This window comes from Bacillota bacterium (assembly GCA_012842395.1).
Classification (GTDB): domain Bacteria; phylum Bacillota; class SHA-98; order UBA4971; family UBA4971; genus UBA6256.
On record DUSX01000009.1, the window covers coordinates 173,015 to 230,685 of the forward strand.

General features: G+C 61.3%; 44 protein-coding genes (2 of these 44 running past the window's edge). 20 read left to right on the plus strand and 24 right to left on the minus strand.

The window, feature by feature from the left end; translation table 11 throughout:
- Nucleotides 1-396 carry the 3' end of an NTP transferase domain-containing protein gene (locus tag GX515_04225; protein ID HHY32222.1) on the plus strand. 2,136 nt of this gene lie to the left of the window's left edge, so only the last 396 of its 2,532 coding nucleotides appear in the window; the start codon falls outside the window, past its left edge; it ends in the stop codon at nucleotides 394-396.
- A gap of 318 nt (nucleotides 397-714) precedes the next feature.
- Here the strand turns inward: GX515_04225 and GX515_04230 are convergent, their stop codons facing one another.
- From GX515_04230 to GX515_04275, 10 genes are all read right to left on the minus strand, one after another.
- Nucleotides 715-1,713, minus strand: a complete 999-nt coding sequence (locus GX515_04230) for a prenyltransferase (protein ID HHY32223.1) — start codon at nucleotides 1,711-1,713, stop codon at nucleotides 715-717.
- Between the two features lie 236 nt (nucleotides 1,714-1,949).
- A complete protein-coding gene (gene rbsB, locus GX515_04235; protein HHY32224.1) occupies nucleotides 1,950-2,849 on the minus strand; it encodes a ribose ABC transporter substrate-binding protein RbsB in 900 nt (299 codons plus the stop codon).
- A gap of 111 nt (nucleotides 2,850-2,960) precedes the next feature.
- Nucleotides 2,961-3,398 carry a D-ribose pyranase gene (gene rbsD / locus GX515_04240; protein ID HHY32225.1) on the minus strand — a complete coding sequence of 146 codons (438 nt, stop codon included), beginning with the start codon at nucleotides 3,396-3,398 and terminating at the stop codon, nucleotides 2,961-2,963.
- 88 nt (nucleotides 3,399-3,486) lie between these two features.
- Nucleotides 3,487-4,509: a ribose ABC transporter permease gene (locus GX515_04245; protein ID HHY32226.1), complete on the minus strand. Its 1,023-nt coding sequence runs from the start codon at nucleotides 4,507-4,509 to the stop codon at nucleotides 3,487-3,489.
- The gene (locus GX515_04250; protein ID HHY32227.1) at nucleotides 4,466-6,067 is read right to left on the minus strand and encodes a sugar ABC transporter ATP-binding protein; all 1,602 of its coding nucleotides are present in this window, start codon (nucleotides 6,065-6,067) and stop codon (nucleotides 4,466-4,468) included. Before GX515_04250 ends, GX515_04245 begins: the two co-directional genes overlap by 44 nt.
- A 23-nt stretch (nucleotides 6,068-6,090) precedes the next feature.
- Complete coding sequence (locus GX515_04255) at nucleotides 6,091-7,257, minus strand: ribokinase (protein ID HHY32228.1); 1,167 nt, start codon at nucleotides 7,255-7,257, stop codon at nucleotides 6,091-6,093.
- Complete coding sequence (locus tag GX515_04260) at nucleotides 7,254-8,306, minus strand: LacI family transcriptional regulator (GenBank protein HHY32229.1); 1,053 nt, start codon at nucleotides 8,304-8,306, stop codon at nucleotides 7,254-7,256. Before GX515_04260 ends, GX515_04255 begins: the two co-directional genes overlap by 4 nt.
- A 964-nt stretch (nucleotides 8,307-9,270) precedes the next feature.
- Nucleotides 9,271-9,804, minus strand: coding sequence for a rubrerythrin family protein (locus tag GX515_04265; protein HHY32230.1), 534 nt, complete (start codon nucleotides 9,802-9,804; stop codon nucleotides 9,271-9,273).
- 285 nt (nucleotides 9,805-10,089) lie between these two features.
- Nucleotides 10,090-11,283: a hypothetical protein gene (locus GX515_04270; GenBank protein HHY32231.1), complete on the minus strand. Its 1,194-nt coding sequence runs from the start codon at nucleotides 11,281-11,283 to the stop codon at nucleotides 10,090-10,092.
- 457 nt (nucleotides 11,284-11,740) lie between these two features.
- A complete protein-coding gene (locus GX515_04275) occupies nucleotides 11,741-12,073 on the minus strand; it encodes a rubredoxin (protein HHY32232.1) in 333 nt (110 codons plus the stop codon).
- Nucleotides 12,074-12,557: 484 nt separating this feature from the next.
- Here GX515_04275 and GX515_04280 point away from each other — a divergent pair, with 484 nt between their 5' ends.
- From GX515_04280 to GX515_04295, 4 genes are all read left to right on the plus strand, one after another.
- Nucleotides 12,558-12,995: an Rrf2 family transcriptional regulator gene (locus GX515_04280; protein ID HHY32233.1), complete on the plus strand. Its 438-nt coding sequence runs from the start codon at nucleotides 12,558-12,560 to the stop codon at nucleotides 12,993-12,995.
- Nucleotides 12,996-14,173: 1,178 nt separating this feature from the next.
- Nucleotides 14,174-15,721 (plus strand): glycerol kinase GlpK, encoded by a 1,548-nt coding sequence (gene glpK / locus GX515_04285; protein ID HHY32234.1) that lies wholly within the window; start codon nucleotides 14,174-14,176, stop codon nucleotides 15,719-15,721.
- A gap of 162 nt (nucleotides 15,722-15,883) precedes the next feature.
- Nucleotides 15,884-17,842: a PDZ domain-containing protein gene (locus tag GX515_04290; GenBank protein HHY32235.1), complete on the plus strand. Its 1,959-nt coding sequence runs from the start codon at nucleotides 15,884-15,886 to the stop codon at nucleotides 17,840-17,842.
- Between the two features lie 213 nt (nucleotides 17,843-18,055).
- Nucleotides 18,056-19,741, plus strand: coding sequence for an NAD(P)/FAD-dependent oxidoreductase (locus GX515_04295; GenBank protein HHY32236.1), 1,686 nt, complete (start codon nucleotides 18,056-18,058; stop codon nucleotides 19,739-19,741).
- A gap of 27 nt (nucleotides 19,742-19,768) precedes the next feature.
- On the opposite strand, the gene rsgA is transcribed toward GX515_04295, so the two are convergent.
- The 3 genes from rsgA to GX515_04310 form a co-directional block, all read right to left on the minus strand.
- The gene (gene rsgA / locus GX515_04300) at nucleotides 19,769-20,731 is read right to left on the minus strand and encodes a ribosome small subunit-dependent GTPase A (GenBank protein HHY32237.1); all 963 of its coding nucleotides are present in this window, start codon (nucleotides 20,729-20,731) and stop codon (nucleotides 19,769-19,771) included.
- A complete protein-coding gene (locus tag GX515_04305) occupies nucleotides 20,724-20,960 on the minus strand; it encodes a hypothetical protein (GenBank protein HHY32238.1) in 237 nt (78 codons plus the stop codon). Before GX515_04305 ends, rsgA begins: the two co-directional genes overlap by 8 nt.
- A gap of 731 nt (nucleotides 20,961-21,691) precedes the next feature.
- Complete coding sequence (locus GX515_04310) at nucleotides 21,692-22,747, minus strand: hypothetical protein (protein ID HHY32239.1); 1,056 nt, start codon at nucleotides 22,745-22,747, stop codon at nucleotides 21,692-21,694.
- Nucleotides 22,748-23,694: 947 nt separating this feature from the next.
- On the opposite strand from GX515_04310, the gene GX515_04315 reads away from it, so the two are divergent.
- The 6 genes from GX515_04315 (at nucleotide 23,695) to GX515_04340 (ending at nucleotide 31,678) form a co-directional block, all read left to right on the plus strand.
- Nucleotides 23,695-25,221 carry an ABC transporter substrate-binding protein gene (locus GX515_04315; protein HHY32240.1) on the plus strand — a complete coding sequence of 509 codons (1,527 nt, stop codon included), beginning with the start codon at nucleotides 23,695-23,697 and terminating at the stop codon, nucleotides 25,219-25,221.
- 342 nt (nucleotides 25,222-25,563) lie between these two features.
- The gene (locus GX515_04320) at nucleotides 25,564-26,523 is read left to right on the plus strand and encodes an ABC transporter permease (GenBank protein HHY32241.1); all 960 of its coding nucleotides are present in this window, start codon (nucleotides 25,564-25,566) and stop codon (nucleotides 26,521-26,523) included.
- 31 nt (nucleotides 26,524-26,554) lie between these two features.
- Nucleotides 26,555-27,469 carry an ABC transporter permease gene (locus tag GX515_04325; protein HHY32242.1) on the plus strand — a complete coding sequence of 305 codons (915 nt, stop codon included), beginning with the start codon at nucleotides 26,555-26,557 and terminating at the stop codon, nucleotides 27,467-27,469.
- A gap of 6 nt (nucleotides 27,470-27,475) precedes the next feature.
- Nucleotides 27,476-29,086: an amidohydrolase family protein gene (locus GX515_04330; GenBank protein ID HHY32243.1), complete on the plus strand. Its 1,611-nt coding sequence runs from the start codon at nucleotides 27,476-27,478 to the stop codon at nucleotides 29,084-29,086.
- Between the two features lie 65 nt (nucleotides 29,087-29,151).
- Entirely contained in the window at nucleotides 29,152-30,315 is a 1,164-nt protein-coding gene (locus GX515_04335; GenBank protein ID HHY32244.1) for an aminopeptidase P family protein, read from the plus strand.
- Nucleotides 30,316-30,472: 157 nt separating this feature from the next.
- Entirely contained in the window at nucleotides 30,473-31,678 is a 1,206-nt protein-coding gene (locus tag GX515_04340; protein ID HHY32245.1) for a diguanylate cyclase, read from the plus strand.
- A gap of 276 nt (nucleotides 31,679-31,954) precedes the next feature.
- Here GX515_04340 and GX515_04345 read toward each other — a convergent pair whose 3' ends face one another.
- Complete coding sequence (locus GX515_04345; protein HHY32246.1) at nucleotides 31,955-33,106, minus strand: restriction endonuclease; 1,152 nt, start codon at nucleotides 33,104-33,106, stop codon at nucleotides 31,955-31,957.
- A gap of 59 nt (nucleotides 33,107-33,165) precedes the next feature.
- On the minus strand, nucleotides 33,166-35,853 hold the full coding sequence (locus GX515_04350; protein ID HHY32247.1) for an EVE domain-containing protein: 2,688 nt from the start codon (nucleotides 35,851-35,853) through the stop codon (nucleotides 33,166-33,168).
- Nucleotides 35,854-36,403: 550 nt separating this feature from the next.
- Between GX515_04350 and GX515_04355 the strand changes: the two genes are divergently transcribed.
- The 3 genes from GX515_04355 (at nucleotide 36,404) to GX515_04365 (ending at nucleotide 40,744) form a co-directional block, all read left to right on the plus strand.
- The gene (locus GX515_04355) at nucleotides 36,404-36,748 is read left to right on the plus strand and encodes an AbrB/MazE/SpoVT family DNA-binding domain-containing protein (protein HHY32248.1); all 345 of its coding nucleotides are present in this window, start codon (nucleotides 36,404-36,406) and stop codon (nucleotides 36,746-36,748) included.
- Nucleotides 36,749-36,893: 145 nt separating this feature from the next.
- A complete protein-coding gene (locus tag GX515_04360) occupies nucleotides 36,894-38,621 on the plus strand; it encodes an ABC transporter ATP-binding protein (protein HHY32249.1) in 1,728 nt (575 codons plus the stop codon).
- 164 nt (nucleotides 38,622-38,785) lie between these two features.
- Nucleotides 38,786-40,744, plus strand: coding sequence for an ABC transporter ATP-binding protein (locus tag GX515_04365; protein HHY32250.1), 1,959 nt, complete (start codon nucleotides 38,786-38,788; stop codon nucleotides 40,742-40,744).
- A gap of 235 nt (nucleotides 40,745-40,979) precedes the next feature.
- Here GX515_04365 and aroQ read toward each other — a convergent pair whose 3' ends face one another.
- The 7 genes from aroQ to aroF form a co-directional block, all read right to left on the minus strand.
- On the minus strand, nucleotides 40,980-41,510 hold the full coding sequence (gene aroQ / locus GX515_04370; GenBank protein HHY32251.1) for a type II 3-dehydroquinate dehydratase: 531 nt from the start codon (nucleotides 41,508-41,510) through the stop codon (nucleotides 40,980-40,982).
- Between the two features lie 107 nt (nucleotides 41,511-41,617).
- Nucleotides 41,618-43,606, minus strand: coding sequence for a 3-dehydroquinate synthase (aroB, locus tag GX515_04375; protein HHY32252.1), 1,989 nt, complete (start codon nucleotides 43,604-43,606; stop codon nucleotides 41,618-41,620).
- A gap of 45 nt (nucleotides 43,607-43,651) precedes the next feature.
- Nucleotides 43,652-44,845 (minus strand): chorismate synthase, encoded by a 1,194-nt coding sequence (gene aroC / locus GX515_04380; GenBank protein ID HHY32253.1) that lies wholly within the window; start codon nucleotides 44,843-44,845, stop codon nucleotides 43,652-43,654.
- Nucleotides 44,832-45,860: a shikimate dehydrogenase gene (locus GX515_04385; GenBank protein HHY32254.1), complete on the minus strand. Its 1,029-nt coding sequence runs from the start codon at nucleotides 45,858-45,860 to the stop codon at nucleotides 44,832-44,834. The genes aroC and GX515_04385 overlap by 14 nt, the downstream gene beginning before the upstream one ends.
- A gap of 100 nt (nucleotides 45,861-45,960) precedes the next feature.
- Nucleotides 45,961-47,490 (minus strand): 3-phosphoshikimate 1-carboxyvinyltransferase, encoded by a 1,530-nt coding sequence (locus GX515_04390; GenBank protein HHY32255.1) that lies wholly within the window; start codon nucleotides 47,488-47,490, stop codon nucleotides 45,961-45,963.
- A gap of 65 nt (nucleotides 47,491-47,555) precedes the next feature.
- Nucleotides 47,556-48,665, minus strand: coding sequence for a prephenate dehydrogenase/arogenate dehydrogenase family protein (locus GX515_04395; protein ID HHY32256.1), 1,110 nt, complete (start codon nucleotides 48,663-48,665; stop codon nucleotides 47,556-47,558).
- Between the two features lie 115 nt (nucleotides 48,666-48,780).
- Nucleotides 48,781-49,854, minus strand: a complete 1,074-nt coding sequence (gene aroF / locus GX515_04400; protein HHY32257.1) for a 3-deoxy-7-phosphoheptulonate synthase — start codon at nucleotides 49,852-49,854, stop codon at nucleotides 48,781-48,783.
- Nucleotides 49,855-49,877: 23 nt separating this feature from the next.
- Between aroF and GX515_04405 the strand changes: the two genes are divergently transcribed.
- Nucleotides 49,878-50,015, plus strand: a complete 138-nt coding sequence (locus GX515_04405) for a hypothetical protein (GenBank protein HHY32258.1) — start codon at nucleotides 49,878-49,880, stop codon at nucleotides 50,013-50,015.
- Nucleotides 50,016-50,026: 11 nt separating this feature from the next.
- Here GX515_04405 and aroH read toward each other — a convergent pair whose 3' ends face one another.
- Both aroH and GX515_04415 read right to left on the minus strand, forming a co-directional pair.
- Nucleotides 50,027-50,557, minus strand: coding sequence for a chorismate mutase (gene aroH, locus GX515_04410; protein HHY32259.1), 531 nt, complete (start codon nucleotides 50,555-50,557; stop codon nucleotides 50,027-50,029).
- Nucleotides 50,558-51,105: 548 nt separating this feature from the next.
- Complete coding sequence (locus tag GX515_04415; GenBank protein HHY32260.1) at nucleotides 51,106-51,573, minus strand: hut operon positive regulator HutP; 468 nt, start codon at nucleotides 51,571-51,573, stop codon at nucleotides 51,106-51,108.
- A gap of 394 nt (nucleotides 51,574-51,967) precedes the next feature.
- Here GX515_04415 and GX515_04420 point away from each other — a divergent pair, with 394 nt between their 5' ends.
- The 5 genes from GX515_04420 to GX515_04440 form a co-directional block, all read left to right on the plus strand.
- On the plus strand, nucleotides 51,968-53,029 hold the full coding sequence (locus GX515_04420; protein ID HHY32261.1) for a galactitol-1-phosphate 5-dehydrogenase: 1,062 nt from the start codon (nucleotides 51,968-51,970) through the stop codon (nucleotides 53,027-53,029).
- Between the two features lie 390 nt (nucleotides 53,030-53,419).
- Complete coding sequence (locus tag GX515_04425; GenBank protein HHY32262.1) at nucleotides 53,420-54,763, plus strand: sugar ABC transporter substrate-binding protein; 1,344 nt, start codon at nucleotides 53,420-53,422, stop codon at nucleotides 54,761-54,763.
- Between the two features lie 214 nt (nucleotides 54,764-54,977).
- Nucleotides 54,978-56,510: a sugar ABC transporter ATP-binding protein gene (locus GX515_04430; protein ID HHY32263.1), complete on the plus strand. Its 1,533-nt coding sequence runs from the start codon at nucleotides 54,978-54,980 to the stop codon at nucleotides 56,508-56,510.
- Nucleotides 56,507-57,481 (plus strand): ABC transporter permease, encoded by a 975-nt coding sequence (locus tag GX515_04435; protein HHY32264.1) that lies wholly within the window; start codon nucleotides 56,507-56,509, stop codon nucleotides 57,479-57,481. The genes GX515_04430 and GX515_04435 overlap by 4 nt, the downstream gene beginning before the upstream one ends.
- Before the next feature lie 19 nt (nucleotides 57,482-57,500).
- A protein-coding gene (locus GX515_04440; protein ID HHY32265.1) for an ABC transporter permease crosses the window boundary here: on the plus strand, nucleotides 57,501-57,671 show its start. 783 nt of this gene lie beyond the right edge of the window; 171 of the gene's 954 nt are visible here — the first part of the coding sequence; it begins with the start codon at nucleotides 57,501-57,503; its stop codon lies beyond the right edge, outside the window.

Consider the following 57,671-nt stretch of genomic DNA (forward strand, 5'->3'; position numbering starts at 1 on the left):
GGCGATACCGAAGGCGGATTCATCTTCCCCAGATTCCAGCCGGCGTTCGACGCCATGTTCTCGCTGGCAAAGGTCTTCGAGTTCCTCGCGCGCCAGGGCGTCAGGTTGTCTTGCGTTGTGGATAACCTGGCGATTCCGCCCATGGTGACCGGTTCGGTGGCCTGCCCATGGGAGTATAAGGGCCGGGTCATGCGAGTGCTGGCCGAAGAGACGGGAGATATGCGACGCGAATTCATCGACGGCCTGCGCCTCTTCTTTGATGATGGCTGGGTGCTCGTCTTGCCAGACCCGTCGGAGCCTTTGATCCACATTTACTCCGAGGCCGCCGCCGCGGAGAGCGCTGCCGGCAGGGCGAAGGAGTATGCTGACAGGGTCGCGGCCATCATCGGAATCTAGGTGAGGGTGCGTTAGTCCTTGCGCCTCTTCCAGTAGTTGCCGGGCTGCCGGTGTTGCACCCGGGGACGGCGCCCCAAGCGGGGCGCGCTTCGCCAAAATCCGGCCCGTCCGGCCAGTGGCCGGATTTTGACACCCCTCGTGCAATCACCGGCAACCCCTCCCAAAGGTCGGGAGCGTTTCTGCACCCCCACTCAGGCGGATCGTAGGCAATTTGTGCCGCTCCTCGGCGGGTGAGTTCCTCGCACGGATGCCTGCTGTCCTCAAATGGACGCCCACCCCCTGGCCCCGGGCCTTGATGATTGTCGGCTGCGCGGGCGGCTACCCTAGCATGAACCCCAGGGAGAGGAGGAGCCCAACCGCTAAGTGCAAGAGAATGGTGAAGAGACTCGCGGCTACCTGACATGACGCGACGTACCCTCCGCTGGCCGCGGCGGCGCGGCGCGATGCGGAGAGGCCGTAAGCCGCGCGCAAGTTGCGGATGCCCAGAAACGCCAGAGGTGCGGCGAGATACGTGAGCGCCGTCGCCCGCGGGAGCCATCCGAGGGAAATGGCTGCGGCGATGACGGCAAACGGCGCGAGCACGAGCGCGGCGTAACCCGCTGCGGCTGTCCGTAGGGATAGGCGCGCGACGAGCGTGCGCTTGCCGCAGGCGCTGTCGGCCGCGCGGTCCGGGAACTCGTTCACAAAGACTATGGCTGCAACCAGCAGGCCCACTGGGAGCGAGGCGGCGAGGGCCTCGAGTGCGCCTGCGTCCAGCCTCCCGGCCTGCACGTAGTATACGCTGATGACGGTGAGCGGGCCGAACGAGAGGCCGATCGTGGCCTCGCCGAGCCCGATGTAGGAGAGACGCAGAGGCGGTGCGGTGTAGCAGTAGCCGCAGAGGAAGCCCGCAAGGCCCAGGGCGACCACAGCTGGTCCTCGGGACACGGCCAGGATGAGACTTATTAGGGCGGCCGCGGCGAAGAGCGCCCTGTAGGCCTGAGAGACCTCGTACGGGTCCAGCGTCCCGTTAACGAGGATCGTGCCGCCCCCATAGAAGGGAGTTCGGTCGTCGCGGATCTCATCCGCACCGCTCGCGAAGTCGTAGTAGTCGTTGACGAGGTTGGCCCCCAGGTGCAGGGCGAGCACGCCCGCGGCGCTCAACAAGAACGGCACCGTGGCGAAGGAGCCGTGAGAGGCCGCCACGGCGCCACCCAGCGCCACCGGCACCATGCTCGCGGACGAGAAGGCCGCGCGCGTGGCACCCGCCCAGAACCAAAGCACGTTGAGAATGCGCCGAATGGTGTATACTGGACCTTTTACCGCACCCGTTCCCACTTGTTCCTCTTCCTTTTCGCCTTAGCGTTATATTCTTTCGTGGCGTTATAGTCTTTCCCGAGAACGGGCTGCGGTACGCGACATGGAAGTGTGTCCCGCTTCAAGACGCATCTCACTCCGAGACGAACGGTGGGGCGAGGGTGCAACCCTCGCCCCACCTCCAACCCCCGGCGCGCCGTCTCGCAGTGTGCCTTGCGACGGGCGGCGTCGGTCGCGCCTGGCCTGGCCTACTTCGTCTACTTTGTGACAAGCTCGAGCGGGACAGGTATGAACTTATCAACACTCGCGCCATCAAGTACTTTCTTGGCGGTCTCCACCGCCATGGCCCCCATCGTTCGTGGCTTCTGAGCGACTGTCGCGGCCATCTTGCCGTCCTTTACGGCTTTCACGGCGTCGTCCGTCGCGTCGAACCCAACGATCTTGATGGCTGACAGGCGCCCGGCGGCTTCGATCGCGCGCAGCGCACCCAGAGCCATCTCGTCGTTGTGGCAGAAGAGCCCGTCGATGGCGGGCTGAGCCTGCAGGATGTTCTCCATGACGGTCATGCCCTTGGCTCTGTCAAACCCGGCTTCCTGGCGTGCAACGACCTGGATGCCGGGGTACTTCTTGATGACCTCGTTGAAGCCCTTGCCCCTGTCCCTCGCGGCCGAGGTACCAGGTATGCCTTCGAGCTCCACGACCTTGCCCTTGTAGTTGAGAAGCTTCGCGAGATACTCGCCAGCCATGCGCCCTCCCTCGACGTTATCGGACGCTATATGGCACACCACCTCGCCGCCGTCGGATCCCCTATCCACCGTGATCACCGGTATCTTCGCTGCGTTCGCCGACTTTATGGCGGGCACGATGGCTGCAGAATCACACGGGTTGATGAGGATTATGTCAACACGCTCCTGGATGAAGTTCTCAACCTGGCTGAGCTGCTTGTTGGGGTCGTTTTGCGCATCCGCAACATTCACTTCCACTCCTACCTTGCCGGCCGCCTCAAGCGCTCCGTCCCTGAGGTCCACGAAGAACGGATTGTTGAGAGTGGATATGGCGAGACCCACCTTCGGCTTCGCGGCCGCCGCTGTCAAACCAGTCAAGGTCGCGAAAAAGGCTACACACAGAATGGCCGCTAGGACTCTGGACGCCTTCATGTGACTTACCTGCCTTTCGCATGAGGTTTTGGAGCACGAGACCGAGAGAAACCGAGAGGTCCACCGCATTCCCGCTACACTAACGATCTAAGACTATGAATCCCCGATTCATCACCTCCCGTCCGTTGTGGTTTCTCCAGCGGAATCCTCGAAGAGCCCTTCGACTCCGGAGTAGAGGAGCACGTTGGAGTACGGTCTGAACTCCGCCGTCCGAACCACCGCTTTGCTTTGCTCGACCAGCTTCTTGAAGCGCTCGTGAGGCACGAATTCCACATTGACCCGGGGATACGCCCTACGGACCAGGTCCACGACACCTGGGTTCTCCTTCAGGGCCTCCTCGGCCATGACCACCCGTTCGACCTCCAGCTCTGGCGCGATCGCCATGAGGACCTGCTCGAACGTGGGCACCCCTCTGCAGACGGTGACATCGATGCGCCTCACTCCCGCAGGGATCGGCAACCCCGCGTCGCATATCGTCAGCGAATCGGTATGTCCGAGGCTAGCGATGGCCTCACAAAGGTGCGGGTTGATTATCCCTGACTTTTTCAAGTTCCCTCTACCTCCATGCATCTGCCGCCCTGCCCACTGGGCGCGCGGCTTCCCGTCGGCTTGCCGTTCCTGTGCCTCTGGTTTTGAGTCACTGTCTTGCCTGTCGACCCAGCCTCTCGCCCATCCGTGGAGGGCCGCTTTCCACTTGGCTTGCGGTGGTGTGAATGAGCTTATCCATGAGCACCGCCGCAAGGATCACGAGCCCCTTCGCAACCTCCTGGTAGAACGGCGACACGTTCAAAAGGTTAAGGCCGTTGGCGAGCACGCCTATGATGAACGCGCCTATGATAGTGCCTGTGATTCCTCCCTCTCCACCCGAGAGGCTCGTTCCACCGAGGATCACCGCGGCAATGGCGTCCAGCTCGTACCCGGTGCCCGCCGTGGGCTGCGCGGACATCAGGCGGGCGGTGAGGATGACCGCCGCTATACCTGCTGTAAGCCCGCTAAGCGTGTACACCGCCGTCTTGTACTTCTCGACATTGATACCCGAGAGGCGACACGCTTGTTCGTTTCCGCCGATGGCATACACCATTCTACCGAACTTCGTGTTGGTCATTAGGAAGTAAACGATGATGTAGATCGCTGCCATGATCAGAACCGGGAACGGGATCCCCCAGACGAAGCCGCCGCCGAGGAAGTCGAATACCTTTGAATCGACCAGAAGCGGTCGTCCCCCCGTGTAGACAAGGGTCAGCCCACGGCACAGGGCGAGCGTGGCCAGGGTGACAATGAAGGGGGGCATTTTGGGATAGGCGACAAACATCCCATTGATGAATCCAACCACCACCCCGGCACCCAGTCCGACGATGATGGCCACCGCCGGATTTGACGTCGCGCCCAACGCTCCTGCGGCGAGACATCCCGCGAGCGCCACGTTTCCACCGACGGACAGGTCTATGCCTCCCGAAATGATGACCATGGTCATGCCGGCAGCCAAGGTGCCGTTAATGGCGACCTGGCGCATGATTATGAGGAAATTGGAAACGCTGAAAAACCTGGGGTTCAGGATAGACACCACCGCGATGATGACTATGAGCATCAGTGCCATCCCGAACCGCCTAACGATCTCAACCAACGGCGTGCGACCCAAGGGCGCTCCCTCCCGTGGCATACTGCATGACCAGTTCCTGCGTGACTTCCTCCCTGGGCAACTCGCACACGAGCCTGCCGGAGTGCATCACTAACACCCTATCGCTCATGGCAACTACTTCGGGCACCTCCGATGAGATAAGCAGAATGGCCTTGCCCTGCGACGCCATGAGCCCCATCAGCCTGTAAATCTCCACTTTCGCGCCGACGTCTATTCCTCGCGTAGGTTCGCAAAGGATGATGACGTCCGGGCCGACCGTGAGCCACTTGGCCAACACCACTTTCTGCTGGTTTCCGCCGGACAGGTTCCGGACGAGCTGGCGGATGGACGGTGTCTTGATGCCGAGCTCGGTGACTTTCCCGTGCACTACAGCCTTCTCCTTCGCATGGGATATCACACCGAGGCGTGACACGATGTCAAGGCTGCCGAGCGTGATGTTCTTGGCGACGGACAGCGGCAACACGAGGCCCTCCTCTTTTCGGTTCTCCGTAACCAGCCCGATGCCCGCGCGCACTGCCGCAAGGGGCGACCTCAGATCGGCTGTCTTCCCTCGGACTCTCACCTCGCCCGCGACGATGCGCTCCAGGCCGAAAAGCGCCCTCGCGAGCCTGATCTGTCCCGCGCCCATCAGGCCGACGATGCCGACGATCTCGCCCGCCCTGACGTTGAACGAGATGGGAGAGTGGCCTCCCGATAGACGGATGTTCTTGACCTCGAGCACTACGTCTCCGCGAGGCACATGCTGTTTCGGAAACATGTTTCCGATGTCCCTGCCGACCATCTCGTGGACCACCTGCTCCTTCGTTGTGAGGGAGGCGCTGGTGGTCAGGACCTTGCGGCCGTCGCGGAGCACGGTGATCGTGTGGGCTATCTCGAACACCTCGTCAAGCTTGTGCGATATGTAGATTACGGACACACCCTGCTCGACCATCGAGCGAATGACGGAGAACAGCCTCGCGACCTCCATCTCACTCAGCGCAGCCGTGGGTTCGTCCATCACGATGATCCTGGCCTTGCGGGACAGGGCCTTCGCTATTTCCACTATCTGTTGTTCAGCGACCCTGAGCGACCGGACGGTCGCCGATGGAGGAATGTCGACGCCGAGGTTATCGAGTACCTCTGCAGCACGTGCCACCATGGCCCGCTTGTCGAGCACACCTGCCCCGCGGAGAGGAAGATCCGAGAGGAGTATGTTCTCTGCTACGGTCATTGCGGGGATGAGCGTAAACTCTTGGTGTATTACGCTGATGCCGAGACGTGCCGCGTCTGCAGGGGAGGATATGTTCACCGGCCGACCCTCGAGGTATATCACTCCAGAATCCTTCTGATGCGCGCCTGCGAGGATCTTTATGAGCGTTGACTTTCCCGCCCCGTTTTCGCCGACGATCGCGTGGACTTCGCCGTGCATCAAACGGAAATCCACCGAGTCAAGGGCAAGGACACCCGGAAAGCGCTTCGTGATGCCGACCATTTCGAGAATGGCCTTGTCGGTCCCGCCCGCTTCGTGCGGCCTGCCGCCGCCTTCATCGGGGAGCCCATCCGTCTGCACGCTGTCGTTGTTCACCAGGCCACACCCCATTCCCCGCACTCTATTCCGCGTGCTCAATTGGTTCGCGTTCTCATGAGCTCGGCTACCTCGCTCAACGTGGGCAAGGACGGCTGGGCCCCGACCTTCGTGGTAGCGATGGCTCCGGCCGCCGACGCGAAACGGAGCGCGTCCTCGAGGTTGAACGCTTCGATGCCTGTGCCCCCTTGGGCACGTGCGCGGTCGATCTTGTAAGCCAGCGCGCCCACGAACGCGTCGCCCGCGGCCGTGGTGTCCACGGCCTTCACCTTGAACGCCGGTAACGCGATGTACTCTTCACCATCACACGGCTTGCAGGCTCCCGGGCGCGCCTTCGCCGACCCGCGCTCGGCTTGAGCCTCCGAGAAGGCTTGAGCTTGTGTCACACCCTCGGTCGCGAGGCTCGTAAGGAAAGCTCCGGCGGTGATAGCGCCTGAAGCGCGGCCGGTCGTGGAAGCCGTGGAAGCCACACACCCGTTCTCGCCGAGGGTTATGACCACCGTGCCGCGCGTCGCTTTCGCAAGACTGGCCGCGACGGCGCCCGCCCGCCGCGGGTCTGATAGGTCGGATAGGTCGGGTGCGCCCGAGGCTCCGGACTCCGAGCCGCCGTGACCCTCTTTCGGCAGTCGGGAGAGGAGCGAGATGGCTTCTGTCTCGTTGGGCACGAGGTAATCAGTGAGTTCGAGCGCTTCGAGTGGGAGCGGCACAGAAGGGGCCGGGTTGAGGACTGTCACCACGTGGTGGCGTCGCGCTATCTTCAGAGCAGAGAGCACCGCCTCTAAAGGGATCTCAAGCTGCGTCACGAGCACGTTCGCCTGGGCGATGAGGCTTTCGTGCTCCTTCAAATGCTCGGGGGACAGCGCGAAGTTGGCCCCTCGGTGCACTACTATGGTGTTGGCTCCCGAGGCGGATACCGTTATGAAGGCAGACCCTGTCGGCTGTGACGGTTCGAAGTGCACCGCAGAAACGTCAACCCCAACTCCCTTCAGGCTTTCGAGCAGGGCCCGCCCGGCCGCATCGTTACCCGTGCAGCCGAGCATCTTTACGCTCGCTCCAAGACGAGCGGCCGCCGCTGCCTGGTTCGCACCCTTGCCGCCTGGGGCGGAAGTGTACCGCGTGGAGAACACGGTCTCGCCGACGCGGGGCAGCTCATCGACCTGCATGACGTAGTCCATGTTCAGGCTTCCGACGACTACTATGCTCATCCACACTTCAAGCTCCTTTCGAGTGTGGAATCACGGATCACCAGCATCGGCTGGAGGACCTCCTGTTGTCTGGGCAAAGCAGGATTGGCCATGCGCCTCAGGAGCATCTCCGCAGCGAGCACCCCCATCTCGTATTTCGGTTGGGCTACGGTGGACAGGCGCGGCCTCGTCACGGATGCGAAGGCTATATCATCGTAGCCTACCACCGCGACCTCCGACGGCACCGCGATCCCATGATCCTCGAGCGCCGTTAGCGCTCCCACAGCCATAAGATCGTTGCAAGCAAACACGGCTGAGAACTTCGTGGACGGTTTGCCGCCGCACTCCTCGATGAGACGCTCCATTGCGGCCCGGCCCCCCTGCTGGCGAAAATCGCCCTCGACAACGAGGGATTCGTCAAAGGGAATGCCGGCTTGAGCTAGGGCGTTCTTGTAACCTTGCACCCTCTCGAGCCCGGTTGTAACGCTCAATGGACCCGATATGACGGCGATCCGCGTATGACCCAGGCTGATGAGGTGATTCGTGGCCAAAAACCCGCCTTTGACGTTGTCCGTCTTCACTATGTCGTAGGGCTCCCCGAGGTCGCGGTCCACGAGCACCACGGCGGTGGAGGTCCCTATGATGCTGCTGATCCGCGCGCCCGAAAGCTCCGACGTGGTGAAGATGATCCCGTCGACGCGCCGGGATCTGAGCATGTTGAGGTAATCGGCTTCCTTGCGCGCGCTCCCGTCAGTGTTGCAGAGAATGACACTGTAGCCTTTTCTGCTTGCCGCGTCCTCCACGCCACGCGCGACGGCTGGGAAGAACGGGTTCGTTACGTCCGGCAGCACCAAAGCTATGGTGTATGTCTTGCCGCTGGTGAGACTGCGCGCGTTCACGTTGATATGGTAGTTGAGCTGGCGCGCGGCCTCCAGCACACGGGTTCTCGCTTCCTTACTCACATAGCCGGTGTTGTTGAGGGCTCTCGATGCGGTGGCCACGGATACCCCGGCGAGTCTGGCGACTTCGTATATCGTGCTGATGCTCCCATCCCCACTTCCTGACTGCAATGGGTTTCAGATACTGGCCCTCGCGCGACGCAAATGCCTTGTCGCTGCTTGCATCGCTATCTGTAGCCGGTTACACATATTCGACGCGTTGCGGCTTTTTCCTTCTTCCCGTGTCCGTCCCTCCGGAGCGAAACTCATCTGCCCTAGGTCGTGGCTTAGTTTGAGGGCGCGGCACGTACGTGGCGTTACGCGGCGCAATCATGTGATGCTAAGTATGTCGCCAAAAGTTCGCGCTACTTTTCGGCAGGGCAGTCCTGCCCAGGGTTGCCGGTGTTGCCCTCCGGGGACGGCGCGCTTGCGGCGCGCCTCGTTCGAATTCGGCGCGCAAGCCTGCCGAATTCTCCACGCCCCGTCGTGCAAGCACCGGCAACCCTAACGCCGTCAAGAAAGGGGACGAAGACTTATGGCGCCGTACTCGTGCTAAGGGAGGCAGTCAGGCGTCGCGCGGGGCGTCCAGGTGAATGCTGAAGAGAGGGCGTCGAGTTCGGGGTATGCTCGGCTGGAGGCCTTCGGAGCACTCTGCGGTTCCATGAGAATCGGGGGCATCGAGGTCGAGGAAGAGGGGTCGCGCCGCGGACCCCTCCAGATCACATCAATCACATCACAGCGACTCACAGCGACATGGGTTATGACATCGGTGATGCACGATTTACTGCTATCCGCCTCCGCAACAGACAAGGAATCGTGCAAATCCTCGCGCAGGAGTGGCTCGCGCACGTGGCCCACGGCCGACCTGTCGCAAGCGCGACCGGCGGGCCCGAGGGGGGCAGAGAGCACGAACGCTCGAGGCCTCTGGGGATGCCGGTGGCCTGGATAGAACCCACGTCACAGGCACCCCCGATTTATCGAAAAGAGGACACTAACCGGCGCTTCGCCTCGTTAAGCCAGCGTGCGCTCGTCAAGAGGCGAGTCCACACGCAGGGGAGCGGATCATGCACGACGGGTGGGCGCTGGAACCGGCGCCTCAGTAGTTCTCGGCAAGCGGTTCATAGAACGACCTCGGATGGGCGCAGGCCGGGCACACCTCGGGCGGCTCAGTGCCTTCGTGAATGTATCCGCAGTTCCTGCAGTGCCACTTGATCGGCCGGTCGCGACGGAAGACAGTTCCGCTGTGCACGCGCTCCAGAAGAGCCCGATAACGTTTCTCGTGGGCCTCTTCCACTTCGGCGACTTCCTGGAAGGCCCGGGCGAGATCCTCGAATCCCTCTTCGCGCGCGGTCTGCGCGAACTCCCGGTACATAGTGGTCCATTCATAATGCTCGCCATTTGCGGCCTCCTCAAGGTTGGCCGCGGTGTCGGAGATCATTCCCAGAGCCTTTGCCCAAAGCTTCGCGTGCTCCTTCTCGTTGGCCGCTGTCTCCTCGAAAATGGCGGCGATCTGCTCGTAGCCCTCTTTGCGGGCGACTGACGCGAAGAACGTGTACTTGTTCCTGGCCTGTGATTCACCCTCGAACGCGGCCTTGAGGTTGGCCTCTGTCTTCGAGCCTTTGAGTTCCATGCTTTCCGCACCTCCATAATCTGCTGATCGGGTACCATGCCCCGTTACGGGCCCCGTTATGGGAGTCCCTGATGTTACCATGGTACAGCAACGTAGCCCAGTGGAACCGCGCAGGATCGTCCTGGTGTTCAGCCGACTTGTGCCCATATGCAGGTCGCGAGGAGTCTACTCCACTCCATTACTCTACTCTGCGCCACACATGCCGTCCAGAGTTGCCAACCTTGCGGCCCTGCCATCCAAGGACCGCGCCAAGGACCGCACCCCTGCGACGCGAACCGTAGTCCGTCAACCTCGGCCTTCCAACTCCGCGACCCACTGGCCATCTTCCACGCCGAGCCCGACTATCACTCCGCACTTGGGACAGCGCATCTTCGTGCCCGGCTCTGGTGAGGTTCCGAAATCCATCTCCCATCCACATAAGGGGCAATAGAGCCGCACGGGGCGGCTGCCTCCCTCGATCTCGCTTATCAGCTCACGGAAGATGTTCACGTGGCCCTGCTCTGACTGGGCCTGGCTCTTGAACATCTTGGCAAGCTCCGGGTCCTTGGCTTCTGACGCGAACTTGCGGTACGTATCTCGCGCTGTCTCCTCGAACTCGAGGTTGAGCTTGAGGTTGAGCAACGCCCATGACCAGCCATTCTCGTCAAGACTGCGGGTAAGATATCCGAGGTTGTTCTCTATGTGATCTCCCTCGGTCAACATGATGCCCCGCAGAGCCGACACGAGCCCAGGGTCGGTAAACCTTTCGATCTGGTACTGGTATCTCCTATTGGCCCCGTATTCGAGATTCAAGGCGGCTATGACGTTTTGCCGGTCGTGGTCCTCGCTCTCGCGATCCTCGCTTTGCCCTTGGGTTTGGCTCTGTGCATCTCCTGGCCGTTGCCCCTGCCCCTGTCCGGAGTCTTGTTCCTCTGCCGCGTGCATTTGTGAGTGAGACTTGTTCTTGAGCTCCCGATAGTCGTGGTACGTCATGGGCTCGGAATCGCGAAGCGTTCCGCCTCCCACCACGTCCGCCAGGAACAGCGTGTGCGTGCCCGCATCAACCGAGAGGCCAGGCGCGAGGCGCGCCTCAAGGAACGCGATCCCCTGCTTGAGAATTGGGCAGCCCGTCTCGGTGCCGAGAGTGTACTCCACCCCCGCGAGCTTGTCGGTAGTTCGCCCGGACGCGAATCCAAACCGCCTCACGAGGTCAAGATTGTCCTTGCCGAGGACCGTCACTGCCAAGACCTTGCTCTCATTGATGAACTCGTGCGTGAGGTTGCGCTTGTTGATCGCGAGGGCGATCCGTACTGGCTCGCTCGTGATCTGCATGACTGTGTTGCAAGCCTGCCCGTTGAACCTGTCGTTCTTTCGCGACGTCACGACGACGAGCCCGTAGCTTAGGGAATAAAGAGCGCCCTTCAAGCTGTCGCCGGCCGCGGCGGTCGGTGCGACAGGCGATGACGACGGGCCTTGGCGCGCCGTGCTTACCGTGCTCATAGAGGAGGAATCCTCCCCGGGCCGACTGCTCGACGTAACGTCCTGCCTCGACTTATCGGATTCAGACGCGCTCCTCTGGGTGGCGTCGGCCTCCTCGATGACCTCCTCGAACTCCTCCTTAGGCGCTCCGCACACCGGACACACGTCAGGGGGCTCCGGCCCCTCATGGATGTATCCGCATACTCTACATCGCCATTTCTTCATGTCTCCCGCGGCACCAGTCGCAGAAACAGCCCGGCTTCGCAACACATGGGGACAAGCCCCTTGTCGCGTCACCCTGACCTGGCACTGAGACTCCAGGAAAGGTGCGTTTGCGCGCCCCCTGTCGGTGCATTAGCACCTGTGCCGCCGATCCTCCTCCCACCTTGATTTCGTACGCGTCCGGCTTACCATCTTACTTATTACTTACGTGCGTCACATGACGCGACGGGCATCACGTGACGCGACGCGTTTCTCCTCAACCCCACTTGCCCTTTGACATGTGCGCGGCGATCTCGGCCTTTGCGGCCTGGCGAAGCTCGGTCGCTTTCACTCTCAGCTGCTTATAGAGCTGCACGCAGGTGGGATCGAGGTTGTCTTCTGTGCCTATGTCCGCTATGGCAAGGAGATCCTCACTGATGGCGATCAACTTGCAAAGGAGACCGTTGCCCTTCCTCGACCGCTCGATCAACTCCGCTGCAGCCGGATCGATCTCCACGAATCTATCCTTCGGGGCTCCGCACTTGGGGCATCGCTCCGGGGCCTCATTGCCATCATGAACGTATCCGCACACCTGGCAACGCCATTTCACAGTAGACGACCTCCTTTGTATTGTGTATTGCGAATTTGGAACGGTCGCGGACTTGCAATCGCGGATCAGCACAGAGATCCAGTCGGTCACACATGTCGGCTACACATGCCACACACAGACTTCTGCAACTGAGCGAAAAACCCTTCAGTGCGGCAAAACTCAGGCACGTGATCCATGCGGTGGCCTGTCGAGCACATGTCCACGGTTGCCCCTGCCGCGGCGCGTTAGCCGTCGCCGGATGAACACAGGTGCTCGGGGTCGGGGAACTGGAGCCAGATGCCCGGACGTGCGGTGAACGTGCTGGGCCGACGCCAACACGTCAATAAGAGGGATCTTTCATCTGCGGGTGCGGGCAACTTACGGGCGATGACCGGGTGGCCCTGGACGGTGCAAGATGGAAATGGCAAGAGACCTTCCAAAAGGGTTGACAAAGCAACTTCAAAGCCCTACATTATAAGTAAGAGAGTAAGTAATCTGGTAGGCGATGGTAGTGATCACGAGCAAGGTTGAGTACCTCCTTCTGATACTAGTCGACCTCGCAACGAACAGAGCGTCAGGATACACACTTTCCCGGGATGTGGCGGAAAGACAAGGCATCCCGCCCAAATACATGCCCCAGCTCATGGCGCTCCTTACCAAAAGGGGATGGGCAGCCTCCGCGCGGGGTGCAGGGGGAGGGGTCAGACTGATTGCGGACCCAAGAGACATCACCATTAAAGACGTGATCGAGACTGCGGGTGAGAGGTTCCAGATCAAGCCGTGCGTGGACGAGCGCTACCCGTGCCCTAGGAGAGAGCGATGCCCGCTCTGGCCGGTATGGGTGAACGCTCAGAGACAGGTCGACAGGGTGATGGAGAGCACGACGCTTGCAGCGCTGATTGAAAGCAGAGGAAACAGTGACAGTGAAGGAGGGTCACAATGATGTCGGCGTCAACGTCGTCAACGTCTGTGTCGAGGATCAGGGAACTCGCAAGTGTGCTTCGTGGGATAAACGACGGAACGGTGCCGGATGAAGATGCTCGGACTGAGGGACCACATCTTCAAGGAGAACACGATACTGTATCCGGCCGCGTTCCGAGCCATTCGCGATCCGAAGGTGTGGGATGACATACTGCACAAGTGCGATGAGATAGGCTACTGCTGCTTCACACCCGCATATGCGCTAGGGGGCCGCGGGCGCGGCCGTGTCGATGGACCTGACCGCAATCGCTCTGGTGGATCGGACCGGCCGAGCCAGCCCAACCGCCGGGCCGACCTGGGTTGCGGGCATGGGGGCAATCAGCACTGAAGCCATGGGACGTGGTCAGGGGAAGCGGTGACGGCCGCGAGGACACGAGCGGCTGACTAAGTATGTCGCCACGAGACCGCTGGTTTGTGCCGGAATATGCCATCTTAGCCCAGTTGAAGGCCGAAGCCCGCAAAGCCGTCGATGGGGCCGCGCGGGTTGGCAGTCACCGGGGAAGTCCAGTGGTCTCGTGCGTCATGTGTGGAACGGGTAAGGTGGAGAGGATGACGGACGGCAACGGTCCTCCTGGACGGGTGACGTGGGGAATTGATGCGGACGGGGCTTGTGATGTGCATCACCGGACGCACCGCAGCCATGCCGTGCAGAATGGTTCGGGAGAGGTCCGTGATGTGCGTCACGCGACGGCACACAAGACTTGATGTGAGGAACTGCTCGGGACGGACGCGTGATCTGCACCACGCGTCCGTCCTCGACAACTGACGCACGGCACGTATCGCAGAGGGTTCTTGACCTGAGTCACGGATCGAACTGCAGGGATGACGCACACCACACATGAACCATGAACGCGTGACTTACGGAACTCTTCACGAAGGACCCGCTGGTGTTGGAAGGAAGTGCGAACGCCGTTGTCGAACACCACGCGTCAGGACAATACCGCGCTGACGCCTGAGAGGGTTTCGGCGCTCCCGGCGCGGCTGCGTGCTTTTGGAATTCGAGAAACGTCTGAGATCCCGGGCGGCCGGGGCCGACCTCCAAACGGAGCCGACCTGCGGGCCCGGTAGCACGAACTCTTGACGACGTACTCAGAAGACGATGCCGCCCTAGACCACGTTCACGTTGAGGAGGGCCGACAGATGAGAGGGCACTATGTCATGTCGCTCGACCAGGGCACGACGAGCTCCCGGGCGATGATCTTCGACCACGACGCACGGCCCGTGGCCTTCGCGGCCAAGGAGTTTCCGCAGATTTATCCGCGGCCGGGCTGGGTGGAACACGACCCGATGGACATCTGGCGCACTCAGATAGAGGTGGCACGGGAGGCCATCACCAGAGCGGGGCTCGAGGTGGAGGACATCGCTGCCATCGGCATCACGAACCAGCGCGAGACCACGATCCTTTGGGACCGCGCGACCGGCGAGCCGGTCTACAACGCCATCGTCTGGCAGTGTCGCCGGAGCGCTTCCATATGCGATGGCCTCAAGGCTGGCGGATGGAGCGCGAAGGTGGCCGAGAAGACCGGTCTCGTCATCGACGCATACTTCTCCGCGACCAAGGTGAAGTGGCTCCTCGACAATATCCCGGGGCTGCGCGAGCGGGCGCGTCGGGGCGAGATCTTGTTTGGCACGGTGGACACGTGGCTCATCTGGAACCTCACGGGGGGACGTGTGCACGCGACCGACTATTCCAACGCTTCCAGGACCATGATGTTCAACATACACACGCTTGATTGGGACGACGAGATCTTGGCTTACCTTGACATCCCCAGAGCCATGCTTCCCGACGTAAGGCCTTCCTCATACTTGTACGGCGAGACTGAGCCGGGTATCCTGTGCTCCGACGGCGATGGCCCAGCAGCAACGGCCTCCGCTCACTCAGCCCGCGTCCCGATCGCTGGGGACGCGGGGGACCAGCAGGCGGCCCTCTTCGGACAGGCGTGCTTCGAGCTAGGGATGGTCAAGAACACATACGGGACAGGCTGTTTCGTGTTGATGAACACGGGTGATCAGCCCGTGCGCTCGAAGGGCGGCCTTCTCACCACGGTAGCCTGGGGCGTCGGCGGCAAGGTCGAGTACGCGCTGGAGGGGAGCGTATTCATTGCGGGGGCTGCCGTCCAGTGGCTGAGGGACGAACTCAAGCTCATCGCGACCGCGGCCGAGTCTGAGGAGCGGGCCGCGGCCGTGCCCGACTCGGGCGGCGTGTACGTCGTGCCCGCTTTTGTGGGGCTCGGCGCGCCATACTGGGACATGTACGCCCGCGGCACGATAGTGGGGCTCACGCGCGGCACGAGCAGAGATCACCTCATTCGCGCGACTCTGGAGTCCATAGCTTACCAATCCCGGGATGTCGTGGAGGCCATGGCGAGGGACTCCGGCATCCAACTCGCGTCGCTTCGCGCGGACTGCGGCGCGGCGCGCAACAACCTGCTCATGCAATTCCAAGCTGATATTCTTGGCGTCGCCGTGGAGCGACCTCAAGTCACGGAGACCACAGCGCTCGGCGCGGCGTATCTCGCGGGCCTCGCGACGGGGTTCTGGAGGGACAGGGCAGAGGTGGCCGGACTTTGGCGTGCCGAGAGGCGGTTCGAGCCGGCCATGGAGGAGAAAGAACGCAAGCGGCTGTACAGCGGCTGGTTGGAGGCGGTGGCTCGTTCCCGGGGTTGGGAGAAGGATAGACAAGGATGAGGATGAGGATGAAGACAAGGATAGATTAGGAAGGGCCACTGAGACACCGCAGACGCCGCCGATACCGCTGGTGCAGGCGAGGACTAGACGCCAGCGTTGGCGAGAATGGTCAAACGAGAGTGTATGTGGGACATACAGAAGGGACAGAAGGGGCGCGAAGAATTGAGCCAGCGGAGGGACCGGTGGGACCGAAGGGACCGGAGAGACTGGAGAGACCGAGGAGACCGGAGAGATCGGAACAGAGCCACAGCCCTTTTCATAGTTTTCGTTGCCATATCGGTGGCAGCGGGGCTCGTTACCCTGCTATCAGATGAGCCCGGTGCTGCGACAGGCGCGGTTACAAAGGGGTCAGGTCTTCAGAATTCGAATGAAGTGCCTGCCCTGGGATGGGGCGGAGAGACGCTGCTCGAGCCGGAAGACATGCTGGAAGACCTTGAGTACCTAAGCTCAGTGGTACGGCAGGTCCATCCCGCTATGAGCGGCCGATCCCTTCAGGGTCGTGCCGCTGCGGAGGAGTTCGCGGCGCGAGTGGAGGCGGCCAAGGTGGAGCTGAGCGAGCCCTTGCCCTCCTGGCGCTTCTTTGCTCTCGTCTCTGCGGTCATGGTGTCCCTGGGGGATGCCCACACATGCGTGTGGCTCCCAGGCACTGCTGGGGTACTGCCCGTACAACTCACATGGGCCGAGGACGGAGTCGTGGTGAGCGGCGTTTTCGATCCGGACCTTCTCGTGCGGCCCGGGGACGAGCTCGTGACCCTGGGCGGCCGCACGCCCCAGCAATTGCTGGAGGAGCTTTGCGCCTGGGTTCCCCACGGAAACCTCTATTGGGTCAAGGCTCTCGCTGGCAGGTACCTAGCAAGTCCTCTGGTCCTGAAGGGCTTGGGACTTGTATCTGCGCGGGGGCATGCGGGCGCGGCACCGGGATGCGAAGTTGAAGAGGCGTCTGGGCGGGAAGAGGTTGTTCAGCGGGAAGAGATCGTTCAGATGGTAGTTCGTCGCGCGGCGGACGCGGCAGGCAACGGCGGGGTGCTTGCCGTGGACGTCCCGATATGGGACGAACTCACAGTCACCGGGATCGTGTCCGGTACCGACCCGGCAACCGGCCGGGGGGCTGATTCGCCGGCCGCTGAAGCAGGTGTGAAACCAGGCGACAGGGTGCTCGCGGCGGACGGGGCCACTGTCCACTCCGCGGACGATCTCGCTCGTGCGGTCCAGAGATGCGGTCAGGAGGGGCGGGCGCTGGCCCTGGAAGTGCTGCGCAGGGGCGAGCGGCTCGAGTTCAGCATCCGTCCGATGCCCAGATTCGCACAGGGCCCCGGTCGCACCGGGTCTACGGAGACGGCCTACGTGATCGGCGTGACGCTCGGCGGCGTGCCTGTGTCCGGAGAGAGGGAGCGGCCGTGGTTCGGCTGGACCGTCGACGGGTCCGCGGGATTCGGCCTGTTCTGGCTGGATGAATGTAGCAACACCAGAGAATACCGCCGCGCCGTGGACGAGTTCTTCGCCGCGGTCCGAAAGGACGGTGTCGAGAGGGTCGCTGTCGATCTGCGACGTAACGGCGGGGGCGATTCCATGGTGGCGGGCGCGTTTCTCAAATACTTGCCATACACGTACGGAGACCTGCGCGCTCCGTCCCGCAGCACCCGCCGCTCGCCGCAGCTAGCCCGGCAGCGCGGTCCTTGGCTTCGCTTACTTACGTGGCTAGGCGAGACGTTCTTCAACGGACGCTGGCTCCCCCATCCGATCCAGCCTCGAGCGCGCGCGAGCGAGCTCTTCCGTGGCGAGGTTTACGTCCTGACCTCGTGGCATTCTTTCAGCGCCGCTGTGGATTTCGCGGCGATTCTACAAGACAACCGCCTTGCCAGGGTGATTGGAGCCCCGACGGGCGGCACACCTACTGAGTACGGCGACACGCTGAGTTTCTCCATGCCGAACACCGGCTGGCGTTTCTCCGTGTCGACCACCTGGTTCGTCAGGCCCGATCCTGCTCGTGATCCCGCGGATGCGCTTTATCCGGACATCCATATCCCCACGACCGTCCAGGACATTCGAGAGGGACGCGACCCCGTGTTGGAATGGCTTCGCTCTCGTTCCCCACAGGCGCTGTCCGTGACAGCACCGTGACGCGAGGCGGAGGCGCAATTCGCGCCGCATCCTGGACGGACTGAGGTAGAGAGAATTCAGCGGTGGTGGGCAGGACCTGACTCGATAATAGAGGAATATCACAGAGGAATATCAGTGCATCGCAATACATCTTCGCTAGTATCTTTTTTGCTGGTGTCTCTTTCGCCACTGTCGTTGCGACCTTGGGAGAAGGCTTGAGAGCAGTCCCGCGACTTGTTGGCTCCGGTCCAGATCGCTGGTAGGCTGTACGTGAGAGGGGTGTTGGGCATGGGTCCCTCGATTTTGATCATCGGGGCCGGCATAGCGGGGCTTTCTACTGGATGCTATGCCCAGATGAACGGCTTCTCGACGGAGATCTTCGAGATGCACGACAAGCCGGGCGGGCTGTGCACGGCATGGACGCGCGGGGGTTACACGTTCGATTATTGCATCCACAATCTTTCTGGGACGGCGCCAAGCTCGCGGTACTACCGGATGTGGCTGGAGCTGGGCGCTCTGCAACCGCAGACCCATCCACAGGCCACAGCTGAAACCACCGTGGCAGAAGCTGAACAGGGTCCACCACAGAATCTAGGGCCCAGCACGCATCCCGCGAGCGCAGACCGGGCCGGCGCAAGCGGTTGCCCCGTGTACCACTACAAAGAGCTGGTCCGCGTCGAGGACCCTTCCGGCAAGTCTCTTACCATCGGACCCGACATCGCGCAGCTTGAACGAGACCTGAAGAAGCTAGCCCCAGGCGACAAGGAGGTCATCGACGAGTACATCCAAGGTATCCGCGCGTTTGGGGGTTTCGATCTCCTCAGCATGCCAGGCTCCGGAGCACGCGGTGTGCTGGGGATGATCCCCCACATCGGCAAAGTGGCCAAGTGGATGAAGCTCACCCTCACCGAATTCGCCAAGCGATTCTCTGACCCCTTTCTGCGGCGGGCGTTCCCTTATGTCCAGTATGACATGCCTGCGACTCCGACGGGCGCGCACCTCAATATGATCGCGGGAATGAGCCGCGGGGACTGCGGCTGGCCCGTCGGCGGCTCGCTGGCATTCGCCCGCGCTATAGAGCGGCGCTACCGTGCCCTTGGGGGTGAGGTTCATTACAAGTCGAGGGTGGCGAAGATCTTGACAGAGAACGGACGGGCCATCGGCGTTCGTCTGGCGGACGGCTCGGAGCGCCGAGGAGATGTGGTAGTCTCCGCCGCGGACGGACACGGCACGATCTTCGACATGCTGGAAGGCCGCTACGTGAATGAGGCTGTGCGTTCTTACTACGCCGCGGCGCCCGAAAGCCAAGACATGGCGCTGCACGTGTACTTCGGGGTGGACCTGGATCTCTCGCGAGAGCCGCACGCTCTTGTCCTGCTCCTCGACAAACCTGTAGAGATCGCGGGCCACGCGCGGGACAGGCTCGGCATAGAGATCCTCAACTTCGACCCAAGCATGGCCCCGCGGGGTAAATCCGTGATCAAGGTTCCGCTCGAGGCCAGGTATGATTTCTGGCAGTCTCTGAAGTCCGGCGGAAAAGACGCCTACCGCGCCGTGAAGGAAGATGTCGCCGCGCAGGTCTTGGACTTGCTCGAAACGCGTTTTCCGGAGCTGGGCAGGCACGTGGAGGTTACGGACGTGTCCACGCCCCTGACCGTGGAACGGTATACCGGGAACTGGCGCGGGCTACAGGCGTGGATGCCTCCAGGAAATCCCATGGGAGCCTTGTTAAAGGGCGCCTTCATGACGGGTTTGCCCGGATTAGACGGTTTCTTCATGGCCGGGCAGTGGGCGTGCGGCATGATCGGCCTCTCCACGGCGGCCTCGGCGGGCCGGAGGCTGGTGCGGTCGCTTTGCCGGCGCTACGGACGTTCGTTTGTAACCCTTGTGCCGGAGCGCGTGGAGAAAGCCGGCAGCTGAGAGGGTCCGCGGGCCCGCGGACCCTCATCAACCACCCCGCATCAGCTTCACGTAGTGTTCATAACGCGAGCGTCGTATGGACCCCGACTCGACGGCCTCGCGCACGGCGCATCCCGGCTCTGAAATGTGGGCGCAGTCGGAGAACCGGCACTTTCCGATGTACGGTCTCATTTCTCGGAAGCACGACGCAAGGTCGCGGGCCGAGATCTCCCATAGCCCGAATTCCCTCATTCCGGCGGTATCCGCCACGAAACCGCCGCCGGTGAGCGGGATGAGCCGCGAGGCGGTGGTCGTATGCCGGCCTCGGTGCGTGGTCTTGCCGACCTCGCCCGTGGCGAGGCCGATGCCCGGCTCGACCGCGTTGAGCAGGGACGACTTTCCGACCCCCGAAGGCCCCACCACAAGAGAGATCCCGCTGGCGAGGACGGCCTTGAGCTCGTCGACGCCTTGGCCCGTTCTGGCACACGTGCGAAGAACGCGGTACCCGATCTCTTCATAAGGTGCTGCCATGTTGCTCGCGTCTTCGGGAGATACGAGGTCGATCTTGTTGAGACACACGATGCTGGGAATGCCGGAGTGCTCGGCTGCGGCCAGGTAACGGTCGAGACCTCGCGCCCTGAACGCGGGTTCCGCCGCGGCGAACACTATGACGATCTGGTCCACGTTCGCTGCGATGACTTGCTCTCCGGGACGCTCGCCCGCCGCTTTCCGTCCGAACGAGTTTCGCCGCCTCTCGATTCTCTCTATCACACCCCTGTTGTGGTCGAGCAGGGCAAGGTGGACGAGGTCGCCTGGGGCGACCGGATTTGTGGCTCTGCCCGTCTCCCTCACCAACTTGCGCCGGATCGTGCAAAGGATGGGCCTGCCTTCCACAAGGACATGGTAGATGTCGTTTCCGATCTGAAGGACTAGACCTTGCCGGAGGTTTTCCTGCGTATCCAGCGGGACCGAGGCACGGGACGGATCCCCCTGGAACGTGCTCTCAGTCATCGGACTCTGCCTCCCCGTCGCCGTCGCCTTCGAAGCCTTCGCCGAAGTCGTCGAGGAACTCCTCGATGAGCTCAATGGTTTCCCTGTCGCGACGCCCTGATTCGTGGCGCCTTGCGCGTTTCTCCTGACGCCGTGCCTTGAGCTGTTCTTTCATCTTGGTCCGATTGCGTTTTTGCTCGAGGTCCTTTTTCACTCCTGATACTTGGTGCTTGGTCAATCTATTTGTCACCGCTACATGACCTCCATGACCATCGTGCTAGAGCATGATCACCGTCTTGCAAGGTTTCAGCCCTTCCACCGGCGAACCGGAGACACCGGCTGCCACCGGGACCGCCTCGCAAGGTTTGCCGACCTGCGCGCTCGCATGCGCGCTCGCGGGCACTTCGACCCTTCCCGCCGGCCTTGCGGCCAGATGCCCTCGGGCTCTCCGGTCCTCGGGCCCTCCGGGTCTCGGTTTGTACGCAAAAGGGCCGCGTTGTACACAAAAGGGCCGCGGGCGATGCCTCACCCACGGCCCAAAGGGGTCACCTCTGCACTCTCGGTCCGCTCCGCGCGAGCTCCGCGCCCGCGCGAGGGCGCGTCGCCGTTCGCCAGCGCACGCACGTATGCCGGCCAGATCGGAGAGATCCCCGAGCAAAAAGAAACGCCCGCCACGGCGGGCATGCAGAACGGAAACAGGCTCAAACAACGCGAGACTCAAGCCAGGCGAGTCGTAGGCTGGAACCCGGTGCCTTCTCTTCAGGGGTTCCCGCTCATGCCTGGGTTTCCCTTCGCGCCCCCGGCGGCAAGGTGGGTGAGGCAGATTGTGCCAACAACAAATACATGTTCAACGACCCTCTTCACACAACCCACCTCCGTTCCGGAAGCATGATCCAGACGACACCAATGTAACACCGGAGAGGCACAATGTCAACAACGGCGCGCCCCCGCGACTCCGTGGCTCTGCGGCTCCGCGGCTGCCTAAGGCCCTACTGGCCCCTTCGCGGGCTCCCGACTCGGGTAAATGTAGCATTTCGGCCGCCTTGAACCAGCACAGACGAGAACGCCGTCTCGCACCATGGCCTCAAGGTCGTTGTACGCCGTTGCGGTGCTGACCTGAAAGTGCTGGCAGTAGTCTCTCACGGTCCAGACACGACCCTGAGAGGCCATGGACGCGGCCTCGCGGCGGCGTCCGAGGCGATCCCTGACGTAGATTGCAGTGGCATCGCCAGCGGTGGCACCGGCGGACGACGCTCCGGCCCAAGGTCCGGGCTTCCACCCGGCCCATCCGTCCATCGGAGCCCGTCCGTCGAAGACGGCGGTGGCAGCCTCGGCACCGGTGCCTGCCGTGGAAGACCTCACGGCAGGCGTGGTCCTGTAAACCTCGTAAAGGGATGACGCAGGCGACGGCGACGTGGCAGGAGACTGCGAGCTCGACGTCGAGGGCGGTTGCGGCAAGCCCTCCTCGCCGAAGCAGCCCTCGACCTGGAATCTTTCGCGGAGCACGACCACAGCCGCGGAAAGCCATCGGTATGCGATATCCTGAGCTATGCTGCGCGTCTCGGCGAAGAGCCACTGCACAGCGGGGTACTCCGCCTGCAGCGCGGCTACCACATTGAGCAGCCATCCGGGAGAGATGCCCACCTCTCTCTCGGCCTTCACCAAGGCGCTGAGCCGTCCCTCCACCACCAGAATGCCTCTGGGCAGGCGGCTCAGCTCAGCCAGCTGCATGCGCAGGGTGCCCGATGAGATGGCGCTCATCAAGTCTCCTATCGACTTGCGTTCTACCGCTGCTACGAGCCGGTTGCCGAAGAACACCCCGTAATCTCCCACCGGGAGCTCCCTTCGCTCTGTGCTCGCGTGCTGACGCGGGAATTTCCACGGATAACGTTCCCGGTAGTCCACGGCGACCGAGAGCGTGCGCCTCTCCAAGCCCCTTGCAGTCGGCACCCTGATCCCCGGGCGGGCGGCCTGCATTGTCTGCTGGGTCCGCCAGAACACGAGTGTGCGCCCGCGACTCTCCGTCCAGATGAACATGGACCGACGTCTCTGGCGTCGTTTCAATACCAAATGGACTGCCTTGCCCGCCCGCCAGCACGACTGAACGGGAGCTGTATCGAGCACCTCCAGTTGCGCCGGCCAGCTCTCCGCCCCCAACTGGAGGCAGAAAAGATCCCGGCCGTGCGGCCATACATCAGACGTTGCAAGCACCAGCGGCTCTTCGCCGGCTACGGGGAGGTATAAGAGGTAAGGCAGCCGCGTGTCGGGCTTGGGATTGCGGGCCACGACAAAGAGTGACGTCGGCAGAGGCAAAGAGTGTCACCGCCCGTCTTGACATTACTTACCTGGCTTCATTCTGATGCTGGAGCCCCAAAATGTCAACCGGACGCGAGGTCTCCGCATTCCTACCTCAAGACCTCGGTCGATCTCCTGCGCCACCAGGTATGGTGCCAAAGGTTCGCGCTGCTTTCCGGTGGAGGGATCCCGTGCGGGGATGCCGGTGTTGCCCTCCGGGGACGGCGCCCTTGCGGCACGCCTCGTTCGAATTCGGCGCGCGAGGCAGCCGAATTCTCCACGCCCCGTCGTGCAACCACCGGCATCCCTACCACGATCAAGCCGGGCGCCGGACGACCGGGCGGCGCCTGGTCCTCTGCCTGTGGCATGATCTGGCAGCCGCCCCTCGTACAACGGCGAGTCTTGCCAACCGGTGACGGCGGGCTCATCCTGACGCGGATGGAGGGGCGATTGTACACATATGTTGCTAATGTAACTCAACTTTTCGACTTAGCCTGTCCCCATTGTCTTGCGGCCAGTATCGTGTTATACTACCTCCCAACAACTTAGTAGATGGGAGGAGAGGGGAAGACATGCAGCAAACTTTCCGCCGGTCGCTCTTGACGACCATAGTCGCAGCAGGCCTGTTGTTATTGTGTGTGCTACCTGGAGCAAGCGCAGCCGAATCGCCAAAGCGTGGAGGCACTCTCGTGATCGGCACCACGACCGACGTAGATACCTTCAACGTTTTGGTGTCCAACAGCATCACCTCGTCATGGATTCTAGATCTGATGTACCCGAGCCTCCTTGCGATGGATGAAAAGGCGAACAAGGTACCCTACCTCGCGAAGGAATGGGGCTATTCCGACGGCGGCCGCGTGGCGTGGTTCAAGCTGAGAGAGGATGCGAAGTGGCAGGACGGCACGCCGATCACTTCCGAGGATGTGAAGTACACGGTCGACATCACGGTAAAGTACAACATAGGTTTCAACGCCTCGCTGTTCTCCTCTGTGGAGAAGATCGTCACCCCAGACGCGCACACCGTGCAATTCTATCTGAAGGAGCCGAGCGTGAGCTTTGCGCCGAGCGCGGGCTTCTGGCTCCGAGTCGTGCCCAAGCACATCTGGGCAAAGGTTCAGGACCCGAAGCAGTTCGCAAACGATAACCCCATAGGTGCAGGCCCCTTCGCGCTTGTGAAATACCAGCGTGGCCAGTACTACGAGCTCGCGCCGGTGAAGCAAGGGTTCTTTGTCCAGTCTGGCCCGCCGCTTGTTGACAAGGTCATCTTCAAAATCTATCCCGACATCAACACCTTGATCTTGGCGTTAAAGAAAGGAGAAGTGGACCTGTCCGCAGAGTCCATACCGCCCGCGTCCGTGCCCGACCTCAAGAGGACGAAGGGCATCAATGTCGTGTCAGGCCCGAGCCTCGGGTATGCATACATGATCTTCAACCTGCACTCGAAGCAGGCCGCGTTCCTGGCAGACGTGCAGGTGCGTAAGGCGATAGCCTATGCGGTGAACAAGGACATAATCAACAAGATGGTCCTCGCGGGAAACGGGCTTCCTATCGCAACGGCCGTGTCCCCGGTCCTCGACTTCTGGCACAACCCCAACGTTAAGGACTACGCGTACGATCTCAACCAGGCAAAACGGATTCTGGACGCGGCTGGGTACAAAGACACGAATGGCGACGGGGTCAGGGAGGTCCCGGCTTCCAAAGGCGGCGGAAAGCTCAGAGTACGGATCCTTTACGATTCCGGACATGCTCAGCAACCCAAGGTAATGCAGATACTCAAGGACGACCTTGCGAAGATCGGGATAGAGGTCGTGCCCGATGGCATGGAGCGCAACGCGTACCTGGCGAAGAGGAAAGAGCTGGCCTTCGACCTCATGCTGGGCCGCTGGGGCATCATGGACGAGCCCGCCGACTACCTCTACCTGCTGTACCACTCTGATACTTATGGCCAGGGAGGAATCAACGAGTCCGGTCCCAACGATCCCACGCTCGACAAGCTGCTCGATGAAGCGAGGAAGACCGGGGATGTCAATCTGGCGCGTGACAGGGTGTTCAAGATTCAAGAACGCTTGCACGAGCTAGTTCCAGAGGTCACCTTGTATGTGGAGCAGTACTACTTTGGGTATCGTGACCGGTTCACGGGTTACCGCCTGTTCCCGAGCGATCTGCGAGGGCTCGTCGATCCTCAGTCGCTGTCGGTGGTCCATCTGGCGAACTAGGAGGGCATGCGCTGCACGGTCAACTGCCGCATAACGCACAACGCTCGCTGCTCGCTCGCCGCTCGCCACTGCCAGCTAGTGGCGTGGCCCACGGCCTTCGCCTCCGAAGGCTCGTGACCGGGGGCGCCCGCGGTGGCGATCGGCGATGCACGCGACCTGCTGATTGTTGATGGTTGCTGACGGTGCGCGCGACGGACTACCTCGAAAACTGCACCAGGAGCCTATAGCCGTGGACTCAGGCGTCGTGTCTGGCCGGGACGAGACTTCCGATGGGGACAGCCTGAGTCCACGGTTTGGTGGCTTCGTTGGTCCACCCGTTATCCTCCACCGGAGGGAATGCCGATGAGCCGATACATGCTAAAGCGCGTCCTGCGCGGTCTTCTAACGGTCGCGGTCTCGGTAACCTTGACGTTCATCATAGTGAGGGTCATGCCCGGAGATCCAGCCACGATGCTCATGGATCCCAGGATGACCGAGGAGATACGCCAGCAGATACTACACGACTTCGGCTTGGACAAGCCGCTGTGGGTCCAGTACCTGACATATGTGGGGCAATTACTCAAGGGCAACCTCGGGGTGTCGTTCCGCTCGCTTACGCCCGTCGCGGCTGTCATTTGGTCGAGGCTTCCTTGGACCCTCCTCCTCATGGGCACGAGCTTCATCCTGACCATTCTCATTGGGGTGCCGCTCGGGGTGGTAGCTGCTGTCAAGCGTGGAGGGGCCTGCGACCGCGTCATCAACGCCTTCGCCATCGCGGGACACTCGATCTTCGTTCCGTGGCTCGGGATCACCCTGCTTTACCTCTTGGGGTACACGCTTCCGTGGTTTCCCATAGGGGGCGCGTGCGACATAGGGGTCACGGGATGGGAGGCCGTGTCCAGCGTGGCGAGGCACCTGGTGTTGCCCGTGACCACGCTCACCATAATCAACCTCGCGAGCTACGTTCTCTTTCTTAGAACGGGGATGGTCGAGACGCTGAGGGAAGACTTCGTCCGAACCGCAAGGGCGAAAGGGGTGCCCGAGAACCGAGTGATATTCAGGCACGCCCTGCGAAACGCGTTCTTGCCGACGGTTACGATGATAGGTCTTCAGCTCGGGTCCATGGTTGGTGGCGCGGTGCTGACGGAGTCTGTCTTCGCCTATCCGGGGGTAGGGAGGCTCATTTACGAATCTGTCACGCAGCACGATTATCCCGTGTTGCAGGGCACGTTCATAATCCTTGCCTTTACGGTCATCCTGGCGAACATTCTCACGGACCTCGCCTACGCCTATCTAGACCCCAAGGTCAGGTTCGAGGCATGAGGGGCCTTGACGCATGAGCGAGGTGAAGGCAATGTCCGCAGCAGCAGATGCAGATGCAAACGTTGATGCAGCTTGCGTCGATGCCCGCGAGAACGGGGCCCGCGCTCACGCGCCGGGCGTTATGAGGCGGCTCATTTCGAACCCGTTGGGCGCGATTGGCCTGACGGTTCTCGCATTGATGACTTTGGTGGCCATCTTTGCGCCGGCCCTGGCGCCTTACCCGTCGGGATACGGGAACCTGGATGAGATGAGCCTGCCTCCGAGCAGGCTCCATCCCTTCGGCACAGACGACATGGGCCTCGACATACTGGCGCAGGTGATTTGGGGAACGAGAGTATCGATGCTCGTGGGGGTCGCCGCGACCATGCTTTCGCTCGCCATCGGCGTCCCCGTCGGGCTATTTGCCGGGTTTTACCGAGGGCGCGTGGACGCCTTCGCTACCAGCGTGATCGACATCTTCCTGAGCCTGCCTGTGCTCCCCTTGATGATACTCCTGGGAGCCGTGCTCGGGCCGAGCCTGACGAACATCATACTCGTGATCGGCTTCTTTAGCTGGCCGTCTACGGCGCGCGTAGTCCGGGCACAAGCGCTCTCCGTGGCCGAGCAGCAGTTTACGGAGGCTGCAAGGGCGATGGGCGCCACCGACGCGCGTATTCTGCTGAAACATCTCCTGCCGAACGTGTTCCCGCCGATTATGGTGAATATGGTGCTCACCATCGCCACGGCCGTGATATCCGAGGCGGGCCTCAGCTTCCTCGGGCTGGGCGATCCCACCCAGTGGAGCTGGGGGCGGATTCTCGAAAACGCGCACCGCAGCGGCGCGTTCGCCACTGCATGGTGGCACACTCTCTTCCCTAGCCTTGCGATAATGCTCTTGGTCATGTCGGCGAACTTCCTCGGCATGGCGATCAACGAGATCCTCAATCCACGTTTGAAGAGGAGGTAAGGTGTTTTGCAAGCCCTAGACATCCTCGTCACCAACGCCAGGGTGATAGACGGGACAGGGAAAGACGCTTTCATGGGAGCGGTCGGCATCAAGGGCGACAAGATAGCATTCGTCGCCAGAGGAGCAGCGGGCATTGCAGAGGCAAAGACCGTCATCGACGCGGGAGGCAAGGTGGTCTGCCCGGGCTTTGTGGATCCCCACGCCCACCTCGAGCTCCTGATCCTGCACCAGCCGCGCACCGAGGCGTATGTGGCCCAGGGCATCACCACCGCTGTAAACGGGAACTGCGGCCATTCAGTCACCCCGTACGGTACCGACCGCGTGCTGGAATACCAATACAGAAACGGCCTCATCACACAGAGGTTCCGGGAAACCCCCACGCCCTTCCGATGGAACTCATTCTCTGAGTATATCGCCGGGCTCGCGGCAGCCGGCGGCACTGCCATAAACCACGGGTTCTTGCTAGGACACGGCACTTTGCGCTGGGCGGTCATGGGCGGGGCCATCAACAGGCCGCCGAACGAAGACGAGCGCAAGGAGCTCAAGAGGCTCGTAAGGGAGGGCCTCGAACAGGGTGCGCTCGGTATGTCCACGGGGCTGGCGTATATTCCCAGTAAGTACGCGGACACGGACGAGATAGTCGAGCTCGCAGAAGTGCTGGCGGAATACGACGCCACCTACGCCTCCCATATTCGATATCAGCTCGGGATCGAGGCTGCGACCGCGGAAGCCATCGAGATCGGCAGGCGTTCAGGCGCGAGGGTCCAGGTTTCGCACCTTCACATGGGGGCGCCCGGGGCATACAGGCTTATCGCGGACGCCGTCGCCGAAGGACAGGACGTGGCGGCCGACACGATCCCGAGGAGCACAGGGCATCTCGTTCGCGGCGACCGCCTCGTCCAGTTCATCATGACGATGTCTCCTGAGTACTTCGACGTGGGCGTCGACGGGGTGCTGGACGCCATGCGGACGCCGGAGGGTCGCAGGCTCTTCGTGCATCAGGAGCCTTTCTTCACGCACGATCCCGCGGAGGTATATATCGTGAACACGGGCGACGCCTCGCTGGAAGGAAGGACCGTGGCGGATGTCGCGAGCGCGCGTTCGGTGAGCCCGCCGGACCTCATCTTCGATCTCCTGCTGGAGAAGGGGAGGGAAGTCACTTTCTGGTTCGGCAAAGATAGACAGGACGCCGCGCCGGACTTCCCGCCGGACGAGGTCATCCGGTATCCATGGCTTTCGCCTGGCACCGATATCCTGATGGTCGAGGACTGGGATCCCCAAGGATGGTACGAGCTCATGCGGCCCGGATGCAACGTCACCTTTATGAGGCAGGCCCGGCGCGCGGGCGTGCGGCTCGAAGAGGTCATCCGGCGGATGACCTCCTTCCCCGCGAAGCAATTCCGCATAAGAGACCGGGGCGTCCTGGAAGAGGGCAAGGCCGCGGACGTGATAGTCTTCGACCCGGATGCCTTTGCTTACCCGGCCGCGGACGAGATCGACTACTCGAACCCTTACACGCGGGCGACCGGCATGGATTACGTGATCGTGAACGGCACGATCGTCATGGCAGAGGGCCGGCAGCTCGACGCGCTTCCGGGGCGACCCGTCACGCGTTAGGATGCGGGTCACCCAGGGCCGCCCGAGCTCGTCTGTGATGTCATTCGAGAGGAGGTGACGACGCAATGAGGCTGACGAGACCTTTCTATCTCCGCAAGATAGCGCGATGCAGGCAGGAGCTGGCGGATAGGTGCCTGGATGGTTTATTCATCCTGAACCACCTGAGCATCTGGTATCTCACGGGTCTCTTTCACTTTCCGACGGAGCGGCCCATCGGGGTCTTCATAGGCACCGAAGAGGACAGCCCCAGGTTCTTCATACCGAAGCTCGAGGAGGACCAGATACGCGAGATCTGGGACTCCAACATCGAGACTTACTTCGAGTACCCGGGCGTTGTCGACCCGTTGGCGTGGATGTGCGGCCGTCTTGCAGACTTGGGCTACGGCAACAAGCGGCTGGCGTACGAAGGCAACATTCCTGTGGGCTATAAAGAGGCGCTATGCGCGGCGCTGCCCGGCGTTGACTGGAGGGAAGCCGGGGATATCATCGCCGGCATGCGCCTGGTGAAGGACGAGGAGGAGATCCAACTTATCCGCAAGGCGGCCCTGTATTCCGACTTCATGGTGGAGGAAGGGGTGCGGGTCGTCAAGGAGCGGGGGCTCGTTTCGGAGATAGAGATCCTCGAAGAGGTGGTCAGGAGGACAGTCGACAGGATGCTTGACGAGTTGGACCCCATAGTCTACGTCTCAGGCATCGCTGGTGGGCTGGTGTGTTCGGGCGAGCGATCCGCGTTTCCGCACGGGCTTCCGAGCAAGCGCCGGATAAAGCGCGGCGAGAACCTGATACTCAGCTTCGGGTGCATCGTGGGCGGGTACAACGCCGAGAGCGAAAGGACCGTCTTCGTGGGCAGCCCGTCCGCCGAGCAAAGGAGGATGTACGAGGCGGTGAGGGAGGCACAGGAGACCGGCACGATGGCTCTCAAGCCGGGCCGCCCGTGTAAGGACGCCAACAAGGTCTGTCTTGATGTGCTCCGCCGGGCGGGCCTATGGGAGTATGTGAAACATCGGCAGGGACACGGAATAGGCATCTCCAACCATGAGGCGCCGTGGATCGAGGACGGCGACGGCACCATCCTGAGACCGGGGATGGTCGTGTCGAGCGAGCCAGGGATATACGTGCCCGGCGGCGGCGGGTACCGCGTTTCGGACACGGTGCTCATCACGGAGGCGGGTCCGGAGAGGCTTACGTCCTATCCGCGCGACATCGAACACCTCATCATAGACATCTGAGTATGTCGCAGAAAGTTCACGCTACTTTCCGGCGGAGGGGCCCCGCCTAGGGCTATCGGTGTTGCCCTCCGGGGACGGCGCGCTCGCGGCGCGCGTCGTTCGAATGGACCCGACGGTCGAGGTTGAAAGCAGCAATATGAAGAAGGAGGAATGCGGCATGGGTTTGAACAAGCGGTACAACGGCTACAAGGCGTACCAGTACCTCGAACCTGGGGTGGACTACAGAGACTTCGTCCTGTGTAAGGAGATCGGGCGCGTCCCGGAGTACCTCGTTCCTCTCACTCCTGAGCAGGAGAGGCGCGTGGAGGAGATAGCGCGTGACTCAATCATCATATCCCTTCACGATCACCCCGTGGCCTTCCCAGAAGACCTTGAGCGTGACCTCTTCGAGTACGCCCGTGAGGGCAGGGAGCGGACAGCGTACGAGGGGCTGTCCCAGTCCTATCTTGACTGCGTGTTCGATAACATGATGGACGGGACATGCACCATCACCTCCAAAGCCGGTTGGAAGTGGCGCGACGTGCTTTACGACCTCGGGATGAGGCTCTCCGACATCGCTCACCAGGACTTCATCATCCGCTGCGAGCGGGTGGATGACATCTACCGCGCGCACGCCGAGGGCAAGATCGCGCTGGTGCCCGCCATCGAGGGCGCGGCGATGCTTGAGAACGAGGTCGACCGGGTGGACATCCTCTACGGGTTCGGCGTCCGGCTCATGGGGATCACGTACAGCGAGTCGAATGCGCTGGGCTCCGGGCTGCGCGAGGACAACGACGGCGGCCTGACCCAGTTCGGGCGGCAAGTGGTCGAGAGGATGAACAAGATCGGCATGGCCATCGACTGCTCCCACTGCGGCGTGAAGACCACTCTGGACGTCATCAAGACGAGCAAGAAGCCCATATTCCTCACGCACGTGGGCGCGCGGGCGTTGTGGGAGAGCAAGAGGCTGTTCCCCGACGACGTGCTGAAGGCCTGTGCTGACAAGGGAGGCGTCATCGGCATCGAGGCGGCGCCCCATACGACGCTCACGGAGAAGAACAGGACGCACACCATCGAGTCGTACATGGAGCACTTCGAATACGTGAAAGACCTCGTTGGCATCGACCACGTGGCGTTTGGGCCGGACACTTTGTACGGCGACCATGTAGGCCTGCATCACGCCTATGCAGCCCACCTCTCAACCAAGGGCACACAGGGCGTGAAGCACTTTGACGAGGTGGAGTACGTGAAGGGCATGGAGAACCCCACCGAGGCTTCGAAGAACCCCTTGCGCTGGCTCGTTAAGCACGACTACTCCACCGAGGACATTCAGAAAGTGCTCGGGCTGAACATCCTGCGCGTCTTGAAGGAAGTGTGGTACTAGACCCAGTGACTGGGCCTGATGGGCGAGCCCAACGAACGGCTGATCGGCTGATCCTGGTGGGCGGGCCCGATAGCCATGTCCGTTCAGTAGGCCGCACCCAGGGGTGCGACCTGCGGGCCGCAAGCACACACCCGGTGCCAGCGCGCCTCGCCAACGCGGGCAGCGGCCACCGGGTGTGTGCCGTAATCCGGGGCGAGCTGCGCCGATCATGACCGTGTGAGAGGAGTATCCGGAACATCGCCAAGGGTTCCTTGCTTTCTACTATGTCAGCGACAATCATCCTGATCCATCCTTGACCCACGAGAGAAGCTGTGTGAGAAAACCTTCGCCTGATTCTCTCATATCTTCGCCTTCGAGAGCGAATGCCATCGACTTGACCCGCTTGTTCTGAATCGAGTCCTCGAAAGGCTTGATGGAAGCCGTGGGGTAGACCAGGACCGCGCGGTCGCACTCTCTTGCCAATTCGTAGGTAAATAGCTGCGCTATGTCCTGAGTCGACGGGGTGTCAGAAACCTTGTACTTGGTGTCCAGGATGCAGCAAACGCCTCCACGCTCAAGGTCGTATAGCACGAGGTCCATTCTAAAGACCAGCTCGCCGGAAGTACCTACAACCACTTGTTCCTGGGGCTGGACCTTGAACTCAGGAGGCAGGCGCGCTTTCAGCCAATTGGCCACGAAAAGCTCGAACAACCTCGGCATGTTGATGAGGAATGGGAGCATCTGGTACTCCGCTCCCGCGAGGGCGCTGGGGCCGCTGTGATCAAGGAAAAACCTGCACAGCGAGTGAAGAGGTTGGTAGTCCTGGTTGAGCCGATTGTACGTTCGTCCGATGCAGTCTCGTCCCTTAAAGGGCTGGAGACCTACAGATGCGCGGATCCTTCGATAGGCTATGCGGCAGATCCTGGCAACCTCCTCTGAGCACAGCTGGTTACGGGCTATGAGATGGAGTGACCACGCAAGGATCCTGTTATCTTCGATATCGGCCAGGTGATCCTGAAACTCACAATCAAACGCGATCGACCAGGGTCTTGTCACGTGTCTCGCGAGGTCTATGCGTCCCCTCAGGTATTTCAGAACCTCATGCTCGTCCCGGTACGATCGGTAAAGGCCTTTCCTTTCGCGGTTCAGGATTCTGAGGGCGAGAGTCTTTGCCAGAGAATTGTAGAACTCCTGTAAAGTACGGCAATGGACGGTGTTTTCGAGAAAGCGAAGACCCTTGAGGTCGTATGCGTATTCGAGCATGTAGAAGAGGTTTGCCACGGGCACCTTCGGGACAAGATGGATGCCCAGATCGCTCGTCAGGGGGATGAAACCTACCCATCCTTGGGAGGTCAAGCGCCACCGGTTGTCAGTCTTCGGTGTCGGGAAATCCACATTCACCTGAGTCCCATAGTGCCGCCAAAGAGACTCTCCCTCAGAGAAGGACATCTCGTCATAGTCTAGCTCTCGAGGAACATACTCCTTCAATTCAATCCATCTCACCGGCCTCACGGAAAGATCTCGCCTTTCACCTTCGTCCAGCGAAATTCATTGACTATACTAGGCTGGTCGAAGAAATACTCTTCGAGGTACGGCTCGATTTCCATCTGCCAGATGCTTTGCAAATCCGAGTGCAGGTCGAGATTCTCCCCCATGAAGAAGGAGATGCCAACCTCGAAGTTGGGATCACCGATTTGCGCGTTTAGCCTTGAAAGGACCCGGATGAGGTTCTCTATGGGGAACCCTGTCCGGGCATGGTGCCTCCGTAGAATCTCGAGCTTTGGGCGCAACTGGATGAAAGCAAAGCGCCGTCTGAGGGCGTGGTCCACCAACGCGATGGAACGGTCAGCTGTGTTCATTGTCCCGATGATCCGCACATTGGCCGGAATACTGAATAGCCGGCCGTCCCCGGCAAGTGGAATCTCGCGGTCACGGTATTCGAGCAGATACATTAATTCGCCAAACACTCGAGAGAGATTCGCCCTATTGATCTCATCGATTACAAGGACGCAACGGCCGGTCCGACGCCTGGCCCGGGTGCAGAACTGCAGGAACCGCCCTGGTTCCATGGGGTAGGAAAGCCTTCCGTCTTGCAGAGTCTTCACCCTTATCCCCTGGATGAAGTCTTCGTATGTGTAGGCAGGGTGGAACTGAACGATCTCGGTAAACCCATCGCTGCCTCCAATGAGATGTCTGGCCAGTCTCGTGGCAATGAATGTCTTTCCGGTGCCGGGCGGCCCGTAGAAGACTGCCTGACCCTTCCTATCGATTGCCCGCACCCACCTTGCGAGCTCTTCCTCGGCAAAACCGGTTTCCGCTGACATTTGAGTGAGGGAGTATTCCGGGTTCGTGGAGGCTGTCTGGGATCTGCCGGGCAGAGCTACGCCGCTCGCGAGTCTCAACATCTCCTCATATTGCTCAGTGGTTACGGGGCGGACTGGTTCTTCGGAGTCGATCGGCAGTTCTCTTAGCACAGGGTTCTCCACCACTTGATCCCGGGATATGGGCTTATCGGCGAGAAGGAGGTCCACTGACACCTCGCATCCTACCGTCTCTTCGAACGTCTCTTCGAATGTGCCATCGGGGCGCACGTGACAACCGGAGACTTCTTCATCGGCATAACCGAGGTAAGGGTCTGAAGAGACCGTGATCAAGGCATAGCATCCTCCTCCGGCGCCCTTGACCCAGAGGATGGCCTTGTCTCCTTTTCTTATGTCTTCCTCACGCGCCATGATGGGCATGGTCTTCAGTTTTCCATCACGCAATGAGTCGATCACCTTGTGCAGGCTTGGGTCGACCTGGAATACCCAGTAGTTAGGCGACAACGGTGGAGGTGGGTTCTGGAGGCCGTCCTTCAGAATCCTGACACGGTAAACGGGATTCAGGGCCGCTTGGTGCAAGGCTCTAACGTGGAATCTCTTGTACGGGGAGAACTGATAGGAGGAAAACCGACGGAGCAGGCTGGGCAATGCCTCCTCAATACCGCGAACCAGCTGGTCTCCCAATTCCTGTGCTTCTTCGGTTGAGATAGCGTAGCAATTGAGCTTCGGTTCATCGTCCTTCTGTTTGAAGGTGAATATCTCTTTTCGGTGGATCAAGGATGTTGCCGTGTTCTCAAGGAGGAGCACCTCGAACCTCTTTGGCTCGTAGGCGGGAGCGTTGAACCCGAGGACGAGCCAGTTGCAGAAGATCAAATGAAGCGCCTTACCGCCTCGGGCAAGCGATATGACCAGCCTGGGATCATCGGTACTACCCAAACCGAGACCTTTTATGACGCGACTCATGACTTCGAACGCCCAGAGTGCCTCTTCCCGGTCAGCGAAAATGGTTGAGAATGGGTCGCTCATGCCATTTTCAGGTCCTTCAGGCTCCCTCTGTTCTTTCCTCCATTGTCTCTCGAGTTCCGGAGAATAGAAATCCACAACGGAACCTGGGTGTTGCGATTGCAGCCTTTCTCGGACCTTCAGGAGCAAGTGATCGAGTACTATCGGCGAGTGTCCCTCCGCTGAAAGCTCCTTCTCGGTAGCCTCGACTTCAGAAGAGGTCAAGAACGTGCTGGCGATCTGTGTCTTGTGCCTCGTGCTTATCACGCTTTCGAACACATCCGGAAAGAGCAAGTGTAAAAGGGCGTGACGCATTTCATACGCTCGGTCGACCGGTCTGAAGCTGTACAGGCACTCATCAAGGAACCGGGCCGTATCCCATGGATCGGCCAAAACGCCCTGCGCGGCCTTCTCCTTCAGATGCAGCGCGAACCGGACTAGCAACCATAGTTCCATGTACTTTGCATGATACCGAAGCGTCGTGTGGGTGAGTCCCTGCCCAAAGGCTTGGACTATCCTCTCGTTCAATTCGGGTGGCTCGGGACCCCCGATTTCATGGACCCGTTCGAGAAATGACATCTTCGTGTTTGTGGTCATCGTCATCGAAGGTAGAGAGTACACCACAAGAGCATCTGACAGTATCATGAAGCATTCCGCAGGTAGACCCTGGAATTGCTGTTTGAGTTTGCTCCAAAAGTCGAGGCCGGTCGTCGTGTCTGGGGCGTCAAGGAAATGAGTCTGTATAAGCTTAAGGTTGTCGATAGTCCATACACTAGGACGGTCCCACAAAAGGCTGCCGTCTTGCTCGAGGCATCGGATACGGAACTCATTTGCCACCTCGTAGACCAGAGAACATCCTTCGCGCCTAGCCAAGATTGATCGCCTCGTTTCTAGATACAGCGTTTTACAGATTAACAGTCCCACCAGTGGGGCGCCAAGTCTGTTGGCCATGCTCGTCTCCTAGGCACAAACGGGACTACACAACGGCCCGTTCTACACCGGTCGGCCTCTTTCCTTCTGACCGCGGGATAGCGACTAAAGGAGCTCGCCTCCATATCCTTTATCGCAGTGCGTTATCCCTTTGGTTCCGCTGGCTCCTAGCTCCACGGACGCCCCCTGGTTCCGTACGCCTGCGCTGGGGGCCTAATCCCATTGGAGGTGAAGGAGGAACCCCTCAGCCGACCGCCCAACGTAACACAACCGCAGAGCAGACCGACGACGACCGTGAAGGCCTGTGAAGGCTGCTTCAAAGGCGGCCTGCGTCGTAGCTGTCAAAACGTGCTGGTCGCCTCTTGTCATGTTCCTAAGTACGTGCTATCATACTGCTCGTGTATATATGATCGAGGCCGCACACGACTGTGTGGCCGTGCGGAGAGAGCCAGTTGGGCAATGCAATCAACACTCGGGGAGGGGAAAGCAGGTCATGGCAAAGCACGAGCCAGTATTCTACGGCGCTGTAACCGTGGGCGAACGCGGGCAGGTGGTCATCCCCCAACAGGCCAGAGAGGCCCATGGGATCAAGCCCGGTGACAAGATGTTGGTGCTGGGCGGCGGCTTTGACGGCCATGGCCTGGTGATGATCAAGGCCGACGCGGTGAGCAGCCTCTTGGCGAAGCTGAGCGAGCGCGTGAACGTGCTCGAGAAGGTGTTTCGGATGTCGGCTGGGCACAATGATCAGGACCGCAAGCAGAATGGTGCTGGCAGCGCGCGCCTTACCGGTCCTCCTGAAAGAGAGTCTGGGGGAGCACCTGGGAGCGATCCTTACTGAAGAGCGAAGAGGCCGCAAAGTCCGAAGAGGTCGCAAGGTGAGGGCCCGAGCCGCGACGATCGACCGAAGGCGCGAAGCCGCGGGGTCGAGGGCGCGAAACCGCGAAATGAAGCCGCAGTGAAGCTGCGAAGAGGCACGGTGGGTTATGTTCAAGCTGTTTAGATTCCTAAAGCCGTATCGGATCGAGATCACGCTCGTGCTCGGTCTCGTGTTCCTTCAAACGCTTTCTGAGCTGTACCTTCCGACGTTGATGTCGGATATCGTGAACACCGGGATCATGAGGGGCGACGTCGCCTACATTTGGAGGGTGGGCAGGCTAATGCTTCTCGTCGCCTTAGGTGGGACGGCCTGTTCCATTTGTGCGGCCTTCCTGTCCGCCCGCACGGCGATGGGTTTCGGCAAGATACTGCGGGCCAGGATCTTCGAGCATGTGGAGAAGTTCTCGCTTCGTGAGTTCGACAAGATCGGCACGCCGTCGCTTATTACCAGGAACACCAATGACGTCACCCAGCTGCAGATGGTCATCATGGTCATGATGCGGATGATGATCAGCGCGCCCATCATGTGTGTGGGCGGCATCATCATGGCATTGTCGAAGGACAGGGGGCTGACGTGGATCCTGGCGGTGGTCCTGCCCATAATCGCGGCCATAGTTGTTTTCGTCGCACGTAAAGGACTTCCGCTCTTCAGGATGATCCAGAAGAAGATCGACCGCATAAACCTGATCGTGCGCGAAAACCTCGAGGGCATCAGGGTGATCCGTGCCTTCAACCGCACAGACTACGAGAGGGCTCGGTTCCATGAGGCTAACCTCGACCTAACCGAGACATCCATCAGGGTCAACAGGCTGATGGCCCTTATGATGCCCCTCATGATGCTCATCATGAACTCCACCATCGTCGCGATCATCTGGTTCGGTGCCATCCGCGTAGACCGCGGGACTCTCGAGGTCGGCAACATGATGGCGTTCTTCCAGTACGCCATGCAGATCATGATGTCCCTCCTGATGGCGTCGATGCTGTTCATAATGATCCCCCGGGCTCAAGCCTCGGCCGACAGGATCAACGAGGTGCTAGCAATCCAGCCCGAGATCAACGATCCGCCGTCACCCAGAAAGACGAACGGCATGAGAGGGCATCTCGAGTTCCGGGACGTGACGTTCAACTACCCCGGAGCGGAGGAACCGGTGCTCAAGAACGTTTCGTTCTGCGCCCGTCCCGGCGAAGTGGTAGCGATCATCGGCGGCACCGGCTCGGGCAAGTCGACGCTCGTAAACCTCATTCCCAGGTTCTACGACGTTACTGAGGGCAGCGTGCTCATAGACGGGGTGGACGTGCGCGAGATGACCCAGGAGGAGCTGAGGGCGAAGATCGGTTTCGTGCCCCAGAAGGCCGTGCTCTTCTCGGGCACGGTTGCCGACAACATCAGGTACGGGAAGGAAGACGCTACTGACGAGGAAGTAAGGCGCGCGGCCGAAGTCGCCCAGGCTTTGGAATTCATCTCCGACATGAAGGACGGGTTCGATTCGGAGGTGGCCCAGGGCGGCACCAATCTTTCCGGCGGGCAGAGGCAGAGGCTGGCGATAGCCCGCGCGCTCGTGAGAAGGCCGGAGATCTACGTGTTCGACGACAGTTTCTCGGCGCTTGATTTCAAGACCGATGCCAGGTTGCGGGCCGCGCTGAAGAAGGAGACTGCGGGCAGCACGGTCTTGATCGTAGCCCAGCGAGTCAGCACGGTCATGGACGCCGACCGGATAGTGGTCTTGGACCGGGGCAGGGTCGTCGGAATCGGCACTCATAGGGACCTGCTCAAGACTTGCGACGTTTACCGCGAGATCGTCTCGTCACAGCTTCCCGAGGAACAGACCGCGTGAGGGCGATAGGATGGGCCCGGCGGTTGCGGCCGGCGCTGCGGCCCGCGCCGGCGTGCTGGGGCGGGGGGCGGGCGCCGCGCCGGGGCGCGAGAGGCTGGCGCGGCTCGCACGGGCGCATGAGTGGGAGGCACATCGTGAGAAGGGATATCATGAGTGGAGAGGGCATGAATGTGAATAGAGACAGCGCGACAAGTGGCGCCGTGAAGAGGGCTTGGGCCAGCTCGGCATCGCCTTCGCGGCCTGCGGCGCCCCGTGGCTTCCCTGGCGGTTTCAGGCCGGGCAGGGGTGGCTTCGGCGGCGGTGGGCACGGCTTTGGACGGCCGGTGGAAAAGCCAAAAGACTTCAAGGGTACCCTGAAAAGGCTGGTGATCTACCTCAAGCCCATGTGGCCGCGGCTTTTGGTCGTGTTCGTGGCTGCCATCGGTAGCACCGCGCTCAACGTCATCAGCCCGAAGGTCATGGGGCGGGCCATTACCAGCCTGGGACGGACGTTCGGAATGAAGCTCATGGGCTTTCCGGCGAGCGTGGACTTCCCCTATATCGGGCACGTCGTCCTGTCGCTGGCGGGTCTGTATGTGGCGAGCGCCTTCCTCAACTACGTGACGCAATACACCATGGCGGGAGTCGCCCAGAGGACCGTTTGTGACATGCGCCGTGACATGAACGACAAGCTTGCGCGCCTGCCGCTGAGGTTTTTCGACGGGCAAACGCACGGCGAGATCATGAGCCGGATGACCAATGACATCGACAACATCAGCATGACGTTGCAGCAGAGCCTGGGGCAGCTCATCACCTCGCTCGTGGGAATCGTCGGCGCAATCGTCATGATGTTCACCATCAGCTGGCTCCTGACGCTGATATGCCTCCTGACGTTGCCGCTTTCGTTCTTCGTGACCGCCACGATCGCGAGGCTTTCGCAGAAGAACTTCGCGGCGCAGCAGATGGAGCTCGGGTTGCTCAACGGCCACGTGGAGGAGATGTACACAGGCCATAAGATAGTCAAAGCGTTCGGTCATGAGAGAAAGGCCATCGACCAGTTCAACCGGATCAACGAGCGCTTGTACAGCGCGGCGTGGCGAGCCCAGTTCGTCTCCGGGATCATCTTCCCTCTCATGAACCTCATGAACAACATCGGCTACGTGCTGATCTGCGTTGTGGGAGGGATCATGGTCACGAGGCGCAGGATCGAGCTCGGGGACATCACGGCATTCATACAGTACCAGAGGATGTTCACCATGCCCATAGGACAAACGGCCAACATCGTGAACATCCTTCAGTCGACCGTGGCTTCCGCCGAGCGCGTGTTCGAGGTCCTCGATGAGGCCGAGGAGGTTCCAGACACCGCCGCCGTGGCGACCATCCCGGCACCACGTGGTGAGGTGAGGTTCGAGAACGTCAGGTTCAGCTACAAGAAAGACGTCCCGCTCATCGAAAACCTTAACATCGCGGTCAGGCCCGGCCAGACCATTGCGATCGTGGGCCCGACCGGCGCGGGCAAGACTACCCTTGTCAACCTGCTCATGCGCTTTTATGAGATAGATGACGGCCGGATAACCGTGGACGGCGTGGACATCAGGGATCTGAAGCGCGCCGAGCTGCGCAAGCTCTTCGGCATGGTCCTTCAGGACACGTGGCTTTTCAACGGCACGATCAGGGATAACATCGCATACGGCCGCGAAGGTGCGACTGACGCTGAGATCGTGCGTGCCGCCAAGGCTGCGCAAGCCGACCATTTCATCAGGGCCCTTCCGGACGGGTACAATACCGTCTTGAACGAAGAGGCCTCCAACATATCCCAGGGCGAGAAGCAGCTCCTGACCATCGCTCGCGCGTTCCTGGCGGATCCCCCGATCCTCATTCTCGATGAGGCGACCAGCAGCGTCGATACGAGGACCGAGATATACATCCAGAAGGCCATGACGGAGCTGATGAAAGGCCGGACGAGTTTTGTCATCGCTCACCGGCTCTCCACCATCCGGAACGCGGAGCTGATCTTGGTGATGAACAACGGCAGCATCATCGAGACCGGCACCCACGAGGAGCTCTTGGCGAAGAGGGGGTTCTACGCCGATCTCTACAACAGCCAGTTCGCCGGGGCCTATGCGGACGACCAGGCGGTCTAGGTACATCGCCAGACGTTCGCGCTGCTTTTGGTTTTGGCACGGAGTTCTGCGCAGGCAGGCCCGGCAGCCCTGCCCTCCGGGGACAGCGCGCTTGCGGCGCCGCGCCTCGTTCTCGTTTGAATCCGGCACGCGAGATAGCCAGATCCCAGGCGCCCCGTCGTGCGAGCACCGGCAACTCTAGCGCCGCGAAGAGACGAAAGAGGAGACGAGGACCTGTGGCGCCATGTTCGGGCCCTCACTGGATCCCGCGGGTGGGACGTGGGGGTGGAGACGGGCTTTCGTCGCCTCGGATTATCGCCACGAGCGCGCGGAGCGCCAGAGTGTACCCGAGAGGGCCGAGCCCCGAGATCTGCCCCCGGGCCACAGGCGCGATCGCCGAGTGGTGGCGGAATTCCTCGCGCGCGTATATGTTCGACAGGTGGACCTCAATGGTGGGAACACCACTACCTGCGATGGCGTCGCGGATAGCGATGCTGTAATGTGTGTACGCCGCCGGGTTGATGATGAGGCCTTTGCAGCGGTCCGCCGCCTCCCACACAAGGCTTGCGATCTCTCCTTCGCTGTTCGTCTGGTGGATCTCCACCCGCACGCCGAGGGCCTGCGCCTCATCCTCTATGAGCGCATTGATGCTGGCGAGGGTTTGAGCGCCGTACACTTCGGGCTCCCGCAGGCCAAGCCGGTCGAGACTTGGCCCGTGAATCACCATGATAGTAGTCTCAGTCACGCCTGTTCCCTCCCGACCTTTGTGATGGAAGAACCTCTTCATTATTCGCTCCTCGCCCCCGGAGACGCTGCCAGTGGCCGGATTTTGACACCCCTCGTGCAATCACCGGCAACCCATCCCAATAATCGGAAGCACTTTCCCACCTCCGCTTAGCGCGACGCCGTGACCGGCGGCTCATCTTCCCCGAGAGATGACGGTATTCCTGCAGCCTCACTCAGGGCTTCGGCCGCAGAGCCCTCGAAGACCGAGCACCTGCCTATGGCGAGCGGCAGCACGACCCGGAGCTTACCGCCGCTCGCCTTCTTGTCCAGAGCCATCGCCGCCAGCACGGATTCCCGGAAGGAGCGGTTCTCCCCGCGTGGGACAGACGTCGGCAAGCCCAGGGACGCGAGTAGACGAATCACTCTCTCTGCCGTGTCCTCGCGAAGGTAGCCCAGGCGCACCGAGGCACGACACGCAGCGGCGAGGCCTATGGCCACCGCCTCCCCGTGAGTCCACCGTCTGAAGCCCCCGGCACGTTCGACGGCATGGCCGAGGGTATGGCCAAGGTTCAAGAGCATCCGGGCTCCCGCGTCGCGCTCGTCGGCCGCCACAATCGAGGCTTTCACCATGACTGCCCTGCGAATGATGTCCGGCCATAGACCCGGGTCTCGCTCGGCGGCTGCTCGCAGCGCCTGCAATCGCGACGACCGCGCAAGGCCGCCGCCGTCGCCGCCTGGCAGACGGAACGCGGCGCGTGGACCACCGCCGTCGCAGTCCGATGTCCCGGCCACACGCTCCAAGGTCTCGAAGAGGTCCGGGTCTCCGATGACAGCAGCCTTCACAACTTCCGCGAGGCCGCTTGCGAGCTCGCGAAGGGGCAAGGTCCCCAGGGCGCAGGTGTCGGCTACGACCGCCGCGGGCTGCCAGAAGGCGCCCACCAGGTTCTTTGCGGCCCGAAGGTTTATGGCGGTCTTTCCGCCTATCGAGCTATCCACCATTGCCAGGAGCGTGGTGGGGATTTGCACCAGCCTCACCCCACGCATGTATGTCGCGGCCAGGAATCCCGCCACGTCACCTACGGTGCCGCCACCGAGCGCTACGACCACCGAATCGCGGTCTGCGCCCGATGCCGCGCACGCCTCATAGAGGCGCGTCAAGGTCGATACTGTCTTCGCCTTTTCACCGTCAGGGACGATGGCCCAGACAAGCGACGACGAGCCGCGGCGAGGGGCGTTCCTGGTGAATGCCTGCTCGAGCCGTGGGCCGAACATCACGCGTAGCATGGGCGTGGTCACCACGATCACCTTGGAAGGCACGCCCTCCTCGGCCTCGGCCCACGCCCCGGCCTCGGACGGGGGCTCGGCCATGGGCTCGGCCATGGCCTGCAACCGGGGCCGGCTTTGCACCGCAAGCCCCGTCCTAAGCAGGGGGTACGCCCAGGGAGCGGCCATGATGCCGCGTCCAAGAAGGTACTGATAAGTCGATCCGCCCGCGGAGACCTGGAGCCGGAACGCGCACGATGGGCCGACGTTGCCGTTCTCGTGTGCGAAGGCGGCCGTAAGCTGCGGTCGCCACCCTCGTGCTCCCCGGTCTTTCCCTGCGACCGCGACCGCGTCCTTGGCGGCTATCTCGCGCGCGATCTCGCAGGCGATCTCGTCAGGACCCTTGCCGTCGGTGTCCACTACAAGGTCCGCCTGGCGGTACCCCTTCTCGCGCATCTCCATAAGAGAACGCACGCGGTCGAGACCCGCCCCTCCCGCAAGAAGCGGGCGGGCGGCAATGCAACTCGCGCCTTGCGCGTGCAGGCGGGCGAGGATGCTCTCAGGGGTCGCGCGCAGCCAGACCAGGATGCCTGCCCGCTTCAGGACATCGACATTGCGCTGGTCCATGAGAGCCCCGCCGCCGATCGAGATGACAGTGCCGTTCAGGCGCGAGGCCCGCCTTATCGTGCGAGCCTCCATGCGTCTGAACCACGCCTCTCCTCGCGTGTTGAAGATGTCGCTGATCGTGGTCCGTGTTTCCGCCTCTATCAAGGCGTCAGTGTCGAGGTGGACCATTCCAAGCATCGCGGCAAGGCGTCCGCCCACAGAGGACTTGCCCACACCCATGAACCCTGTGAGTATTATGTTTCCATGCCAGTCGCGCCCATATCTCACCCGGACCCTCGCCTCCGTTTCCCTTTCACTGACTGACGTCCCGCGTCACATGCCGCGGCCGCGTCCGTCATCTTGGCCCTGGGAACACCTCGCCGCCACTCTCTCCGTATACTCCTTGACGCGGGCCGCCACCTCACCAACGCTGTCGCCACCGAATTTCGAGAGAAACGCGTCCGCCAGGACCAGCGCGACCATAGCCTCGGCCACTACAGCACAGGCGGGGACGGCACACGTGTCGGCGCGCTCGTAGTGGGCCAGGCCCTCGCGTCCCGTGCCGAGCTCAACCGAGCGCAGTGGTGCCCTCATCGTGTTTATGGGCTTCATCGCCGCATTGAGCCATAGCGGCATTCCGTTCGTCATGCCTCCCTCAAGGCCGCCACCGTGGTTCGAAAGCCTGCGGATCCCGGACCCCGAGGCAGTCATCTCATCCGCGGCGGCCCTGCCCGTCAGCTCCGCGAGCTGGAAACCATCCCCGATCCCGACGCCCTTGACACCTGGGATGCTCATCACGGCCTGGGCCAGTCGTCCGTCGAGACGCAGGTCCCACTGGGTGTATGTGCCGAGACCAGGGGGAAGCCCCCACGCGATGACCTGGAACACCCCTCCCACGCTCTCGCCTGCGGACGCCGCCTGGTCGATGCGGCGCATCATCCTGGCGGCCGCCGCGTCGTCCGCGCACCGCACGGGGGACGATTCTATGGCATGGAGGATCCTTGAATCCGCCACGCCCATAAGCAGGCTTTCCTGAGCCGGTGCCCATTCCCCTCCGATACAGAGGACGTGCGAAGCAATGGTGACGCCGAGCTCCGCGAGCAGGCACCTTGCGACAGCGCCGGCCGCCACCCTCGCAGCGGTCTCCCTCGCGCTCGCCCGCTCTAGCACGTTCCGCATGTCCTCATGATCGAACTTGAGTGCGCCAGCGAGGTCCGCGTGACCCGGCCGGGGCATGGTGATCGGGTCCCGGCGCACGTCGCCGAATGGGCTCATCACCTCTACCCAGTTTGGGTGATCCAGATTTGCGATCTCCATCACGATGGGCGAGCCCAGGGTTAGCCCACCTCTGATACCGGCCGTGACGCGCGCGCGGTCGCGCTCGATCCTCATGCGCCTCCCGCGCCCATAGCCCTGCTGGCGTCGCGCGAGGTCGCGCTCGATGTCCTCGGGTCTGACGCGAAGGCCCGCCGGCACTCCGTCCAGCACCACGGTTAGCGAAGGACCGTGTGACTCACCGCCCGTCATGAACCGAATTGCGCTCAAGCAGCTCACCTCCCGGGCTGGCCGCGTCCGCCGCTGCGGTCCGCGCCGCTGCGGCTGCGTCCGCGACCGCAGCTCCTCCAGCGCCCGCGGCTGCCGCCTGTAACGCAGCCTCCATCACCGCGCGTGGAGCCGCGTGCCCCGTCCACGCCTCAAAGGCCGGGATCCCCTGGTGGAGGAGGATCTCAAGCCCCGACACGACTCGAAGGCCAAGCGCCTCCCCTTGCCGGAGGAGGCCGGTCATCGCGGGTCTATACACCATGTCGCAGACAACACAGTCCGGGCACGGCGAGAGCATGTGGAGGATCTCGTTGGGCACGGGGCTTGATCCTGGGGCGCTCGTCACGGGCGTGGCGTTCACCACGATCCCAGCCCCGTCCATTGCGCCGAGAAGAAGGCTGGGCTCATCGTAGTCCCGAAACCACGGACGAACCTCGGCGCGGAGCTTCCCACCGCTTGCCGCGAGCGCGATGTCCGCCACGCGGGCGGCCCGGTCCAGGCTGCGGTTGAATATGACGAGTCTAGTGGCGCCCGCCTGAACGAGCGCAGCGGCGACGCCTCTCGCGGCGCCTCCCGCCCCGAACAGCACGACTTTGCGGCCCTGCGGGCTCACTCCCTTCGCCGCAAGAGCGCGGATGAGGCCCGCGCCGTCGGTGTTGTCGCCGAGCATGGTGCGGTCTTCGCGCTTGACGATGGTGTTGAGCGCACCGGCCGCACGTGCCCTGGGGGTCAAGGCATCGACCAGGGCGATGGCCGCCTCCTTATGTGGTATGGTGACGTTCGCACCGACGACCGATGGGGACCCCAGGACCGCGCGTGCCATGTCCAAGCGGCCGGGCGGAATGTCGATCGGTACATAGCGCCAGTCCAACCCCACGGCTCTGAAACCCGCCTCCTGCATGGCCGGTGAGAGACTGGACCGCGCGGGCCAGCCCAGAAGGACTACTACCTTGCTGTTCGCCGATACGTTCGCCACTGCCACGTCAGCTACGTCCTTCAAAAGAGTCAAGCCTCCTTTTCGAGAGCGCTACGGTTGCCGGCGCTTGGACGACCGGGCGCGGAGGATTTCGACGGTCTCGTAGCGACCCCTGGCGGCCTGCTCAGGTCGCGGGCGTGTCTTCCCGCGCCGCACCCCCCGCGCCCAGGCTGACTAATGCGTCAAGGAATCCCGGGTATGAGACGCGTGCCGATTCCCAGCCCTCCACGACCGTAGTGCCGCTTGCCAAGAGCCCCGCAACCGCGAGCGCCATTGCCATTCGGTGGTCGCCGCGAGCCGAGACGCGCGCCCCACGAAGGCGCGAAGGGTGGATGTGGAGCGAGTCCTCGTCCTCGGTGATGTGAGCGCCCATTTTCGAGAGCTCTCCGATCACGGCGGCAACCCTGTCCGTTTCCTTGACCCTGAGCTCTGCGATGCCGCTGATGGAAGACGGGGAGCTGGCAACGCATGCCAGGACGGCGAAGATCGGGATTTCATCGATCATACTTGGGACCGCGGAGTGTGGAACGTGTGCTCCCACGAGGCGGCCGCTATGCTCGACCCGGATGTGCGCGACGGGCTCAGGCCCGCCAAGGTCCAGCGGCTCGAGGGTCACCGACGCGCCCATCTCGGCTAGAACCCGGATGAACCCGAGGCGTGTCGGGTTCGCGCAGACACTCATCGCGGTGACGCTCGACCCGGGCAATGCCGCCGCCGCGGCCAAGAGAAATGCCGCGGACGACGGGTCGCCAGGTACGGCGAGCTCGAACGGATGGGGAGGGTGACCGCCGCAGACGGAGACCTCCCGGGCCCCAGAACCGTGGCCCTGGCCCTGCCCGCGATGACCGCCTCGGTCCCCGCTGCTGCCGACGGCGCCGCCCGGCCTTTGCCGCGCCCTAACCGGCACGCCTGCGAACTGCAACAGCCGCTCGGTGTGGTCGCGGGACTCTGCGGGCTCGACCACGGTGGTCTCGCCGTCGGCGTAAAGACCCGCGAGGAGAATGCACGATTTCACCTGGGCGCTCGCGACGGACAAGACATGTTCGAGCGCACGCAAACCGGCGTCTCCTGCGCCCCTTATGACTAGCGGCGCAAGGCCGCCTCCGGCGCGTCCATCCACCCATGCGCCCATGGCGCGGAGCGGGCGCGCGATCCTTGCCATGGGCCGCCGCCTGAGGGACTCGTCCCCCGTCACAACGAAGAGGCCGTCCTGGCCCGCAAGGATGCCTGAGAGAAGCCTCATCGTGGTGCCTGAGTTGCCTGCATCGAGGACGTCGGCGGGCTCCGCTAGACCCCGGAGGCCTCGCCCGGACACGATGAGCGAATCACCCTCGCGGCGCACATCAACACCGAGCGACCGTAGGCATCTCAGCGTGGAGGCGCAATCCAGGCCCGAAGGGTAGTTGCGCACCCGCGAGGTGCCTTCGCAAACGGCGGCCAACATGGCGGCGCGATGGGCGATCGACTTGTCCCCAGGGGGCTCGAAAGCGCCGCGTAAGACAACATCTCCACCCTCGACGCGCAGCTCCCGCGGTGATGGCCCAGTCCCGATTTGGCCATCAGGTGAGCGATCGAACCGCCGCGACTCCCCGCTCGCGGCTGGCTCTTCATGCTGCGATCGTGTCGTGTCAGTGCGGTCCAGCTGGATCGACATGCCCAATGCTCCTTTCTTGCTTGAGACCTCGCGGTCCGCTCTCGGGAAGCGGCCGTCGCGACTACCTAGATCGCGGGAAAGCGTGTCCTTTCGAGCCATGCCTGCCGGCTGGCTCTTGCTTCAGCCAGAAAGCGCCTTGCCATGTCGACGCACGATGCGGGCGACGTGTCCGCGCTTGCGGCGACGAGCGCGCGCACCTCGTCGAACTTGCGCTGGAAGTCGTCCATTGCGTCGAGGATGCGGGCAGCATTTGCGACGAGCATGCCTGTGCCCATTTCGGGATCACCCGACGCAAGGCGGGTCGTATCGCGAAAGCCGCTCGCGGCCAGGTCCCAGATGGAGGGCAGGCCTACGGAGCGCTCCTCAACGACTCGAGCCAGGCAGGCCGCGATGATAAGCGGTAGGTGGCTGGTGGCGGCCACCATCGCGTCGTGGTCAGCGGGGTCCATGATGCTCGGGATGCTTCCAGCCGCCTCGCAGGCTCTCGCGACCACCCTCACGGCGGCCTCGCTGGTCCATTCAGCGGGAGTGAGCACGTAGAGGCAGCCCCTTACCATGTCAGGCGACGCATGATCCACGCCGCTTGTCTCGCTCCCAGCCATCGGATGACCACCCACGAACGGAACGACGGGGGCAAGATGCTCGCGTGCGAGCGCAAGCACGTAACATTTCGCGCTGCCAACGTCCGTGACCACAGGCAGGCTTTGCGCCCGGCGCGCATCCCCATCCTTAAGACAGCGACCGAGCTCGGCGAACACTTGTGGCATCGCGAGAAGCGGCGTCGCCACGAGAACGATGTCGGCTTCGCGGGCGCCGCCAAGAGAGTCCGCGGCCCCATCCAGCGCGCCGCACTCGACGGCGCGACGGAGAGAGACGGGGTTGACATCGAACCCGTTCACTTCGTAGCGCCCCGATGCCCGAAGCGCCATTGCGATGGAGCCGCCTACAAGGCCAACACCTATGACAAACGCCCTGGTCTTTGTGACGCCTGGTCGATTCCGCGGGTCGCCCGTGTCATTCGAGGACGCGTCGCCGATCACGTATCCCATTGTCTCTCTCGAAGTCGGCGGCTCGCTGCTGTTGTACTCGACCGCGGCGCACGCGCCCCCGGACGACCCGAGAGACGCCCGCCCGCTCGGCGAGCTGCCGGATTTCGTGATTCCTCGCGCGGCCACTGGCATCATCCCCCGATGTCGCAAGATTAGGTAGCCCGCTACGATTCCGCGCTTGCCTTCAGAGAGGGGCCATCGTCCAAATGCATTAGCCTTGCCGTTCGGGTTCTCTCGCCATTCAGGGTTTGCCCGCCGCCCCGCGCCCGGGTGAAGCCTCACATACGGAGGGCAAGGCGATCCGGCGCCCAACGGCTTCAGCCACAGGCTTGAGACTGCGCATCATGGAAGCGAAAGCGTCTGGCGTAAGTGACTGCGGCCCGTCCGAGAGGGCCGACGCAGGGTCATCGTGTACCTCGACCATGAGCCCGTCGGCTCCGCATGCCACGGCAGCCATCGCCATGGGGACGACCATGTCCGCGCGTCCTGTTGCGTGGCTGGGGTCTACTATGACAGGAAGATGGCTCAGCTTTTTCACTACAGCGACCGCCGAGAGGTCAAGGGTATTCCTGGTGGACGTCTCGAAAGTACGTATGCCGCGCTCGCACAGGATCACGTTGTTGTTCCCCGCCGATAGAACGTACTCCGCAGCCATCAGCCACTCGTCGATCGAGGACATCATCCCCCGCTTGAGAACCACGGGCTTCGGCTGGCGTCCGACTTCGTGAAGGAGCACATAGTTGTGCATGTTCCTGGAGCCTATCTGGAGGGCGTCCGCGTATGCGCCCACGAGCTCAACATCCTGAGGCGACACGACCTCGGTGACCACGGGCAAGCCCGTCTGCTCCCGCGCCTTTGCGAGGATGCGGAGCCCGGGCTCGCCAAGCCCTTGGAAGGAATATGGCGACGTGCGCGGCTTGAACGCTCCGCCGCGGAGGACGGTCGCTCCCGCGTTGGCCACGAGGCGCGCGATGCGCATCATCGATTCCTCGCTTTCGACGGCGCACGGGCCGGCGATCACAGGAACCTCGTTAGTCTCGCCGCCGAAGAGCACGCCCCCGACCGAAACAGCGCTTCTCGTCTGCATGAATTCCCTGCTCGCGAGCTTGAACGGTTGCAGGATCCGCACCACTCTCTCCACCCCCGGCAGAAACGCGACTGTATCTGGGTCGAGGCGGCGCACGTCGCCTATGAGCCCAACTATCGTGCGCTCCTCACCTCGGGAGATATGGACTTGGAGACCCGCGTTTTGTGCCATTCGCACGACGCCCTGGATCTCATCTTCCGTTGCTTTCTGTCTCATAACGACTACCATGTCTCTCTCCCCCTGGAGGCCTTGTGATTACTGATTCCCTCGAAAACGCGCGGAATCCCATGCCTATGCGTGGCGGCGGCGTGATCGCCGTAAGGGATCCCGGTGATGACGATGGCGCCGACGCTCTTGATGAGGACCTCAATCGGTCCATGGCGGCATAGTGTGGGACAGCTCAGGTGTCCCGTGGCACGGTACTTAAGTCGGGCCGGAGAGCAGCGGCCTCGCCCAGGTAAACGTGGGTTGGGCGTGAACGCGTCACCCCCACTGCACCGGAGACGAGGGAATTTCTGTGACGGCGACGCCTGCGCCCATCGACGAGCCTGCGCGCAAGGGGCATGGGACAGCGGCCGCCACAGCGCGGGCACGACTGCGCGAGAGGTGTGCGAAGCGGCCCCTCTCTCTTCGAGCCGCCCGACGCACGAGCCCGGCACAGCAAAAGCACCCTTATGCACGCCCGAAGCGCAGCCTTCACCGGGATCTCCACCGCGCACATCATCGGGACCGAGCTCCATCCCAGGGCCCTCGCGGCTGCAGCGGGAAATGCAGCATCGAGGTCCGGGGTGACGGTGAAGAATGCGAACACGACGTTCTCGAGCTCGAGGTGGTTTCGGGCGACGATGGCGTCGAGGAGCTCGGTCGTGGCCTGAAACACGCCGTCCCTGCTGTTTGCGACGGGGGCGACGGCCCCTCGGATTGCGAAGATGTCGGAATCCAACACGACATCCCTCCTGTTGGAGGTTTGAAGCGCGGGCAAGAACGTGAATATACGAGTGTGCGAGCGTGGCACAAGACGCGAACGGAGGCTTGGACGGAGGCAGGATTCGAATCGGAAAAGGCGTGGAGCCACGGAGGTGCGGGCTCCCGAGTGCGGAGATCACGATCCCGAATCAACCCGCCGAGCGGGTGATACAAAAAGGGCCACCCGTGTGGGGGTAGCCCTCGCATACATCCGGCCCTATCAAGTCGAGGCCGACCTTACGCGCAGACTCCGGAGCGAGCCGGCCTTGATGGCCGTCCTGGCTCCCGATGCTGTCCTACGTGCGATGATCTCCCCTACCGTACTACCGTCCTGCCGAAGCATATGTACTTGTTCGTGACACGTCTTGTGCCGCAAGCCTCACCAAACAGGCGCCACGTGCTGCCGCTTTCTCAGGCGTTCCGCCGATCCCACCGTCCTGCCCGCGCCTGCCCGACGGCTTGTTAAAAGGAAGTATAGCACCACTCTGCCGCCTGTGCAAGCCCTTTCCTGTTTTAGCCCGCATCAGCGGCTGGCACGGCTCTGTGCGCCACCGCGAGCCCAACGTCGTCGAGGTGGAGGAGGCCGATCTCAAGGAAGACCGCCACTGACAAGTGCTCACCACACCGGGCTACACCGACCTTGCCTCCGACGTTGAAGCCGGCTGCCCTCGGCATGAGTTGGGCGAGCGCTTCACGCGCCGCGCCTGTCACGGCTCCCTCGTGCGGATGCGACGATTGTATGACGCCCTCGCGTTTCGCCGCGACGAGGACGTTTTCGACGGTGCGTGCGATGGATTGAATGAAGGGCCCGCCAATGTCCACGGCTGCTGCCCTTATCCCTGCGTCCAGGAAGGCGCGTTTCATGTCGCGTTCCTGATCACGCGACGTTGACATCGCGATCTGCACCGCTGCCCTCGCCGCTGCGGCGCTCGGGCGGGCCTTCTCGTGCTCGTTCCCGTGATAAGAATCCGATCCCTGCATCCGCAGGCACCACCTTCCAAGCCGAAAACGCGGCGTGACAGACGGAACGCGGCCGCAGGCCCGCCCGTCCGAAAACGCCTCGGCGCGTGCGCGACCGTCTATGGACATTCTACATCGATCACCTTACGCAGTCAAAAGCATGACCAAGCCTACCTGGCTGGAGTTGGAAGTTGAATGATTTTTCTCCTTCAGAAGGAGGAGTTTGGCTGCGGAGCGCGAATAATTGTCATAGAACAAATGCTCAATGGCGATGCACATATGTGCTATAGAGATAGGCCGGTTACCCGGCAGTTAACTACCATGAACTGAACTCAGCCCGAACTAGCATTTTACATCAGAGACACTCCCACGGGCGTGGGTCTTCAAAGGGGGCGCGAGAGTGATTCCAAACACAATGCTAGCAGCGCGCTTGTATGCTCCTGGTGACATTCGTGTAGAGGAGGTCCCTGTCCCTGAAGTGGGGGAAAGGGAGGTTCTCATCAAGGTGATGGCCGCGGGCATATGTGGTTCGGATCCGCCGCGCGCCATGTCGACCGGGACCTACTCGTATCCTCTTACAATTGGGCACGAGTTTGCTGGCGAAATCGCTGCAACGGGTTCGGGAGTTAAGGGCCTGTCGCCTGGGGAGCGGGTCACCGCGATCCCGCTGATTCCCTGTGGCTCCTGTGGTTACTGCAGGGCCGGGCAATACAATCTGTGCGACCAATACGATTACATCGGTTCGCGGACAGATGGGGCGTTTGCACAGTACATGAAGACCCGCGCCGAGAACGTGCTCGTCATCCCTGACAGCGTCGATTTCGAAACCGCCGCTACGAGCGATCCCGCTGCGGTGGCCCTGCACGCGGTTAGGAAGGCAGGCATCACCGTTGGAGATACCGTGGCAGTTCTCGGGGTGGGTCCGATTGGGCTTTTCGCGGTCCAGTGGGCAAAACTCGTGGGCGCGATCATGGTGATGGCGGTTGACATCTATGATGAAAAGCTGGAAATCGCCCGAAGGCTGGGTGCCGACATATGTGTGAATGCCCGAAAGGATGACCCTGTCGCAATGGTTAACCAGATAACATCTGGGAAGGGAATCAACCGTGTCATCGAGACAGCGGGAGTCCCGCAGACACAACATCAGGGATGTCTCATCGCGTCGAAACTGGGTTCCGTGGTGTTTTGCGGCATATCTCACGCGGGGCTCGAGCTGTCGGAGGCTGCGGTGGATAGGGTCATGCGGCGGGAGATCTCCGTGTTCGGATCTTGGAACTCAGGCGACGTCACCCTGCCGTATGAGGATGACTGGAAGACGACGCTGTGCTTTATGGGCCAAGGCAAAATCGTTGCGAAGCCGTTCATAACCCACCGATATCCGTTGATCGACGTTCCAAAGGTCTTCGATGATATCTGGAATGGGCATATGGTGCACGGAAAGGTGTTGTTCCTACCGCATGCAGGGGGCGAAACATGAGATAATTGCTGAGCGGCCGACTCGAGCACCGGCGCTTTCTCGGCACCAGCTCCCCCTGCAGTTGAGTGGGCCGGGAATGCCGTGAGACGTTTGCGCTTATGAGCTGTGCCCGTCAAGCACAGCCCATCACGACACCATTTGAGCGTAACGCAGATTACTTTAGCAAGAAGACACCGGTCCGTACCGCGACAGTTGGTTGTGCGGGGTTCGGCACGCAGCCCGGACCGCAGTATCGGGGTGCCGCTCAAGGGGGGTGAGAGAGGTCTTTGTGTCGTCGGTCCTGATGAGAAGCGCACTGCACACTCTAGCTAAAAGGAGGGTCAAGTAGTGAGAACCACGTTTTCACGCCTTTTGGTTCTGACCGTGGTTGTGGCGTTGCTTTCCATCGCGATGTTTGGTGGCGTGGTGGCTGGGCAAGATGTGGAAAAGCAGAGACGTGAACTGGCGCAGAAGTACAAGAACGCCGAACCGGGGGAGCACTTCCTCATAGGCCACATCACCTTCCACCTGTCGCAGGAATATGCAATGATGGTTTACCAGGCCATCGAGCAGGCCTGCGAGCAACTCGGCTTGCGGTTCAAAGGGGCGCTTGCCGAGTCCGACGCAGCGTGGATCGAACAGACACAAAGCATGATAGCTGCTGGGGCAAAGGCGATAATTTACAACTGTCCGTCCGTATCTGTTATACCGAAGCTCGCTCAGATTTGTAATGAGAACAAAGTATTCATGGCGACATACTTCGGTGTCACCGGAGATGTGTTCCCCGGGGACTTTGGACCCTACTGGGTAATTGACAATACACCACTTTCTGACGAGCAGACATTCCTGCCACTGGTTCTCCTCTTCCAGAAAATGAAGGATAATGGGAAGACCAAGCTGCTCCATATCCAGGCGAGCAAGACAAACGCGACGATCTCGACGGCCTTGATTAACCTGGGAGTCTTCCAGGCATGGAAGATGTTCCCTGAAATGCAAGTTCTGGGCCATCAATTCGGTGAATGGAACTACGAGGAAGGACGCAAGGCTGCTGAGGCCGCTCTGGCCGTGCGACAAGACTACCAGGGCCTGTGGGGGGCCAACGACTCTGTGACCATGGGTGCCCTGAGGGCACTTGAGGATCGCGGGCTACGGATTGGGCCGTTCACCGCCTCCAGGGACATGGAGATGACCACGGCACAGGAGATCTTGAGCGGCAACTTCCTCGTCACGGCGGGATTTGCCATTCCGTACTTTGGCGGAAGGCTTGTTCCGATGCTCTATGACATGTGCGTTGGCGAGTGGTATCCCATGCCTGACGAGATGCTCCAGTCCGGCACGATAGACCTTTACGGTCGACCAGGCGAGCTCGAGAAGCTAGCCAAGGAAGCCGGTATCGACAAGCATCCTAACCTGAAGATCGGCCCGACCCAGGATAACCTGGAGAAGATACTGAAGCAGATGAAGTCCAAAGACCCGAAGTACCCGTACGACTTCAGGCTGCTGTCTCTAGCCAAATGCAAGGAGCTCGGTCTGAAGTACGACCGTCACGCTGGCGCCGGGACAGAGCTGGGTTCGCATGACTACTTCTATCCGGCCAAGCTGAAGAAATTCGGGAGCCTCGAAGCCTACAAGAAACACATCGCTGCTGTTATTAAGTATTTCCTCGATTTCAGCTGGGCAGACACGTGGCAGCAAGCCGAACAGTACGCAAAACGGTTCCCGTCGGAGCTAAAGCTGGACCCGGTGTGGCAATAAGTAGTGGATAGGATGTAGGTAGTAGCCAGCTCCTCGGCTTGGGGGATGGCCCAGCAGCACGTCTCTGAGTCTTCAACGTCAAGTTGAAGAGATCGTCGACTGGTCTCAGTGGATCAGGCCTGCACGACAGAGAGGGCCATCCCCCAAGGGGGAAGACCGTTTTGTGCGTCGGCGGATGGGCCGAACGGGGTCAGAATGACAGAATGATAATAAGGTGATGAGGATGGCGGTACCGGTTCTTGAAGTCAAGGGCGTCGCCAAGACCTTCGATCGAGTCGTGCAGGCCCTGCGTGGTGTAAGCATAGCTGTCAACGAAAACGAGATAGTCGGAGTTGTGGGTGAAAATGGTGCTGGGAAGTCTACTCTGATGAAGATCTTGGTAGGGGTATACCCTCCCGATGCAGGGGAATGGTACTACAAAGGTACCAGGACTTCGTTTCCGAAGAACCCCAATGAGGCAGCCAAAAAGGGGGTCGCCATAGTTTACCAGGAGAAGGGTGTGATCCCGGCCTTAAAGGTCTACCAGTACCTGTTCCTCGGGCATGAGGACAAGTACATGAAGTTCCCGAGACTAGCGACAACGGAGATGAGAAGACGCGCGCGGGAGATCACAGACGAGTTCCATATAACCTGTGATGTCGACCAGTTTATGTATGAACTGCCGTTGTCTACCCAGAAAATGATCGAGATAGCGCGGGCTATTCTGGGCCTGCGCCTGGAGCACGGCAATGATCATGCCGCATCGGTTGTCATACTCGACGAGCCGACCGCGCCGTTAACCATAGAAGAACGTCAGGGGCTATTCTCATATATCCTTGACATGAAAAAGACCACCTCGTTCATCCTGGTTTCCCATATGATGCATGAGGTGCTGGAGTTCACTGACCGGGTTTATGTGCTGCGCGACGGCAGCCTGGTCGCTCACTATGATTTGTCTCGCGAGAGCGTCACAGAGGAGGACCTTTTCAAGGCCATAGTAGGCAAGACGTCATTCGAGCATGCCGCTCGGGACGAGGGCCCAGCTGTCCCTGGCGAAGAAGTGGTCTTGGAGACGAGGAGCCTCACGAAAAGAGGGAGCTATTACGACGTTTCTCTGGAGCTTCATAAGGGAGAGTGCATCGGCATCTTCGGTCCGGCGGGCTCAGGGAAGAGCGAGATAGTCAAGACGATAGCAGGCCTCATGAGCTTCGACAGCGGGACTCTGATGGTCAAAGGAGAGGTCGCTAGAGCAGGTGAGGAGCCTCATGTTAGGTTGACGAGAGGTGTCGGGTATTTCTCCGGTGAAATAGAAAGGCAGCTATTCTTCAATTGGCCTGTCAAGGAAAACATCTCAATAGTGAACATCGACAAGGTACTGAGGCGACGCGGCAGGATCATCAACTTCAACGCTGAGAGGCAAATGGCAGAGAGAATCACTGCAAGACTAAAGATAAGGACGCGCGACGTTAACGCCAATTGTCGTTCACTGAGCGGCGGCAACAAGCAAAAGGTGTCTGCGGGGAGATGGTTTGAGAGAAATCCTGACATACTCCTCCTTGAGGACCCCACGATCGGAATCGATGTGGGCGCAAGGAAAGACATCTATGAAGCCCTCAAGGAGATGAAGAGCAGAGGGATGTCAATGTTGCTTGTGAGCGACGACCCAAAGGAGTACTCGATCTTGTGCGATAGAGTCGTACTCATCAAGAACGGACGGCTCCAACGCGAGGTTGACAGTAGGGAGTTTACAGAGGCGATGTCAACGTGAAGTCATTCAGCAATGGCGCGAAAAACGGGCGGGCTCGTTATCTTCTGGGGTCTGTCAAGAAACAACCCGTGGTTCTCATACTCATCGTGATATCTGTGGCGTTTTCCATTTGTTTTCCTGATCGCTTTCTCACCTATCTCAATATCTCCTCCATAGTGAGCCAGTTTGTGACGATCATGCTGTTCGCGCTGGGTCCATCCATCGTGGCGGCGATGGGATCGATGGATTTGACCTACATAGGCATCTGGATGCTCGGCGGCATTGTCTTGTGGCGGTTGACGCCGACACTCGGACCCGCCGCCATCCTCGTGATCCCGGTTCTCGGAGTCGTCACCGGCTGGCTGGTCGGAGTCATACAAGTCAAGGCGAAGATACCTTCTTTTATACTCACTTTGAGTCTACTGGTGGCGTACTCGGGGCTTACATCTCTTCTGTCGGGCGGTTACCCAAGGATCGTTCGGGGTTATGAATTCATAACGGCCCCACTGATACCGTACGTGCCGACCGAACTGGTATGGACGGTCCCGCTGATAGGCGCCGCTGTGTTCATCATGAGGAGCACCAAGGTGGGCACGTATCTTTACGCCATCGGGTCGAATGAAGAGGGGGCGCAGCTAGCCGGGATAGACGTTCAGAGGTATAAGATCTTGGCCTTCACGATAAGCGGCCTTTTCACGGGTTTGGGATCCGTAATCCAGTTCCAACATCTAGGGGGGTCAGTGCCCCTAGCGCTCAACTTGAACACCATGGTCTCGCCACTTGTTGCGATAGTCCTCGGCGGGACCTTGCTGACGGGAGGTAGCGGGGGCCCGGACAGGACAATCCTGGGCGCATTGACGTATGTCGTTCTGTACCGTGGACTGTACATCTCGTTTCTGAGCCCGGAAGTCCTGCAATTGCTCACCGGTTTGCTTCTAGTCGTTTCGGTTGTTATTGCGTCTCGAGAACTAAGAAGCGTCATCGTCACGTGAGAGCGAGGAGGCAGGCGTAATGACCGTTTCAATTCCGGAATGGCTCCGAAAGAACACGGGGATCGTCATCGCGGTAGTCGCAGCGATAGCTGTTATAGGCATCTTCCAGGCGATCAATCCCTTCTTTCTCAGCCACCAGGGAAGAATCACCCTAGTATATGCGATGTCCTATTTTCTGATAGCGGCGTGT

Excerpts from the sequence above, each read along its gene's own strand:
- rbsB (HHY32224.1), bottom strand. The coding sequence starts at position 2,849 with ATGAAGGCGTCCAGAGTCCTAGCGGCCATTCTGTGTGTAGCCTTTTTC.
- GX515_04245 (HHY32226.1), bottom strand. The coding sequence starts at position 4,509 with ATGCCACGGGAGGGAGCGCCCTTGGGTCGCACGCCGTTGGTTGAGATC.
- GX515_04250 (HHY32227.1), bottom strand. The coding sequence starts at position 6,067 with ATGGGGTGTGGCCTGGTGAACAACGACAGCGTGCAGACGGATGGGCTC.
- GX515_04255 (HHY32228.1), bottom strand. The coding sequence starts at position 7,257 with ATGAGCATAGTAGTCGTCGGAAGCCTGAACATGGACTACGTCATGCAG.
- GX515_04265 (HHY32230.1), bottom strand. The coding sequence starts at position 9,804 with ATGGAACTCAAAGGCTCGAAGACAGAGGCCAACCTCAAGGCCGCGTTC.
- GX515_04270 (HHY32231.1), bottom strand. The coding sequence starts at position 11,283 with ATGAGCACGGTAAGCACGGCGCGCCAAGGCCCGTCGTCATCGCCTGTC.
- GX515_04280 (HHY32233.1), top strand. The coding sequence starts at position 12,558 with ATGGTAGTGATCACGAGCAAGGTTGAGTACCTCCTTCTGATACTAGTC.
- glpK (HHY32234.1), top strand. The coding sequence starts at position 14,174 with ATGAGAGGGCACTATGTCATGTCGCTCGACCAGGGCACGACGAGCTCC.
- rsgA (HHY32237.1), bottom strand. The coding sequence starts at position 20,731 with ATGACTGAGAGCACGTTCCAGGGGGATCCGTCCCGTGCCTCGGTCCCG.
- GX515_04310 (HHY32239.1), bottom strand. The coding sequence starts at position 22,747 with ATGTTCATCTGGACGGAGAGTCGCGGGCGCACACTCGTGTTCTGGCGG.
- GX515_04320 (HHY32241.1), top strand. The coding sequence starts at position 25,564 with ATGAGCCGATACATGCTAAAGCGCGTCCTGCGCGGTCTTCTAACGGTC.
- GX515_04325 (HHY32242.1), top strand. The coding sequence starts at position 26,555 with ATGTCCGCAGCAGCAGATGCAGATGCAAACGTTGATGCAGCTTGCGTC.
- GX515_04335 (HHY32244.1), top strand. The coding sequence starts at position 29,152 with ATGAGGCTGACGAGACCTTTCTATCTCCGCAAGATAGCGCGATGCAGG.
- GX515_04340 (HHY32245.1), top strand. The coding sequence starts at position 30,473 with ATGGGTTTGAACAAGCGGTACAACGGCTACAAGGCGTACCAGTACCTC.
- GX515_04345 (HHY32246.1), bottom strand. The coding sequence starts at position 33,106 with ATGTCCTTCTCTGAGGGAGAGTCTCTTTGGCGGCACTATGGGACTCAG.
- GX515_04355 (HHY32248.1), top strand. The coding sequence starts at position 36,404 with ATGGCAAAGCACGAGCCAGTATTCTACGGCGCTGTAACCGTGGGCGAA.
- GX515_04360 (HHY32249.1), top strand. The coding sequence starts at position 36,894 with ATGTTCAAGCTGTTTAGATTCCTAAAGCCGTATCGGATCGAGATCACG.
- GX515_04365 (HHY32250.1), top strand. The coding sequence starts at position 38,786 with ATGAATGTGAATAGAGACAGCGCGACAAGTGGCGCCGTGAAGAGGGCT.
- aroQ (HHY32251.1), bottom strand. The coding sequence starts at position 41,510 with ATGAAGAGGTTCTTCCATCACAAAGGTCGGGAGGGAACAGGCGTGACT.
- aroC (HHY32253.1), bottom strand. The coding sequence starts at position 44,845 with ATGACGGGCGGTGAGTCACACGGTCCTTCGCTAACCGTGGTGCTGGAC.
- GX515_04390 (HHY32255.1), bottom strand. The coding sequence starts at position 47,490 with ATGTCGATCCAGCTGGACCGCACTGACACGACACGATCGCAGCATGAA.
- aroF (HHY32257.1), bottom strand. The coding sequence starts at position 49,854 with ATGGTAGTCGTTATGAGACAGAAAGCAACGGAAGATGAGATCCAGGGC.
- GX515_04415 (HHY32260.1), bottom strand. The coding sequence starts at position 51,573 with ATGCAGGGATCGGATTCTTATCACGGGAACGAGCACGAGAAGGCCCGC.
- GX515_04420 (HHY32261.1), top strand. The coding sequence starts at position 51,968 with ATGCTAGCAGCGCGCTTGTATGCTCCTGGTGACATTCGTGTAGAGGAG.
- GX515_04425 (HHY32262.1), top strand. The coding sequence starts at position 53,420 with ATGTTTGGTGGCGTGGTGGCTGGGCAAGATGTGGAAAAGCAGAGACGT.